54 protein-coding genes (1 of these 54 cut by a window edge) are annotated in these 55,633 nt (G+C 66.1%); 28 read left to right on the top strand and 26 right to left on the bottom strand.

The annotated features are described in order from the left end of the window. Window positions 1-21, top strand: partial view of a peptide-methionine (S)-S-oxide reductase MsrA gene (gene msrA / locus E3C22_RS19125; RefSeq protein WP_134763476.1) — the 3' end only. It extends 594 nt beyond the left edge of the window; the window shows 21 of its 615 coding nt (coding positions 595-615); its start codon lies beyond the left edge, outside the window; the stop codon is at window positions 19-21. Window positions 22-100: 79 nt separating this feature from the next. On the opposite strand, the gene E3C22_RS19120 is transcribed toward msrA, so the two are convergent. Continuing rightward, complete coding sequence (locus E3C22_RS19120) at window positions 101-775, bottom strand: SDR family oxidoreductase (protein ID WP_134763475.1); 675 nt, start codon at window positions 773-775, stop codon at window positions 101-103. Between the two features lie 215 nt (window positions 776-990). On the opposite strand from E3C22_RS19120, the gene dps reads away from it, so the two are divergent. Further along, window positions 991-1,500 (top strand): DNA starvation/stationary phase protection protein Dps, encoded by a 510-nt coding sequence (dps, locus tag E3C22_RS19115; RefSeq protein ID WP_134763474.1) that lies wholly within the window; start codon window positions 991-993, stop codon window positions 1,498-1,500. 138 nt (window positions 1,501-1,638) lie between these two features. Continuing rightward, a complete protein-coding gene (locus tag E3C22_RS19110) occupies window positions 1,639-2,946 on the top strand; it encodes a cation:proton antiporter (protein ID WP_134763473.1) in 1,308 nt (435 codons plus the stop codon). Between the two features lie 535 nt (window positions 2,947-3,481). On the opposite strand, the gene fsa is transcribed toward E3C22_RS19110, so the two are convergent. Beyond that, window positions 3,482-4,135 (bottom strand): fructose-6-phosphate aldolase, encoded by a 654-nt coding sequence (fsa, locus tag E3C22_RS19100; protein WP_134763472.1) that lies wholly within the window; start codon window positions 4,133-4,135, stop codon window positions 3,482-3,484. 278 nt (window positions 4,136-4,413) lie between these two features. Here fsa and E3C22_RS19095 point away from each other — a divergent pair, with 278 nt between their 5' ends. From E3C22_RS19095 to E3C22_RS19080, 4 genes are all read left to right on the top strand, one after another. Further along, a complete protein-coding gene (locus E3C22_RS19095; RefSeq protein WP_245515074.1) occupies window positions 4,414-6,603 on the top strand; it encodes a primosomal protein N' in 2,190 nt (729 codons plus the stop codon). Between the two features lie 41 nt (window positions 6,604-6,644). Then, the gene (locus E3C22_RS19090; protein ID WP_134763470.1) at window positions 6,645-7,247 is read left to right on the top strand and encodes a hypothetical protein; all 603 of its coding nucleotides are present in this window, start codon (window positions 6,645-6,647) and stop codon (window positions 7,245-7,247) included. A gap of 115 nt (window positions 7,248-7,362) precedes the next feature. Further along, entirely contained in the window at window positions 7,363-8,106 is a 744-nt protein-coding gene (locus tag E3C22_RS19085; RefSeq protein WP_134763469.1) for an SDR family oxidoreductase, read from the top strand. A 152-nt stretch (window positions 8,107-8,258) separates the two neighbouring features. Next, entirely contained in the window at window positions 8,259-9,833 is a 1,575-nt protein-coding gene (locus tag E3C22_RS19080) for an alkaline phosphatase D family protein (RefSeq protein WP_167591827.1), read from the top strand. A 188-nt stretch (window positions 9,834-10,021) separates the two neighbouring features. Here the strand turns inward: E3C22_RS19080 and E3C22_RS19075 are convergent, their stop codons facing one another. Next, complete coding sequence (locus tag E3C22_RS19075; RefSeq protein WP_167591826.1) at window positions 10,022-10,351, bottom strand: DUF1344 domain-containing protein; 330 nt, start codon at window positions 10,349-10,351, stop codon at window positions 10,022-10,024. A gap of 390 nt (window positions 10,352-10,741) precedes the next feature. Here E3C22_RS19075 and typA point away from each other — a divergent pair, with 390 nt between their 5' ends. Further along, entirely contained in the window at window positions 10,742-12,568 is a 1,827-nt protein-coding gene (gene typA, locus E3C22_RS19070) for a translational GTPase TypA (protein WP_134763467.1), read from the top strand. Between the two features lie 437 nt (window positions 12,569-13,005). Further along, window positions 13,006-13,461 carry a MarR family winged helix-turn-helix transcriptional regulator gene (locus tag E3C22_RS19065; protein WP_167591825.1) on the top strand — a complete coding sequence of 152 codons (456 nt, stop codon included), beginning with the start codon at window positions 13,006-13,008 and terminating at the stop codon, window positions 13,459-13,461. A gap of 96 nt (window positions 13,462-13,557) precedes the next feature. Here E3C22_RS19065 and E3C22_RS24565 read toward each other — a convergent pair whose 3' ends face one another. The 11 genes from E3C22_RS24565 to E3C22_RS24675 form a co-directional block, all read right to left on the bottom strand. Then, on the bottom strand, window positions 13,558-13,722 hold the full coding sequence (locus E3C22_RS24565; protein ID WP_167591824.1) for a hypothetical protein: 165 nt from the start codon (window positions 13,720-13,722) through the stop codon (window positions 13,558-13,560). A gap of 124 nt (window positions 13,723-13,846) precedes the next feature. Next, window positions 13,847-14,788, bottom strand: coding sequence for a 2-hydroxyacid dehydrogenase (locus E3C22_RS19060; protein ID WP_134763465.1), 942 nt, complete (start codon window positions 14,786-14,788; stop codon window positions 13,847-13,849). Then, window positions 14,788-15,447 (bottom strand): NUDIX domain-containing protein, encoded by a 660-nt coding sequence (locus E3C22_RS19055; RefSeq protein ID WP_134763464.1) that lies wholly within the window; start codon window positions 15,445-15,447, stop codon window positions 14,788-14,790. The genes E3C22_RS19060 and E3C22_RS19055 overlap by 1 nt, the downstream gene beginning before the upstream one ends. Further along, complete coding sequence (locus E3C22_RS19050) at window positions 15,444-17,105, bottom strand: ABC transporter ATP-binding protein (protein WP_245515073.1); 1,662 nt, start codon at window positions 17,103-17,105, stop codon at window positions 15,444-15,446. Before E3C22_RS19050 ends, E3C22_RS19055 begins: the two co-directional genes overlap by 4 nt. Window positions 17,106-17,147: 42 nt before the next feature. Further along, window positions 17,148-17,573 carry a type II toxin-antitoxin system VapC family toxin gene (locus tag E3C22_RS19045; RefSeq protein WP_167591823.1) on the bottom strand — a complete coding sequence of 142 codons (426 nt, stop codon included), beginning with the start codon at window positions 17,571-17,573 and terminating at the stop codon, window positions 17,148-17,150. Further along, a complete protein-coding gene (locus E3C22_RS19040; RefSeq protein ID WP_134763462.1) occupies window positions 17,570-17,854 on the bottom strand; it encodes a hypothetical protein in 285 nt (94 codons plus the stop codon). Before E3C22_RS19040 ends, E3C22_RS19045 begins: the two co-directional genes overlap by 4 nt. Before the next feature lie 12 nt (window positions 17,855-17,866). After that, entirely contained in the window at window positions 17,867-19,105 is a 1,239-nt protein-coding gene (locus tag E3C22_RS19035) for an ABC transporter permease (RefSeq protein ID WP_134763461.1), read from the bottom strand. A 2-nt stretch (window positions 19,106-19,107) separates the two neighbouring features. Beyond that, window positions 19,108-20,235 carry a microcin C ABC transporter permease YejB gene (locus E3C22_RS19030; RefSeq protein WP_134763460.1) on the bottom strand — a complete coding sequence of 376 codons (1,128 nt, stop codon included), beginning with the start codon at window positions 20,233-20,235 and terminating at the stop codon, window positions 19,108-19,110. 183 nt (window positions 20,236-20,418) lie between these two features. Further along, entirely contained in the window at window positions 20,419-22,296 is a 1,878-nt protein-coding gene (locus E3C22_RS19025) for an extracellular solute-binding protein (RefSeq protein WP_134763459.1), read from the bottom strand. Next, complete coding sequence (locus E3C22_RS19020; protein ID WP_425364992.1) at window positions 22,296-24,257, bottom strand: extracellular solute-binding protein; 1,962 nt, start codon at window positions 24,255-24,257, stop codon at window positions 22,296-22,298. The genes E3C22_RS19025 and E3C22_RS19020 overlap by 1 nt, the downstream gene beginning before the upstream one ends. A gap of 198 nt (window positions 24,258-24,455) precedes the next feature. Beyond that, window positions 24,456-25,658, bottom strand: coding sequence for a c-type cytochrome (locus E3C22_RS24675; RefSeq protein ID WP_134763458.1), 1,203 nt, complete (start codon window positions 25,656-25,658; stop codon window positions 24,456-24,458). Between the two features lie 194 nt (window positions 25,659-25,852). Here E3C22_RS24675 and E3C22_RS19010 point away from each other — a divergent pair, with 194 nt between their 5' ends. Together E3C22_RS19010 and E3C22_RS19005 are read left to right on the top strand one after the other, a co-directional pair. Next, window positions 25,853-26,581 (top strand): 3-deoxy-manno-octulosonate cytidylyltransferase, encoded by a 729-nt coding sequence (locus tag E3C22_RS19010; RefSeq protein ID WP_134763457.1) that lies wholly within the window; start codon window positions 25,853-25,855, stop codon window positions 26,579-26,581. A 21-nt stretch (window positions 26,582-26,602) separates the two neighbouring features. Then, window positions 26,603-27,550 (top strand): prephenate dehydratase, encoded by a 948-nt coding sequence (locus tag E3C22_RS19005; protein ID WP_134763456.1) that lies wholly within the window; start codon window positions 26,603-26,605, stop codon window positions 27,548-27,550. Between the two features lie 277 nt (window positions 27,551-27,827). Here the strand turns inward: E3C22_RS19005 and E3C22_RS19000 are convergent, their stop codons facing one another. Beyond that, a complete protein-coding gene (locus E3C22_RS19000) occupies window positions 27,828-30,005 on the bottom strand; it encodes a lytic transglycosylase domain-containing protein (RefSeq protein WP_134763455.1) in 2,178 nt (725 codons plus the stop codon). A gap of 327 nt (window positions 30,006-30,332) precedes the next feature. Between E3C22_RS19000 and dapA the strand changes: the two genes are divergently transcribed. Together dapA and smpB are read left to right on the top strand one after the other, a co-directional pair. Continuing rightward, window positions 30,333-31,214: a 4-hydroxy-tetrahydrodipicolinate synthase gene (gene dapA, locus E3C22_RS18995; RefSeq protein WP_134763454.1), complete on the top strand. Its 882-nt coding sequence runs from the start codon at window positions 30,333-30,335 to the stop codon at window positions 31,212-31,214. Window positions 31,215-31,385: 171 nt separating this feature from the next. Then, the gene (gene smpB, locus E3C22_RS18990; protein ID WP_134763453.1) at window positions 31,386-31,856 is read left to right on the top strand and encodes an SsrA-binding protein SmpB; all 471 of its coding nucleotides are present in this window, start codon (window positions 31,386-31,388) and stop codon (window positions 31,854-31,856) included. On the opposite strand, the gene E3C22_RS18985 is transcribed toward smpB, so the two are convergent. Beyond that, window positions 31,804-32,775, bottom strand: a complete 972-nt coding sequence (locus E3C22_RS18985) for a LysR family transcriptional regulator (protein ID WP_134763452.1) — start codon at window positions 32,773-32,775, stop codon at window positions 31,804-31,806. The two genes, smpB and E3C22_RS18985, sit on opposite strands and share 53 nt — an antisense overlap. A gap of 227 nt (window positions 32,776-33,002) precedes the next feature. Here E3C22_RS18985 and E3C22_RS18980 point away from each other — a divergent pair, with 227 nt between their 5' ends. The 5 genes from E3C22_RS18980 (at window position 33,003) to E3C22_RS18960 (ending at window position 37,872) form a co-directional block, all read left to right on the top strand. Continuing rightward, window positions 33,003-33,989 (top strand): amidohydrolase family protein, encoded by a 987-nt coding sequence (locus E3C22_RS18980; protein ID WP_245515072.1) that lies wholly within the window; start codon window positions 33,003-33,005, stop codon window positions 33,987-33,989. Between the two features lie 209 nt (window positions 33,990-34,198). Further along, a complete protein-coding gene (locus E3C22_RS18975) occupies window positions 34,199-34,672 on the top strand; it encodes a metallophosphoesterase family protein (RefSeq protein ID WP_134763451.1) in 474 nt (157 codons plus the stop codon). A 325-nt stretch (window positions 34,673-34,997) separates the two neighbouring features. After that, entirely contained in the window at window positions 34,998-36,437 is a 1,440-nt protein-coding gene (locus E3C22_RS18970) for a DUF7125 family protein (RefSeq protein WP_245515071.1), read from the top strand. Between the two features lie 10 nt (window positions 36,438-36,447). Further along, the gene (locus E3C22_RS18965; protein WP_245515070.1) at window positions 36,448-37,506 is read left to right on the top strand and encodes a sensor histidine kinase; all 1,059 of its coding nucleotides are present in this window, start codon (window positions 36,448-36,450) and stop codon (window positions 37,504-37,506) included. Between the two features lie 21 nt (window positions 37,507-37,527). After that, entirely contained in the window at window positions 37,528-37,872 is a 345-nt protein-coding gene (locus tag E3C22_RS18960; RefSeq protein ID WP_134763449.1) for a response regulator, read from the top strand. Between the two features lie 46 nt (window positions 37,873-37,918). On the opposite strand, the gene E3C22_RS18955 is transcribed toward E3C22_RS18960, so the two are convergent. Both E3C22_RS18955 and E3C22_RS18950 read right to left on the bottom strand, forming a co-directional pair. Continuing rightward, a complete protein-coding gene (locus E3C22_RS18955) occupies window positions 37,919-38,581 on the bottom strand; it encodes a uracil-DNA glycosylase (RefSeq protein ID WP_134763448.1) in 663 nt (220 codons plus the stop codon). Between the two features lie 37 nt (window positions 38,582-38,618). Continuing rightward, on the bottom strand, window positions 38,619-39,206 hold the full coding sequence (locus tag E3C22_RS18950; protein WP_134763447.1) for a LabA-like NYN domain-containing protein: 588 nt from the start codon (window positions 39,204-39,206) through the stop codon (window positions 38,619-38,621). Between the two features lie 421 nt (window positions 39,207-39,627). Between E3C22_RS18950 and rpoZ the strand changes: the two genes are divergently transcribed. The 8 genes from rpoZ to recO all read left to right on the top strand — a co-directional run bounded on the left by rpoZ (window position 39,628) and on the right by recO (window position 47,257). Further along, entirely contained in the window at window positions 39,628-40,059 is a 432-nt protein-coding gene (gene rpoZ, locus E3C22_RS18945; RefSeq protein ID WP_134763446.1) for a DNA-directed RNA polymerase subunit omega, read from the top strand. A gap of 126 nt (window positions 40,060-40,185) precedes the next feature. Next, entirely contained in the window at window positions 40,186-42,399 is a 2,214-nt protein-coding gene (locus E3C22_RS18940; RefSeq protein ID WP_134763445.1) for a RelA/SpoT family protein, read from the top strand. Between the two features lie 59 nt (window positions 42,400-42,458). After that, on the top strand, window positions 42,459-43,037 hold the full coding sequence (gene pyrE, locus E3C22_RS18935) for an orotate phosphoribosyltransferase (protein WP_134763632.1): 579 nt from the start codon (window positions 42,459-42,461) through the stop codon (window positions 43,035-43,037). Between the two features lie 289 nt (window positions 43,038-43,326). Further along, entirely contained in the window at window positions 43,327-43,980 is a 654-nt protein-coding gene (locus E3C22_RS18930) for a DUF2062 domain-containing protein (RefSeq protein ID WP_134763444.1), read from the top strand. 91 nt (window positions 43,981-44,071) lie between these two features. After that, window positions 44,072-44,806 carry a signal peptidase I gene (gene lepB / locus E3C22_RS18925; protein ID WP_134763443.1) on the top strand — a complete coding sequence of 245 codons (735 nt, stop codon included), beginning with the start codon at window positions 44,072-44,074 and terminating at the stop codon, window positions 44,804-44,806. Next, window positions 44,758-45,501, top strand: coding sequence for a ribonuclease III (gene rnc, locus E3C22_RS18920; protein ID WP_245515069.1), 744 nt, complete (start codon window positions 44,758-44,760; stop codon window positions 45,499-45,501). Before lepB ends, rnc begins: the two co-directional genes overlap by 49 nt. After that, window positions 45,498-46,457, top strand: a complete 960-nt coding sequence (era, locus tag E3C22_RS18915) for a GTPase Era (RefSeq protein WP_134763442.1) — start codon at window positions 45,498-45,500, stop codon at window positions 46,455-46,457. Before rnc ends, era begins: the two co-directional genes overlap by 4 nt. A gap of 44 nt (window positions 46,458-46,501) precedes the next feature. After that, window positions 46,502-47,257 (top strand): DNA repair protein RecO, encoded by a 756-nt coding sequence (recO, locus tag E3C22_RS18910; RefSeq protein ID WP_134763441.1) that lies wholly within the window; start codon window positions 46,502-46,504, stop codon window positions 47,255-47,257. Here recO and E3C22_RS18905 read toward each other — a convergent pair. From E3C22_RS18905 to E3C22_RS18895, 3 genes are all read right to left on the bottom strand, one after another. Then, complete coding sequence (locus E3C22_RS18905) at window positions 47,223-47,531, bottom strand: HigA family addiction module antitoxin (protein ID WP_134763440.1); 309 nt, start codon at window positions 47,529-47,531, stop codon at window positions 47,223-47,225. The two genes, recO and E3C22_RS18905, sit on opposite strands and share 35 nt — an antisense overlap. Window positions 47,532-47,566: 35 nt before the next feature. Beyond that, complete coding sequence (locus E3C22_RS18900; protein WP_342635633.1) at window positions 47,567-47,794, bottom strand: type II toxin-antitoxin system RelE/ParE family toxin; 228 nt, start codon at window positions 47,792-47,794, stop codon at window positions 47,567-47,569. A gap of 110 nt (window positions 47,795-47,904) precedes the next feature. Further along, window positions 47,905-49,134, bottom strand: a complete 1,230-nt coding sequence (locus tag E3C22_RS18895) for an MFS transporter (protein WP_134763438.1) — start codon at window positions 49,132-49,134, stop codon at window positions 47,905-47,907. Window positions 49,135-49,346: 212 nt separating this feature from the next. On the opposite strand from E3C22_RS18895, the gene panC reads away from it, so the two are divergent. Next, a complete protein-coding gene (panC, locus tag E3C22_RS18890; protein WP_134763437.1) occupies window positions 49,347-50,210 on the top strand; it encodes a pantoate--beta-alanine ligase in 864 nt (287 codons plus the stop codon). After that, window positions 50,207-51,025 carry a 3-methyl-2-oxobutanoate hydroxymethyltransferase gene (panB, locus tag E3C22_RS18885; protein WP_134763436.1) on the top strand — a complete coding sequence of 273 codons (819 nt, stop codon included), beginning with the start codon at window positions 50,207-50,209 and terminating at the stop codon, window positions 51,023-51,025. Before panC ends, panB begins: the two co-directional genes overlap by 4 nt. 49 nt (window positions 51,026-51,074) lie before the next feature. Here panB and radC read toward each other — a convergent pair whose 3' ends face one another. The 5 genes from radC to E3C22_RS18860 form a co-directional block, all read right to left on the bottom strand. Further along, window positions 51,075-51,860 carry a RadC family protein gene (gene radC, locus E3C22_RS18880; RefSeq protein ID WP_134763435.1) on the bottom strand — a complete coding sequence of 262 codons (786 nt, stop codon included), beginning with the start codon at window positions 51,858-51,860 and terminating at the stop codon, window positions 51,075-51,077. 8 nt (window positions 51,861-51,868) lie between these two features. Continuing rightward, entirely contained in the window at window positions 51,869-52,720 is an 852-nt protein-coding gene (gene map / locus E3C22_RS18875; protein ID WP_134763434.1) for a type I methionyl aminopeptidase, read from the bottom strand. Then, window positions 52,717-53,421, bottom strand: coding sequence for a DNA/RNA nuclease SfsA (gene sfsA / locus E3C22_RS18870; protein WP_134763433.1), 705 nt, complete (start codon window positions 53,419-53,421; stop codon window positions 52,717-52,719). Before sfsA ends, map begins: the two co-directional genes overlap by 4 nt. A gap of 179 nt (window positions 53,422-53,600) precedes the next feature. After that, window positions 53,601-54,041, bottom strand: a complete 441-nt coding sequence (locus E3C22_RS18865; protein WP_134763432.1) for a glyoxalase superfamily protein — start codon at window positions 54,039-54,041, stop codon at window positions 53,601-53,603. 204 nt (window positions 54,042-54,245) lie between these two features. Further along, entirely contained in the window at window positions 54,246-55,463 is a 1,218-nt protein-coding gene (locus tag E3C22_RS18860) for a cytochrome P450 (RefSeq protein ID WP_134763431.1), read from the bottom strand. Window positions 55,464-55,633 lie beyond the last annotated feature (170 nt).

Raw genomic sequence — 55,633 nt, 5'->3', positions numbered from 1 at the left:
ATCAAGGACCATATGGGCTGAGCGTTCCGGCCCGCATGAAGACCGGGGCGCCCGCTTCCGCCTAGCGCCAGGTCTCGTCGTCTCGAAGGGCTGGGCCCGATCAGCGCTGCAGCGGCTCCACCCAGATTTCGCCGGCGAGGACGTTGTCCGGCTGCGACAGCGCGTAGATGACGGCGCGGGCGATGTCGTCCGCCTCGAGCGCGCCGGGCTTCGGCTCGTCGAAGAACGGCGTCTCGACCATGCCCGGTTCGATCAGCGTGACCTTGACCCCCTTTTCCCGCATCTCCTCGCGCAGATTGGCGCCATAGCCCGACATCGCCCATTTGGTCGCGCCGTAGACCGAACCCGGCAGCACCTTGCGGCCGGCGCCGGAACTGGTGATCAGGATGTGGCCCCTGGCGGCGATGATCGCTTCGTGCGCCGCCTTGACGGCGTACATGACGCCGAGGACGTTGGTCAGCACCATCCGCCGCCATTCCTCCGGATCGCCGCCGGCCGTGCCGGATCCCTTCGAGCCGATGCCGGCATTGGCAAAGACCGCATCGAGGCGGCCGAAGCGCTCGACGACCGCCGCGACTGCGGCCTGCTGCGAGGCATAGTCGGTGACGTCGCAGCTCAACGCTTGGGCATTGTCATCGCCGAGTTCGGCGACGAGGCCGTCGAGCTTGTCCTTCGACCGGGCGGCGAGGCCGACGGCATAGCCGGCCTCGACCGCGCGCCTTGCCGTGGCGGCGCCGATCCCGCTCGATGCGCCGGTGATGAGCAGCGTCTTCATGGCTTCCTCCTCGCTCTGTCTGGCCACGGCATCTGGGGCGGCGGACTGCGCCGAGCAACCATCCTCATTGCCAGTTGCCTGTCGGTGCGACCGGGCCGTCCGGGTGACGCGCTGTTGCGGAACCTCGCCCCGCCGGAGTGGTTATCGGGCAGGAATTGCATGGCCGGCCACGACATGCGGCCCGGCCGGTAGTGAAGTGACAGAAGGAGTTTTCCATGGCCAAGGCCAACAAGACCGGCAAGACCAAGCTGCATCCGACGAAGAACCCGATTTCCGAGAATGTCCGCGGCTCGATGGTGGAACTGCTGCAGACCCATCTCGCCACCGCCGTCGACATCACCTACCAGACCAAGCAGGCCCACTGGAACGTCAAGGGGATGAACTTCATCGCCGTCCATGAGCTGTTCGACGACCTTCACGAGGTGGTCGAGGACTATGTGGACAAGATCGCCGAGCGGCTGACGGCTCTCGGCGGCCAGGCCCACGGGACCGTGCAGGCGTCCGTCGAGAACACCATCCTCGACCCCTATCCGCTCGAGCTGGTGAAGTCCGAGGATCATCTGAAGCGCCTCGCCGACTCCTACGCCAAGTGGAGCAAGGCGGCGCAGGAGGGCCTCGAGGAAGCCGGCGAGGCCGGTGACGACCTGACCGAGGACCTCCTGACCGAGGTCGCCCGTGGCCTCGACAAGTCGATCTACTTCCTGGAAAGCCATTTCCAGGCCTGATCGGAACGCGGACGCCGGCCAATGGCTGGCATTTCCGAAGAAATCGTGGTGTTCACCTGAAGGGGCGGCGCGCAGCGTCGCCCCTTTTGCCGTGTCGCTGCCCTGACGCGGATCGACGAGCGAACGATCGGACCCGCCATGCTGACCCTTTTCGATCTGGCAGCCCTGCTTCTCGTCCTCGCGGCGCTGTTTGGCTATTTCAACAAGCGCTATCTCGACCTGCCGAGCAATGCCGGCCTCCTGATCCTCGCGCTGATTTCGTCGCTGGCGCTGATGGGCCTTTTGGCAGCCTTTCCGGATCTCGATTTTCCGGCGGCGCTGCGCGAGACCGTCGCCGGCATCGACTTCAACGAGACGCTGATGGAGGGAATGCTCGGCTTTCTGCTGTTTGCCGGGGCGCTCCATGTCGACTGGGAGGCGCTGAAATCGCGCAGCCTCTCCGTCGGGCTGATGGCGACATTCGGCGTTCTGATCTCGACGGCGATCTGCGGCTCGGGCTTCTATTTCCTCGCAGCATCGGTCGGCGCGCCGGTGGACTTCGCCTGGGCGCTGGTCTTCGGCGCACTGATCTCGCCCACCGACCCGGTGGCCGTGCTGGCGACGCTGAAGACGATCAGCGGCGTGCCGAAACGGCTCGAGATCGACATGGCGGGCGAGTCGCTGTTCAACGACGGCGTCGGCGTCGTCGTCTTCACCATCCTCGTCGGCCTCGCCACCGGCGCCTCGGGCGAGCATCTGACGGTCTCGCTGGCCGTCCAGCATTTCGCCGTCGAGGCCTTCGGCGGGGCGATCTTCGGCGCGGTGACCGGCTGGGTCGCCTACTGGATGATGCTGAAGATCGACGACTATCCGGTGGAGGTGCTGATCTCGCTGGCCCTCGTCATGGGCACCTATGCCGCCGCCCACCAGCTCGGTCTCTCGGGGCCGATCGCCGTTGTGGTGGCAGGGCTGCTGATCGGCGACCGCGGCGTCGCCTATGCGATGAGCGATCTCACCCAGCGCTATCTCCACGGCTTCTGGACGCTGATCGACGATATCCTCAACGCCCTCCTGTTCATGCTGATCGGCCTCGAACTCCTGGTCGTCGACTTTACCTGGCAGACGGCGGCCCTCGCTGCCCTGGCGATCCCGCTGGTGATCCTGGCACGCTTCTTCGCGGTCTATCTGCCGTTCCAGATCGTCCGGCTGCGCGAGCGCTTCTCGCGGGGCATCGTCGCCGTCCTAACCTGGGGCGGGGTGCGCGGCGGCATTTCTGTGGCGCTGGCGCTGTCGCTGCCCGAAGGCCCGCAGCGGGACCTCATCGTCACCGCCACCTATGCGGTGGTGATCTTCTCGGTGCTGGTGCAGGGGCTCAGCCTCGAGAGGCTGGTGAAGCGCGTCGTGCGGCCGGAGGCGGGCGATCCCTCGCGGGAGGAGGTGGCGGCTGGTGAGGGCGCGACGGGGTGAAGATGGCTGGCTGAACGGTTGGCAGGAGCCGCCGCCGTCGATCATGCGGCAGATCGGTCGGCTGAATGTCGCTGCGTGTCAACTTGAGCGGCGTGCCGTCGGTTACCCCCCTCTGTCCTGCCGGACATCTCCCCCTCAAGGGGGGAGATCGGCAGCTTCGGTGCTACCGCTCTCTCATTCGAAGCCGGAACACTTCCGCCTCACCCGATGCAGGACTGCGGTGGGATCGAAAAGAGTGAGGCGTCTGGCGCGAGATCGATCTCCCCCCTTGAGGGGGAGATGTCCGGCAGGACAGAGGGGGGTGGACCGGGCGGCAGTCTCGGCGATTCATGCGTGGACGCGGACAGCGTGCGCAAGCGCAGCTGCACCACGCCCTCGACATTCCAGGCTCACCCTGCATTTCGTCGGCAGAAAGCACTTCAGGATCAGGACAGCAGAACGGCGCGCGTAAAATCAACACACGGCAGTCCAAAAATGAAAAAAGGGGCCGCGCGGCTAAACGCGGCCCCCTGACGTCAGCAGGTGGTGCTGAAGATCAGGCGATGGTCTGGCCGGTGGCCTTCCAGTCGGCGAGGAAGGTCTCGAGGCCCTTGTCGGTGAGCGGGTGCTTGACCAAACCCCTCAGCGTTGCCGGCGGCACGGTGGCGACGTCGGCGCCGATGAGGGCGGCCTCGCGCACATGATTCATCGTGCGGATCGAGGCGGCGAGGATCTCGGTGTCGAAGCCGTAATTGTCGTAGATCCGGCGGATGTCGGCGATCAGTTCCATGCCGTCGAGATTGATGTCGTCGAGGCGGCCGATGAAGGGCGAGATGAACGTCGCGCCGGCCTTGGCGGCGAGCAGCGCCTGCACCGCCGAGAAGCAGAGCGTGACGTTGACGAGAAAGCCCTCGCCGGTCAGCTCGTTGCAGGCCTTGAGGCCGTCCATGGTCAAAGGCAGCTTGATGCAGACATTGTCGGCGATGGCGGCGAGGATCTTGCCCTCGCGGACCATTTCGCTCGCCTCGGTGGCCGTCACCTCGGCCGAGACCGGGCCGTCGACGATGTCGCAGATCTCGGCGATGATGTCCTTCATCGGCCGGTCGGCCTTCTTGATCAGCGACGGGTTGGTGGTGACGCCATCGAGCAGGCTGGCATTCGCCAGCTCGCGGATTTCGGCGACGTCGGCGGTATCGACGAAGAATTTCATGGGAGTGCCCTCCAATTCCGAACTATGGCCACGGGTCGCGGCTCTCTTATCAGCATAGATGTCCTCAAAGCCATATGGGTCGGAGGGTGGCGGTTCGAAAGGCTTGTTTGCGAAACACCGCGCTGTCGCCCATGACACGGAGCGGCTAGGCTTTCCCGATGATTCGTCGCGGATGCCGCCCGCCAGGCGGGCAAGGGCGCTGCCCAAGGGCCCGATTGCAGTGGCCGGCCGAATCGCGTGAGCAGGGTGTCCGCCTGTTCGAACGCCCGGGAGTCCCGTTGAGCTTCACCGACCAGCTCTTTCCAGAAGCCGTCGTGCCCGTCCTGGTGCCGCTGCCGAGCGGTCGGCCCTATTCCTATACCGTGCCAGAGGGCATGGATGTGAGGCCGGGCTCGATCGTCCAGGTGCCGCTCGGGCCCCGGCAGGTGGCAGGGGTCGTCTGGGACGGGCCGACGGACAAGGTCGACGCGAAGAAGCTGAGGCCGATCACCCATGTCTTCGACTGCCCGCCACTCGGCGAAACGATGCGCCGCTTCGTCGACTGGGTCGCCGAATACACGCTGTCGCCACCCGGGCTCGTCGTCCGCATGGCGCTGAGGGCGCCGGCGGCCTTCGATCCGGAGTCCTGGATCGAGGGGATCGAGGCGACGGGGGAGGAGCCCGACCGGATCACCTCGGCCCGCCGGCGGGTGATCGCCGCCGCCGAGGACGCGCCCTTCTGGTCGAAGAGCGGGCTCGCCCGCGCCGCGGGCGTCAGCGCCTCGGTGGTCGACGGGCTGATCCGGCAGGGCGTCTTTCGCACGGTGCGCTTTCCGCCGCCGCCGGCCGTCGCCGAACCCGACACCGCCTATGGCCGCGCCACCCTCAGCGAGGACCAGGCGCTGGCCGCCGGCGACCTCGTCGAAGCGGTGAGGGCCGCCGCGTTCCGGCCGATCCTTCTCGAGGGCGCCACCGGATCGGGCAAGACCGAGGTCTATTTCGAGGCGGTCGCCGCGGCCCTTGACGCCGGCAGACAGGTGCTGATCCTTCTGCCCGAGATCGCGCTCACCCAGAGCTTCATCGACCGGTTCCATGCCCGCTTCGGCGCGCCGCCGGCCGAATGGCACTCCGACGTTCCGCCGAAGAAGCGCGAGGCGATCTGGCGGCAGGTCGCCGAGGGGCGGGTGAAGATCGTCGCCGGCGCCCGCTCGTCGCTGTTCCTGCCGTTCAAGGATCTCGGCCTGATCGTCGTCGACGAGGAGCACGACCCCGCCTACAAGCAGGAGGACCGCACCTTCTATCACGCCCGCGACATGGCGGTGGTGCGCGCCTCGCTGGGCGGTCTCCCGGTGGTTCTGGCCTCGGCGACGCCCTCGATCGAAAGCCGCGTCAACGCCGAGACCGGGCGCTACGGCCATGTGCGGCTGAAGGCGCGCCACGGCGATGCGGCGCTGCCCGAACTCTCGCTGGTCGACATGCGGCGCCATCCGCCGGCACGCGGGCGCTTCGTCTCGCCGGTGCTGCAGACCGAGATCAGGAAGGCGCTTGCGCGCGGCGAACAGGCGCTGCTGTTCCTCAACCGGCGCGGCTATGCGCCGCTGACGCTCTGCCGGGTCTGCGGCCACCGCTTCCAGTGCCACAACTGCTCGACATGGCTGGTCGACCACCGCCTGCGCGGCATCCTGCAGTGCCACCATTGCGGCTTTTCCACGCCGCGGCCGGAGGCCTGCCCCGAATGCGGCACGCTCGACCATCTGGTCGCCTGCGGGCCGGGGGTGGAGCGGATCGCCGAGGAGATCGTCGAGGAATTCTCCGAGGCGCGAACCATCGTCCTTTCCTCCGACATCGCCGGCGGGCCGCGCCGGCTGCGGCGCGAACTCGAAGCCGTCGCCGACGGCGAGGCGGACATCGTCATCGGCACCCAGCTGGTGGCCAAGGGTCATCACTTCCCCAAGATGACGCTGGTCGGCGCGATCGATGCCGATCTCGGCCTCGCCAATGGCGATCCGCGGGCTGCCGAGCGGACCTTCCAACTGCTCCACCAGGTGACCGGCCGGGCCGGGCGGACCGGCCTTGCGAGCCGCGGGCTGATCCAGACCTTCCAGCCGCAGCACCCGGTGATGCAGGCGCTCGTCGCCGGCGATCCGGAGAGCTTCTACGAGAGCGAGATCGACGAGCGGCGACGCAGCGCCCTGCCGCCCTTCGGACGGCTCGCGGCGATCATCGTCTCGGCCGACAGCCGCAAGGACGCCGAGGCGCATGCCCGCGAGATCCGCGCCGCGGCGCCCGAGATGCCGGAGATCGAGATGCTCGGGCCGGCCGAGGCGCCGCTCGCCGTCGTCCGGGGACGGCATCGGTTCCGGCTGCTGGTGGAGGCGAGCCGGCGGGCGCCGATCCAGGCCTATATCCGCGATACCCTCGCCAGGGCGCCGCGTCCGCGCGGCTCGGTCCAGCTGCAAATCGACATGGACCCACAGAGCTTTCTGTGAGACATGCGATGGGGAAGGGCGCCGTACGAGGACGAAGCATCATGAAACGGTTCGCGAGCCGCTCCTGGCGGACGATCGCCGCATCCATCGTTCTGGTGGCGGCCGGGAGCGCATTGGCGCAGGAGCCCGGCAGCCTGAGCCTCGAGGATTCCCCCTTCGCGCCGCCGAAGCCCGGACAGAGCCAGGACAGCCCGGCCGACCTGACGCCCCGCGGCCTCAGCCTCGGCGAGCTCGACTGGGCGCCGATCGCCAGCCGCTGCACCTTCGTCAGGAGCGATGCATCCGGCAAGGCGAAGGCCGACCCGCTTCCCGAACCGGGCAGGGACGCCGGCGCGCAGGAGGGTTTCGGGCGCTTCGTCTTCGTTACCATGGTCGCCGACAATGCCGGGGACGGCTCGCCGCTCGAGCGTGGCTACGTCATGGCCAACGGTCTGGTGCGCGAGCTCGAAAAGGGCAAGACCTCCGCCGGCAAGGACAAGGCGGTGGTCACCAACTGGCGCGCCGCCGGGGAGCCGCGGATTTCCGTCGGCCTCATCCTGACCGGCTCGGAGCGGATGGACGACCATGCCGAATATACCGGCAAGATGACGGTGTTCTGGGGTGACAAGAAAGAGGAAGTGCCGGTCCGCGGCCGATGCGGATAGGCTGCGGTCGGCGCCTAGCCTCCGGCGCGGGTGACGCAGCGTTGCCGCATCGACAGGCAACCGCGATCTCGCCGCATCGTTCCCCGTGTCCATTCGACGAGCAGGGAGACATGCGATGAAGCGCTTTGCGGGCAAGCGGATCCTGATCACCGGCGGCACCAGCGGCATCGGCCTTGCCACCGCCAGGAGGATCGCCGAAGAGGGCGGCCAGCTCCTCCTCGCCGGCCATTCGGCCGAGCATATCGCCGAGACCGAAAAGGCGCTGCCGCAGGCGCGGGTCATCGCCAACGACGCGGCGGATCCCGAAGCGGCAGCGGCCCTCGCCGAAGCGGTGAAGGCGCATTTCGGCACCATCCACGCCGCTTTCCTCAATGCCGGCTACGGTTCCTTCGCCAAGCTCGACGGCGTCGACGCCGCCGATTTCGACCGGCACTACCAGCTGAATGTGCGCGGCCCGATCCTGCAGGCCCAGGCCCTCGACCCGGTCATCGAGGCCGGCGGCGCGATCGTCCTGACCGGCTCCGGAACGGCCGCCTCGCCGCGCGAGGATGTCCTCGTCTACGGATCGAGCAAGGCGGCGGTGCGCCAGATCGCGCGCTCGCTCGCCAGCCGTTTCGCGCCCCGCGGCATCCGCGTCAACGTCGTCACGCCCGGCCTTACCGAGACGAACTTCCACGATCGGGGCGGCATGGAGGCCGAGGCGCAGAAGACCTACAAGGCGAATGTCGAAAAGGCCGTGCCGCTCCGACGGCTGGGCCGGCCGGAGGACGTCGCGGCGATCGCCTGCTTCCTGATGAGCGACGACACCGCCTATGTCACCGGCGCGGAATACAAGGTGGATGGCGGGCTGACGATGTGATGTCCGGGCCTCGCGCCGGACCGCCGGGCAGCATCGCCAGCCGTCGCAGGCGCGACCACCGTCTTCAAAGTTTCACACGCCGGAGAAGCGCCTGACATCGAACCTTTCGACATTGCGATCCGTCTCCCCGACGGATTCGAAAGGTTCCAAGAATGGCTCTCTCCCTCACCCGCCGCCGCTTCCTCGCCCAGAGCGGCGCCGTCGCGCTGGCCGCCGGCTCGTCCTTTGCGATGCCGCGCATCAGCCGCGCCGCCAGCCGGCCGGAATTCACCCACGGTGTCCAGACCGGCGACGTCGACGCGTCCTCCGGCATGGTCTGGACCCGCGTCGATCGTCCTGCCCGCATCGATTTCGAATGGTCGACGACCGAGAGCTTCAAGAACGCCCGCAAGCTCCACGCCCTGACCACCTCGCCAACCTCCGACTTCACGGTGAAGCGGCTGATCGACGGGCTGCCCTCCGACCAGGAGATCTTCTGGCGCGCCACCGCCACCGATCTTGCCGATGCCAACGGGGTCTCCGATCCGATCGTCGGCCGCTTCCGCACCGCGCCGGGCTCGCGCCGCTCGGTCAAGTTTGCCTGGTCTGGCGACACCGTCGGCCAGGGCTGGGGCATCGACGAGGACCGCGGCGGCATGAAGGCCTACGGCACCATGGCGAAGCACCGGCCTGACTTCTTCCTCCATTCGGGCGACACGATCTATGCCGACGGCCCGCTGAAGGAGACCGTCGATCTGCCGGACGGCAGCGTCTGGAAGAACGTCATCATTCCGGAGAAGACCAAGGTCGCCGAGACGCTGGACGAATATCGCGGCCAGTGGAAATACAACATGCTCGACAAGAACGTCCGCGAGCTCTACGCCAGCGTCCCGACCTTCTATCAGTGGGACGACCACGAGGTTCTGAACAACTGGTCGGCCTCGAAGGACCTCACCGCCGACGACCGCTACACCGAGAAGAACATCGCGGTGCTGGCGGCGCGGGCGGCCCGGGCGTTTCACGAGATGACGCCGATCCGCTACATGCCGTCGGAGCCCGGCCGGATCTACCGCAAGATCTCCTACGGCCCGATGCTCGACATCTTCTTCATCGACCTCAGGAGCTATCGCGGTCCGAACAACGACAATCTCCAGACCGAGCTCGGTCCGGATTCGCAGATGATGGGACCCGAGCAGATCGCCTGGCTGAAGCGGGCGCTGGCCGATTCCAACGCCACCTGGAAGGTGATCGCCTGCGACATGCCGATCAGCCTCGTCGTCTGGGACGACTATGCCAACCGCAAGGGCTTCGAGGCGGTTTCCAACAACGAGGCCGGCGCGCCGAAGGGCCGCGAGCTGGAATTTGCCGATCTCCTGCGCTTCATCAAGACCGCCGGCATTACAAACACCGTCTGGCTGACGGCGGACGTGCACTACACCGCGGCCCATCACTACAGCCCGGACCGGGCGGCATTTCAGGACTTCGAGCCGTTCTGGGAGTTCGTCTCCGGGCCGATCCATGCCGGCAGCTACGGGCCGAACGACCTCGACATGACCTTCGGCCCGAAGGCCGAGTTCATCAAGGCGCCGTCGCCGGACCAGAAGCAGGGCGAGAGCCCGGCGGCCGGCCTGCAGTTTTTCGGCCTCGTCGAGATCGACGGTGACACCGAGCAGCTGACGGTCCGGCTGATGGACACCAACGACCAGGAACTCTGGACGAAGACCATCGATCCGGTCCGCAACGCCTGAGGGGGCCTTGCCAAACGAAAAAGGACCGGAGGGGTTCGCCTCCGGTCCTCTGCCGCCGGTCGGGAGAGGGGGGAGCCCGATCGGCCGGGGGCTCGAAATGATCGAGGTGGGCGGTCTGCGAGCGGCGTGTCACACGGGGATAGCAATGCCGGGCGCCGGTCGGCGGCGCCAGCGGCCCGGCATGCGACCTATTTTGCGGCCTTGACGGTGGTCGCCGACATCTGCTTGCCGTTCATCGCGTAGCGCACCTGCACGCGCTCGCCGGTCTTCACCGAAGAGGTGGTGAAGTCGGCCGGGAGCATGAAGGTCTTGCCGTTGGTGAGGGTCAGCGTGTTCGCCGCGGTGTCGATCGACTTGATCTTGCCGGTCGCGACGTGCAGCTTCTTGGCCGAGCCGCTGGTCGTCGAGCCCGCGGTCATCTTGTCGCCCGACATCGTGCTGCTCGGGGACGCGGCATAGGCCGAGGTCGCGGCGATCAGGCTGGCGGCGAGGGTCAGGGGAAGGGTGAGACTACGCATCTTGCGCATCCTCGTCGATGGGCCGGTGCGGCACAGGCCGCGCTCCGGCGAATGGGAAGCCGTCAAGTCGCGTCGTGTCGCGGCCGCCATCGGGCGGTCGCCGGCGCTCCCCGGCTTCGAGAGGGGACGCTAGCGATGCCTCCAAACGCGTGCAAATGAACAAGAAATAATGTTTTCCGGCCGCAAAACCTCCGCAATTGCGCAAAGATCGGCGGCGAAGCAGTTGGGGAAATCACCCGATCGACGCGGCACGACAGAGCCTTTCGCAGTTGCGAAAAATCGTGTAATGGCTCGCGCGAGCCCCGATCGCTACAACCTCGATCGCTACCCATCGCGCGCCCTCTGCCTTTCGGCCGAGGGCTGTTGGCGCGACATGAACCGGATATTCTCATGAAGCTTCGCAACATTGCGATCATCGCACACGTCGATCACGGCAAGACCACCCTCGTCGACAAGCTGCTCGCCCAGTCCGGCACCTTCCGCGACAACCAGCGCACCGAAGAGCGGGCGATGGACTCCAACGACCTCGAGAAGGAGCGCGGGATCACCATTCTCGCCAAAGCGACGTCGGTGGAGTGGAAGGACACCCGCATTAACATCGTCGACACCCCCGGCCACGCCGATTTCGGCGGCGAGGTGGAGCGCATCCTCAACATGGTGGATGGCGCGGTGATCCTGGTCGACGCGTCGGAAGGTCCGATGCCGCAGACCAAGTTCGTGCTCGGCAAGGCGCTCAAGGTTGGCCTGAAGCCGATCGTCGCGATCAACAAGATCGACCGCCAGGACGAGCGCCACCTCGAAGTGCTGGACGAGATCTTCGACCTCTTCGTCGCCCTCGACGCCACCGAAGAGCAGCTCGACTTCCCGGTGCTTTACGGTTCCGGCCGCGGCGGCTGGATGGCTTCCGAGCCCGACGGCCCGCAGGACCAGGGCCTGACGCCGCTGTTCGACCTCATCCTGAAGCATGTTCCGGAGCCGGATACCGCCGGCAAGGACGAGCCGTTCAAGATGATCGGCACCATCCTCGAGGCGAACCCGTTCCTCGGTCGGCTGATCACCGGGCGCATCCAGGCCGGTTCGATCAAGCCGAACCAGGCCGTCAAGGTTCTCAACAACGACGGCAAGCAGCTGGAAAGCGGCAGGATCTCCAAGATCCTCGCCTTCCGCGGTCTCGAGCGCGTGCCGCTGGATTACGCCGAGGCGGGCGATATCGTCGCCATTGCCGGCCTGTCGAAGGGCACCGTTGCCGATACCTTCTGCGATCCGCAGGTCTCCGAGCCGCTGCATGCCCAGCCGATCGATCCGCCGACCGTGACGATGTCCTTCATCGTCAACGATTCGCCGCTCGCCGGCACCGAAGGCGACAAGGTGACGAGCCGCGTCATCCGCGATCGTCTCCTGAAGGAGGCCGAGGGCAACGTCGCCCTGAAGATCGAGGAGGCGGCCGACAAGGACTCCTTCTACGTCTCCGGCCGCGGCGAACTGCAGCTCGCCGTCCTCATCGAGACGATGCGCCGCGAAGGCTTCGAACTCGGCATCTCGCGTCCGCGCGTCGTCATGAAGGAAGGCGAGAACGGCGAGAAGCTGGAGCCGATCGAAGAGGTCGTGATCGACGTCGACGAGGAGCATGCCGGCATCGTCGTGCAGAAGATGAGCGAGCGTAAGGCCGAGATGATCGAGCTGCGCCCCTCCGGCGGTGACCGCCAGCGCCTCGTCTTCCACGCGCCGACGCGCGGCCTGATCGGCTATCAGTCCGAGCTTCTGACCGACACCCGCGGCACCGCGATCATGAACCGGCTGTTCCACTCCTACCAGCCCTACAAGGGCGAGCTGGCGGGCCGCAACAACGGCGTGCTGATCTCCTCGGAAGACGGCGAGAGCGTCGCCTATGCGATGTTCAACCTGGAGGATCGCGGCCCGATGGTCATCGATGCCGGCGTCAAGGTCTATGCCGGCATGATCATCGGCATCCACACCCGCGACAACGATCTCGAGGTCAACGTCCTGAAGGGCAAGAAGCTCACCAACATGCGCGCCTCGGGCAAGGACGAGGCGGTGAAGCTCACCCCGCCGATCCGCATGACCCTCGACCGGGCGCTCTCCTGGATCCAAGACGACGAACTGGTCGAGGTGACGCCGAAGACGATCCGGCTGCGCAAACTCTATCTCGACCCGCATGAGAGGAAGCGGTTCGAGAAGAGCCGCAAGGCCGCTTGAGGCTGCGCGCAGCTTAGCTCGTCGGCGGTTCGGCCTGGCTGGGCCGCATGCAATCGCGAGCAGGTCGGATCCGTGAAATGAGAAAGCCGGGAGTGGCATGTGCCATCCCGGCCTTTTCGTTTGCCGTCTCGCCGCTCGGACGAGGGCGACCGACAATTTTTCTCGGCCATGCATTTCGCGGCAGCACACCGTCCGGCAATCCGGCGGCTGCCGCTGGGCGTTCCCGAAATTTTCCCACGCTATGCGCCAGCCAGCGGCAAAGGCCGGAAAAGCGGGCCCTCCGTTTGCGAGCGGAGCGGCCGTGACCGTTTGTCACGCGTTCTTTTGCCTAGTCGAATGATTTATCGCCATATGTTCTGGTCGGCGACCGTGTCAGGCAGAGAGATGTCTGGCTGGCGATGCTTGAAGCTGTTCGCGCTTCAACTGGACGACCGTCAATGGCCGAAGACATGACGCTGCGACTCGAGGATCATCTCTGCTTCGCGCTTTACACCGCCACACATGCGGTGACGCGCGCCTACCGGCCGCTGCTGCAGGATGTCGACCTGACCTACCCGCAATATCTGGTGATGCTGGTGCTCTGGCAGGATGGCAAGACGACGTCCGGCGCGATTGCTGATCGCCTGCATCTGTCGGCCAACGCCATCAGCCCGCTCCTCGATCGGCTGGAGCAGAGCGGCCTGATCGTCCGTCGGCGCGGCGGTCGCGACAGGCGTGTCGTCCATATCGAGCTGACGCCGGAGGGCCTGCGGCTGGAGACGGCAGCCCGTGAGGCGCAGGACGCGCTGGCCGGGCAGATGGGCCTCGCGCCAGCGCTGGTGAACCGGCTGATGGACGATCTGACCTTGCTGGTCTCACGCATGACCGCGGCCCCGACGGCCGCAGCGGAATAGGCGGCGCCCATCTCAAGGCGTGCCGACAACAGTCCAAAACGATGGGCATGATTGCTGCTCGTCCGATGCCGCGTCGCGCGCAGCGATTCCGCTGGATCAGTTGTTCGGACCGTCGATGCGCGACGGTGCGACCGGATCGGAGGCCGGGAAGGTCTCGTCCAGAGCCTCGTCGAGCTCTGCGTCGTCGGCCTTGTCCTTCTCGACCTCCTTCTCGGAGATCCTTTCGTCGTCCTTCAGCCGGTTCTTTTGGTCATCGGCCATGATGGCACCTCGTCGATCGTTGGTCTCGCCCTGAACGAAGACGCGCGACGATGGTTTCCGGCGATTTCGTCAGCCGGATGCGGAGCGGGGTAGGAGCCGTCGCCAAAGGTGCGGCAGGGCCGCTTCAGTAGCCGGTCTTCCGGTCGACGACGTTGTCCAGCGCTTCGCCGCGCTCATGCGCCGCGATCTGGCGCATGATGATCGGCGCCAGCGCATCCGGGTCGGAGAGCGCCGCCGCATGGGGGGTGACGAACACCTTCGGATGCGACCAGAGCCGGCTCTCCGGCGGCAGCGGCTCGACGGTGAAGACGTCGAGCGAGGCTTCCATCAGGAGATCGGCGTCGAGCGCGTCGAGGATCGCCGCCTCGTCCTGCAGGCCGCCGCGCCCGGCATTGATCAGCACCGGGCCGCCGAGCGGCGTCTCGCGCTTCATCCGGGAGAGAAGGTCTTTGCCGACGATGCCGCGGGTGTCGGCGGTGAGCGGCAAAAGCACGACGAGGATGTCGCTGGCGCCAAGAAAGGCCGATAGCTCCGCCTCGCCGGCAAAACTGCGGACGCCCTCGACGGACTTTTCGCGGCGGCTCCAGCCGACGACGTCGAAGCCGAGAACCTTCAGCTTGGCCGCGGCGTCGATGCCGAGGACGCCGAGGCCCATGATGCCCACGGTGATCTCGCGGGCGGCGGGCTGCATGCGCTCGTGCCAGATCTTCTGGCTCTGCTGCTGGCGATAGGCTCTGCCGCGGCGGAAGTGATCGAGCACCCGCCAGACGACATATTCGCTCATCCGCTCCTTCAGGTCGTCGGCAACGATGCGGACGATCGGAACCTGCGGCAGCTCACGATCGGCGAGAATATGGTCGACGCCGGCGCCGAGGGAAATGATCGCCTTGAGGTCGGGAAGGGTGGCCAGCAGCCCGGGCGGCTGCTTCCAGACAACGGCGTAGTCGATCGGTTCGTTGCCGGCATCGGCCGGGTCGACGACGATGTTGCGATCGGGGGCCGCCTCGTGAAGCGCCTGCCACCAGCGGGAGGGATCGAAGCCGGTGACGGAGAGAAGAATGGTCATCAGTCGCTTTCGCTGTCGAAAAGTGTCCCTTGCAGCGCCTGGGCCCGCGCCCGTCCCTTGCGGGCGAACCAGTGGGTGCAGGTGATGAGATAGCCGTTCTCGACGCGGCCTTCGTCGACGGCGGCGATCAGGTCGTCCACCGGGGCGAGGATCGGCCGGATGTCCTCGTGTTCCTCGTCAATGCCGGCGCGCTCGCCGAGACTTCCGGCGTCGACGATGGCGAGGAAGATCGTCGCGTGCTCGTCGCTGAGGCCGGGCGAGGGCACCATCGAGAAGCAGCGCTCGATGGCGAGCGGGGCAAGGCCCGTCTCTTCCTCGAGTTCGCGGGCCGCGGCCTCGGCGATGTTCTCGCCCGGATCGAGCATGCCGGCGGGAAGCTCCACCGCGGCGGCGTTCGGCGTGTCGAGGGCGGCCGCGAGGCGGAACTGGCGGATCACCACGATGGCGTCGCGGGCGGGATCGTAGGGCAGGGTCACCGCCACCGAACCGGTGGCGAGATATTCCCGCGTCATCGGCCCGACGCGGCCGGCGCCGTCGAGCGAATCATGCTCGATCGTCAGCCGCTTGAAGTCGCGAAAGCCGCGATGGATCAGCTCCTCCTTCTGGATCTCGAAACCCAGCGGCTGGTCGCTCAGCTGGTCGCGATAATGTCCGCTCATTCGGAAACAATCCCCGTCGGCGCCGCCTCGATGTCGAAAGCGGCGGCCATCAGTGCCCTGGTATAGTCGGTGCGCGGCCGCTCGAAGATCTCCTCGGCGGGGCCCCGCTCCACCACCTGGCCGTTTCGCATGACGATGACCTCGTTGGCCAGAGCCCTGACGACCTTGAGATCGTGGCTGATGAAGAGATAGGCGAGGTCGTGGCGGCGCTGCAGGTCGCGCAGGAGATCGACCACCTGAGCCTGGACGCTCATGTCGAGGGCCGAGGTCGGCTCGTCCAGCATGACGAAGCGGGGGTTCAGCACCATCGCCCGCGCGATCGCGATGCGCTGGCGCTGGCCGCCGGAAAACTCGTGCGGGAACCGGAACCGCGCGGCGGGGTCGAGGCCGACTTCGCGAAGAACGTCGACGACGCGCCTGTCGCGCTCCTCGGGCGAGAGACCGCGCTCGTGGATCGACAGGCCCTCGGCGACGATGTCGGCGATCGACATGCGCGGCGAGAGCGAGCCGTAGGGATCCTGGAAGACGATCTGCATCTTTCGCCGCAGCGGCTTCATCGCCTTGAAGGAGCGGTCGTCGATCCGCTCGCCGTCGAAGCGGATCTCGCCCTTCGACGAGATCATCCGCGACAGAGCGAGGCCGAGGGTGGTCTTGCCGGAGCCGGATTCGCCGACGACGCCGACGGTCTGGCCGGCCCTCAGCGTCAGGTCGACGCCGTCGACCGCCTTGACGTGGCCGGTGACGCGGCGAAGGAGGCCGGTGCGGATCGGGAACCAGACCTTCAGCTCCTTCGCCTCCATCACCAGAGGCGCATTGGCGTTGGTGGCGGGCGGCATGCCCTTCGGCTCGGCGGCGAGAAGGTGCTTGGTATAATCGTGTTGCGGCGCCTTGAAGATCTCGGCCGTCGGACCCTCCTCGACGATCTTGCCGCGATACATGACGCAGACCCGGTCGGCGATGCGCCGCACGATTCCGAGATCGTGGGTGATGAACAGCATCGCCATGCCGTGCTCGGCCTGGAGCTTCTTCAACAGTTCGAGGATCTGCGCCTGGACGGTGACGTCGAGGGCGGTGGTCGGCTCGTCGGCAATCAGGAGGTTGGGGTCGTTGGCGAGCGCCATGGCGATCATCACGCGCTGGCGCTGGCCGCCGGAAAGCTGGTGAGGATAGGCGCCGAGCCGCTCCTCGGCATTGCGGATGCCGACCTGGGTGAGGAGTTCGAGAGTGCGCTCGCGGGCCGCCTTGTCGCCGAAGCCGCCATGCAGCTTCAGCACCTCGCCGACCTGCCGCTCGATGGTGTGCAGTGGGTTGAGCGAGGACATCGGCTCCTGGAAGATCATCGAGATGCGGTTGCCGCGCACCTTTCGCAGATCGCCCTCGTCGTCGTCGATGAGGTTCTCGCCCTCGAAATACACCGCGCCGCCGGGGTGGCTCGCCGCCGGATAGGGCAGGAGCTTGAGGATCGACAGCGCCGACACCGACTTGCCGGAGCCGGATTCGCCGACGAGGGCGAGTGTCTCGCCTCTGGCAATGTGGAACGACACCGCATCGACGGCGAGCGTCTTCTTCTCGCCGCGGCCGAAGGCGACGGAGAGGTTTTCGACGGATAGGAGGGGGGAGTCAGAGGCAAGTCGCGGCTTGATGTTCAGCTCAGACAAATTGCAAACTCCGAGTGGCTGGCGCACTAGGATTCAAGTGGGTCACAAGAGCTCTTTCTCCGCCTCTTCGACGCAAAGACGTGCCAGTTCTTGCGGACATCTTAAACGCAGATCGTTGGACACAAGGACTCGGCACCGCGTTTCCAGAGCTGATGCAACGTGAACTGCATCGGGTAGCTTGCCGCCTAGCGTGCTTCTGAGCTCGGCGCTTCGCCTGAGAATTTCGCGTGATATGGCGACTGTTCTTAGCGAAGGCTCGTTGGTCAGCAGTTCGCTGTATGCAGCCACGAGATCGGAACGCCCCATTTCCAGCGGTTTCACCAGAACCTCCGCAAGCGATATCTCACTTGTCACGAAGCTGATCTTACCTTCGGCCGCACCATAAAAGAGGGAGAGCACTTCCCGCTGCTTTTCCTCGATTAGCGCAATCAGGACGTTTGTGTCGACGTAAACGAGCTGCAAGTTCAATCCCACTCGTCTCGGAGTGCCCGGATCCTTGCGACGGCTTCTTCTGTTGTCGTTCCAAGATCTGCTCCGACACCCCAAAACCGATGAAGCGATGCTTTTCGCCGTTCAATCTCTTCGACTGAAAGATTGGGAGTTTCTTTTGCATCGTGTGCAGCCGCGGAAGGATACATTTCGCCCTCGAATGTCACACTCACCGGTGTGCCCGGAACGAACCTTTCGCGCATGTCCTCCGGCAACTCGTCGACGCTGACTGTCTTCGTGATCCGACCGATCTCGCCCATTCGATCCTCCTCTCACCCGAAGCTCTTGCGCGGATCGAACGCGTCGCGGACCGCCTCGCCGATGAAGACGAGCAAGGATAGCATCAGCGCGAGCACGAGGAAGCCGGAAAAGCCGAGCCAGGGGGCCTGCAGGTTGTTCTTGCCCTGGGCGAGGAGTTCGCCGAGCGACGGCGATCCCGGCGGCAGTCCGAGGCCGAGGAAGTCGAGCGCCGTCAGGGTGGTGATCGAGCCGGAGAGGATGAAGGGCAGGAAGGTCAGCGTCGCTACCATGGCGTTGGGCAGAAGGTGGCGGAACATGATCGTCCAGTCGCCGACGCCGAGCGCTCGCGCGGCGTTGACATATTCGAAGTTCCGGGCGCGCAGGAACTCCGCCCGGACGACGCCGACGAAGGCGACCCAGGAGAACAGCATCATGATGCCGAGCAGCACCCAGAAGCCCGGCGGCAGGATCGCCGCGATGATCAAGAGCAGGTAGAGCACCGGGATCGACGACCAGATCTCGATGAAGCGCTGGAAGAAGAGGTCCACCAGCCCACCGAAATAGCCCTGGACCGCACCGGCGGTGACGCCGATCAGTGCCGAGCCGGCGGTGAGGATGAGGCCGAACAGCACGGAGATGCGGAAGCCGTAGATGACCCGGGCAAGGACGTCGCGGACCTGATCGTCGGTGCCGAGCCAGTTCATGTTGCCGAGCGTGCAGCCGGGATCGTTCACCCCCTCGGGATAGCCCTTGCAGCGATCCTCCTTCGACAGCATCCAGAACGGCGGCGAGGGCGCCGGCGTCGGTGGCTCGAGGTTCTTGGTATCGTAGGAATAGCGGATCGGCGGCCAGATCATCCAGCCGTTGGATTCGATCTCGTCGCGATTGACCGGATCGCGGTAGTCGGTGGTCGGCAGGAAGCCGCCGAACACCTCTTCGGGATAATCGACGAAGACAGGATAGTAGAACTCCCCCTTGTACTCGACGAGCAGCGGCCGGTCGTTGGCGACGAATTCGGCGAATAGCGTGACGATGAAGAGAATGCCGAAGATCCACAGCGACCAGTAGCCGCGCCGGTTCGCCTTGAAGTTTCGCCAGCGGCGCTGGTTGATCGGCGAGATGCGCGGCCGTCTGACGAACTCGCTTTCCGGAGCGAGCTGGGCGATGCCGCTGGTCTGTTCGCGGGCGATGTCGGCGGCGCGATCCTCGGGCTGCTCCGGCTGGCGGGTCTGACGCTCGGCCTCGAGGCGATCCTTCAGGGCGTCATCCATGGTCACACCTCCCGCCGCTCGAAGTCGATCCGCGGATCGATCCAGGTGTAGGTGAGGTCGGAGATCAGCGTGGTGACGAGACCGATCAGCGAGAAGATGTAGAGCGTTGCAAAGACCACGGGATAGTCGCGCTTGTAGATCGAATCGAAGCCGAGATAGCCGAGCCCGTCGAGGGAGAAGATCGTCTCGATCAGCAGCGAGCCGGTGAAGAAGGCCGAGATGAAGGCGCCGGGAAAGCCGGCGATGATGATCAGCATGGCGTTGCGGAAGACGTGACCGTAGAGGACGCGCCGCTCGTTCAGACCCTTGGCCCTGGCCGTCGTCACATATTGCTTGCCGATCTCGTCGAGGAAGGAGTTCTTGGTCAGGAGCGTCGTCGTCGCGAAGGCCGAGAGCGACAACGCGATCAGCGGCAGGGTGAGATGCCAGAAATAGTCCGGGATCGTCGTCGTGATGCAGGCCCCCGGCGCGAATTTCGCCGACCAGGGCGCGCACCAGGCGCCGCTGACGCCGTCCGACAGGAGGCCGCGCAGCGGAAACCAGTCGAGGAACGATCCGCCGGCAAACAGCACCATCAACAGGATGGCGAAGATGAACCCCGGGATCGCATAGGCGACGATGACGATACCGGAAGTCCATACGTCGAAGGGCGAGCCGTCCTTCAGCGCCTTGCGGATGCCGAGCGGGATCGAGATCGCATAGGAGATCAGCGTGATCCACAGGCCGAGGGAGATCGACACCGGCATCTTTTCCAGGATCAGGTCCCAGACGCCGATCGAGCGGAAGTAGCTCTCGCCGAAGTCGAAGCGGGCATAGTTCCAGATCATCAGGCCGAAGCGTTGCAGCGGCGGCTTGTCGAAGCCGAACTGCTTTTCGAGCTTCTTGATGAATTCCGGATCGAGCCCCTGGGCGCCGCGATAGCCGGAATCCTGCGCGCTCGACGACGAGCCGAAGTCGGAACTGACGCCGGATACCCTGTCCGCCGCGCCGCCCGCTTCGCCCCGCAGGCTGGCGACGACCTGCTCGATCGGGCCGCCCGGGGCGAACTGCACGACGATGAACGAGATGGCCATGATCCCGAGGATCGTCGGGATCATCAGAAGCAGTCGGCGGAGGATGTATGCGCCCATGTGGGGTTTCGCGTCTCCGTTTGGCGTCGCTTGGCCGCACGCGGCGGCGACGCAGAATTCGCCAGTCTTTACCGTTGTTAACCAAAAGCGCGGTCACGCGCAAAGGTCGACGATCAAAGGCGCCGTCTGGCGATTCGATGGCTCTGGCGCCACCTTTTCGCGGCGGCCTTGCTCAAGCCTTGCTCAAGCCTTGCCGAGCGCCCTGGCCTTGTCGGCATCAAGCCACCAGAGCCGCTCGACCGGCCAGCCATAGTCGGGCTTTGCCTCCTCGAAGCCGAACATGTCCCAATAGGCGGCGCGGTGGCTTTCGGAATGAATGTTCGGGATCCAGTCGAGCCTTGCCCGCAGAACCCGGTCGAGCGCCCGCATCGCCATGGTCAGGCTGCGGCGATCCTTGGCCTTGTTGACCACCTCGATCAGCGCGTCGACGCCGGGATCGGCCATGCCGACATGGTTGTTCGAACCCTGGAGGTCCCTGGTCTGGCTGCCGAACAGGCCGACCAGCGTGTCTCTCGTCGGCGTCGCGCCAAGGGAATAGGCGCTGCCGATCAAGTCGTAGTCGAAGCGGTTCTGGCGCTCCTGATACTGGGCGCCGTCGACGAGGCGGAAGGATGCGTCGACGCCGATCGAGCGGAGCGTCTGGACGAATTTCGAATAGACCCGCTCGAAGCCTTGGTCGTCGATCATGTATTCGAGGCTGAAGGACTCGCCGTCGCCATTGACCAGCCGGCCGCCCTTCTGTGTCCAGCCGGCTTCGGCGAAGAGGCGCAGCGCCTCGCGCAGCCGCTTGCGGTCACGGCCCGAGCCGTCCGACACGGGCTGCGTCCAGACCTCCTCGAAAGCCTCAGGCGGCAGCTTGTCCCGCAGGGGTTCGAGGATCTCGAGTTCGGCCGGAGAGGGCGGGCCCTCGGCCTTGAAGTCCGACGTCTCGAAGCAGGAATCGGAGTGGCGGTAGATGCCATAGAACATGTTGGCATTGGTCCACTCGAAATCGAAGCACAGGTTGATCGCCAGGCGCACATTGCGGTCGGCGAAGCGCTCGCGCCGCTGGTTCAGCGCCCAGCACTGGAAGGTGACGGTCTTTTCCCGCGCAAATTCGCGCTTGATCACCTGGCCGGAGGCGACCGCCGGAAAATTGTAGTCGCTCGCCCATGTCTTCGAGACGAACTCCTCGCGGAAGTTGATGCTCCCCTTCTTGAAGGCTTCGAAGGCGATCGTCCGGTCGCGGAAGAATTCGATCCTCAGCGTGTCGAAATGGTCGAGGCCCTTGGCGAAGCCCATCTCCTTTGCCCAATAGTCCGCCCGCTTGCCGTATTCGATGTAGCGGCCGAACTCGAAGGCCTTGATCTCGTAGCGGCCGCTGCCGGGAATGGGCTTTGCCGAGACCTGTTCGAATTCGGTTTCGTCGAAGAACGCCTTCGGAATGACAGGCGTGCCGAAGACCCCGAGCGCATCCTGATCGGTCTGCTTGCCGGAAAAGACCAGGCGCACCTTGTCCGGTGCCTCGGCGACGATGTCGACGAGTTCCTGCAGGGTGATCTGCAGCGATGGATGGCCCTTTTCCTTGAAGGTCTTGTAGGTGAAGACGACGTCGTCGGCGGTCACCGTCGCACCGGTCGAGAACTTCGCCTCCGGCCGCAGCTCGAATGTGTAGGCATTGCGATCCGCGGCGATGGTCACCGATTTCGCGATGGCGCAATAGAGTGCGTCCGGCTCGTCGAGGGACGAGGTCATCAGCGCATCATAGAGGCCCTCGATGCGCGGCGGCGCATTGCCCTTGAGGACGAAGGTGTTGAGCGTGTCGAAGGTGAGCGGCGACTGGTTGAGCACCCAGTTCGGCACGGAGAAACGGAACTCGCCGCCCGAAGGCGCATCCGGGCTCGCATAATCGAACTGCGGAAAGTCCGGCGGGTATTTCAGATCGCCGAAGGCCGAGAGGCCGTGCAGCGGCGTGTCGGTCTGCGAGGCGGCAAAGCCGCGCCCGGGAAGTGCAGCGGAGGCGGCGAGGCCGAAAGCCATCTGGCCGAAGCGGCGGCGGCTGAGACGCAGCACCGTCCCCATCAGTTCGCCGCGTCCTTCTGCGGCTCCGCCGACTTCACCCACCAGGAGAAGGGATCGAGGCCGCTATAGGACGGCGACTTCTCCGGACGGCCGAACTTGTCCCAATAGGCGAGCCAGATCTCCGGCTTGTACCACTGCGGGACGACGTAATATTCCCACAACATCACCCGGTCGAGGGCATGGGTCGCAGCGACGAGGTCGTCGCGGTCCTTGGCGTAGACGATGTCGTTGATGAGCTTGTCGATCGCCGGGTTCTTGATGCCGGCATAGTTGCGGCTGCCGGGGCTGTCGGCGGCGCCGCTCGACCAGAAGTCCCGCTGTTCGTTGCCGGGCGACATCGACTGCGGGTAGTATTTCATGGCCGCCAGCTCGAAATCGAAATTGGTCATCCGCTCGATATACTGGTTGGAATCGACGATCCGGATCCGGGCGTCGATGCCGAGACGCTTCAGGCTGTCGGCGTAGGGCTGCAGCGTGCGGGCATCGGTCGGGTCGTCGCCGAGCATCTCGATGCTCAGCGGCTCGCCGGTCTTGGCATTGACGAGGCGCGAGCCCTTCCGCTCGTAGCCAGCCTGCTGCAGCAGCTCGTAGGCCTTGCGCAGATTGTCGCGGGTCGACTGGTTATCGGTATAGACCGGCAGCTTGAACTCCTCGGTGAAGACCTCCGGCGGGATCTGGTCCTTCAGCGGTTCGAGGAACTTCAGCTCTCGTTCGTCCGGCAGGCCGCGCGAGGCGAGCTCGCTGTTGTCGAAATAGCTCGACATCCGCTGGTAGAGGCCGAAGAACAGCGACTTGTTCATGTCCTCGAAATTATAGGCGAGCGTCAGTGCCTCGCGGACGCGGCGATCCTGAAACTTCGGCAGGCGGTTGTTGAGAACATAGGCCTGCATCGATTCGACCTGGTGGTCGGGGATCGTCGTCTTCTTCACCTCGCCGTTCTTGAAGGCCGGAAAGTCGTATTCCTTTGCCCAGCGGCGCGAGATGTTCTCGATCCGGTAGTCGTCGAGGCCGCCCTTCTTGAAGGCCTCCCAAGAGGCGTTGGTGTCGCGCAGATAGGTGTAGTCGATGGTGTCGAAGTTGTAGCGACCCTTGTGCGGCGCGACGTCGGCGCCCCAGTAGTCCTTCACTCGGTCCCACTCGATCGACTGGCCGGTGACGTGGCGTCCGATCCTGTAGGGGCCGGAGCCGAGCGGCGCCTCCAGCGTCGGCTGGGTGATGTCGCGCTTCTTGCCGTCCGGCCCGGTGCCCTCCCACCAGTGCTTCGGCAGCACGGTGAGGTCGCCCATGATGTGCGGCAGCTCGCGGTTGCCGGTCTGATCGAAGGTGAAAGTGACCTCGCGTTCGCCGGTCTTCTCGGCCTTGACGACGTTCTTGTAATAGGTCGCCCATTGCGGATGAAGCTTCTTCAGCGTGTCGAAGCTCCAGATCACGTCCTCGACGGTGATCGGCTCGCCATCGTGCCACTTCGCCTTCGGATTGAGGCGGAAGGTGACCGACGATTCGTCCTCCGGATAGCGCACCGCCTCGGCGATCATCGCGTAGGAGACCGACGGCTCATCGGTTGACTGCTCCATCAGCGTGTCGAACAGCAGGCCGCCGCCGAAATTGGCAAGCCCCGCCGCAGCCGTGCCGCGCACGACGAAGGGGTTGAAGCTGTCATAGGAGCCGATGGCGACGGAATTCAGCTTGCCCCCCTTCGGCGCGTCCGGGTTGACGTAGTCGTAGTGCTGGAAGTCCGGCGGGTATCTCGACGGCTCGGCGAGCGACATCGAGGTCTGCCATTCGCCCATCGCCGGCTTCGCCTTCGCCGACTGCGTCGTGTCCTGAGGCGCCGGCGTTTCAGCAGGTGCCGCTCCGCTCCCGCCGCTGCCCTGATCCTGTGCCCAGACGGGCGAGAACGACAGTCCGAGCGCCAGGAGGGTGGTTGCGAGGAGAGGGGCGGCGCGTGTCACGATCGGCAAGGGCGGGTCTCCGTGGGCATTGCGTGCGTCAGGTCCGTCACATCACAGCTTTATGGCGGCCATCGGGACGCCCTGCCAAGTGACGATTCGTTCATTCCGGCCGCTGGGAGCCTGACGCCGGCTGCAGGCAAAGAAAAAGCCCCGGCCGTGGCCGGGGCTTGCCATGACATTTCAGCGGGCGTGATCCGTCGGTGCGGATCACTCGCCCTTCTTGGCGCCGTTCTCGTCGAAGCTCGCGAGATAGGCGATGACGTTGTCGATGTCCTTCTCGTCCTTCAGGCCGGGGAAGGACATCTTGGTGCCGGGAGCGACGTCCTTCGGGCTCTTCAGCCAGGCCTGCAGTTCCTCGACGGTCCAGGTCGGGTGCTCCTTGGCGTAGTCCTTCAGCGCAGAAGAGAAGCTGTAGCCGTCGACGGCGGCGATCTTCTCGCCGAGGATGCCGTTGAGCTCGGGTCCGATCTTGTTCTTCGCGCCTTCCCCGATGGCATGGCAGGCCTTGCACTTGTTGAAGACCTTCTCGCCCGCCGCCGGATCGCCGGCGACCTCGGTGGCCCCGCCGGAGGCTTCGGCCTTGCCGGATGATGCCTCACCGGCCGCGGCCTGATCGTTCGACGCTGTCTCGGTGCCGCCGGCTGCCAGCTGCTCGGTCGATCCCGCCGCCTCGGCAGGCTGGCTCTCGGCCTTCGGCGCCGCCGCCTCGGTCGAGGAATTGTCGGTGGCCTTCGCCTCGGCCGGCGCCTGCGCCTCCTCGCCGCCGGCATTGGCGCCGGATTGCGTGGTGGTCGCCGCATCGGTCTCGGTCGCGGCCTTGTCGCCGCCCTCGGCCGCGGCCTCGCCTTCGGCGGGCGCCTCCGGAAGCGGCGCCGGGCTGTCCGACAGCGTATGCAGATAGGCGATGACGTCGGCGCGGTCTTCCGGCTTCTTCAGGCCCGCGAAGCCCATCTTGGTGCCGGAGACGTAGCCCTTCGGATCCTTGAGGAAGTGATAGAGGTGGTCGTAGTCCCACTTCTCCTCGCCGCCCTTGGAGAAGTCCTTCATCGCCGAGGAATAGGAAAAGTCGGAGACCGACGCGATCGGCCGCATCACCACGTCCCAGAGATGCGGGCCGACCTTGTTCGGGCCGCCCTTCTCGCCGGAATGGCAGGCGCCGCACTTCTTGAAGATCGCCGCGCCGCTGTCCGCGCTGGCATTCTGCAGCAACGCGGCGATCGGGGGATCTTCCTGCGCGGCTTCCGTCTCGCCCGAGCCGCCTTCGGTCGGCTCGGCGGCGACGATCTCGTAGCCGGGGGTTTCGGGAGCTTCGGAGTGAAACAGGCCTTCGGCGAGGATACTGCCGCCGAACAGGACGAATACGGTGCCGAGAATGGCGCCGAAGATCTTATTAGCCTCAAACGAATCCATTGGCGGGACCGATCCTCCCCTTCAGTAGCCTTAGCCACGCCGCACCCGGCGAGCCCCCACGCAGACGGCCGGACCCTAGGTGTTTTGCCGATTCAAGGCAACAGCTGTAGAAGGCGGGAAAGCGAGGCAGATCGTCACTCGAGGCGGCGCCTTTGATGCTTTCGAACAGGAATTTACGATCCAAGCACAGCGTCATGTCGACACTCATTCTCATTCCGGCGCGCCTCGGTTCGACGCGGCTGCCGAAGAAAGCCCTTGCCGACATCGCCGGCAGACCGATGGTCGTGCATGTCGCCGAACGGGCGGCGGCGGCAGATGCCGGCCGCGTCGTCGTCGCGACGGACGCGGAGGAGATCCTCAAGGCGGTCGAGGCGGCGGGTTTCGAGGCGGTGATGACCTCGCCCGACCACCAGTCCGGTTCGGACCGCATCTTCGAGGCGCTGAGAAACGTCGATCCGCGCGGCGAGGCGGAGACCATCATCAACGTCCAGGGCGACCTGCCGACCATCGAGCCCGAAGTGATCCGCCGTTCGCTCGACCCCTTCGCCGATCCTCGGTGCGATATCGCAACGCTCGCCGCCGAGATCACCCATGACGCCGAGCGGGTGAGCCCCAACGTCGTCAAGCTGGTCGGCTCGCCGATCTCACTCCAGCGCCTTCATGCGCTCTATTTCACCCGTGCCACGGCACCCTGGGGCGAGGGGCCGCACTATCACCATATCGGGCTCTACGCCTATCGGCGCGAAAGCCTCGAGCGCTTCGTCTCGCTTCCCCCGTCCGTGCTCGAAAGGCGCGAGAAGCTGGAACAGCTCCGGGCGCTCGAAAACGGCATGCGAATCGATGCCGAGATCGTCGATACCGTGCCCCTCGGCGTCGACGGGCCGGACGATCTTGCCCGGGCGCGTGAAATTCTGGGAGCCTGAGTCTTGTCCGAACAACGAGCGATGATCGCCTTCCAAGGCGAACCCGGCGCCAATTCCGACATGGCGGTGCGCGACGTCTTCGGCGACGCCTACGAGGCCCTGCCGTGCCCGTCCTTCGACGATGCCTTTGCCGCGCTCAAGTCCGGCTCGGTGGAGCATGAGGGCCGCGAGCGGCGGGTCGAGCGGGCGATGATCCCGATCGAGAACACGCTCGCCGGCCGGGTCGCCGACATCCACCTCCTGATGCCTGATTCCGGCCTGCAGATCGTCGGCGAATATTTCATGCCGATCCATTTTCAGCTGATGGCGCTGCCGGGCGTTTCGCGCGGCGAGATCCGCAGCGTGTCGAGCCATATCCATGCGCTCGGCCAATGCCGGAAATATCTGCGGTCGAACGGCTGGAAGCCGCAGGTCTCGGGCGATACGGCGGGCGCCGCCCGCGAGGTGGCCGAGGCCGGCGACCGGTCGCGCGCCGCCCTCGCGCCGCGGCTTGCGGCGGACTATTACGGACTGTCGATCCTCGAGGAGGACGTCGAGGACGCTTCCAACAACGTCACCCGCTTCGTCATTCTCGCCAATCCCGACCACCAGCCCTTCGCCGATCCCGATGAGCAGCGGCTGAGCCTCTGGGCCGACCGCCAGCCGGTGCGGGGCGATGACGGCCGCCAGATGATCAGCCGCGACGTCGTGACGACCTTCGTCTTCCGGGTGAGGAACATTCCGGCGGCGCTCTACAAGGCGCTCGGCGGCTTTGCCACCAACGGCATCAACATGACCAAGCTGGAGAGCTACCAGCTCGGCGGCAGCTTCTCGGCGACGCTGTTCTATGCCGATGTCGAGGGCCATCCGCACGATCCGGCGCTCGGGCGGGCGCTGGAGGAGCTGCGGTTCTTTTCGGCCGAATACCGGCTGCTCGGCGTCTACCGCGCCGCCGACAACCGCCAGGCGCTGCTTCTGCCGGGCGAGTGAGGGGCGTGCCGTCCGGCGCTTCGGGCGGTTGGCGCGGGGCCGCTGGGTCCAAGCGCTTCATTCGCCCTCATCCTGAGGTGCGAGCGCAGCGAGCCTCGAAGGGCGAGGGCGCGCCGCCCTGTCTTCCTATTTCCAAGCTTCAACGATGAGGCGGCAGAAGCCCCACGCCCTTCGAGGCTCAGCATCGCTACGCTCAGCTTCGCACCTCAGGATGAGGGGCTTCTGCCTCGCCGCTGCTCTCAGCCGAACGAACGATGCGCAGCCGGCGCCCCCGTCGTCAGCCCCTGCGGCCCTTGACGAGATCACTCTCGATCGAGAAGGGCGCGCCGAGGCGGATCTTGTAGACCTCGTAGTTCTCCATGATCCGCTGCACGTAATTGCGCGTCTCGGTGTAGGGAATGCGCTCCACCCAGTCGATCACCTGGTCGAGGCGCATGGTGCGCGGATCGCCGAAGCGGTCGATCCACTCGCGGGCGCGGCGCGGGCCGGCATTGTAGGCGGCGAAGGTCAGGACGTAGGAACCGTCGAAATTGTCGATCTGCTCGCCGAGATACTGCGCCCCGAGGGTGGCGTTGTAGCCGGGATCGGTGATCAGGCGCTGCGGCGAATAGGCGACGCCGATCTTGCGGGCCATGTTCTTGGCCGTGCCGGGCATCAGCTGAAGCAGGCCGAGGGCGCCGACCGAGGAGCGCGCCGACGGATTGAAGGCGCTTTCCTGACGGGCGATCGCGTAAGCCAGAGCCTTGCCGGAGGCTGAGATGTCGGCGCTCGCCGGGATCACGCCGATCGGAAAGGCGAGGGCAGGCGCGTCGATGCCGCGCCAATAGGCGATCTTGCCGATCGAGAGCACCAGATGGTGGTCGCCGCGCCGCTCGGCCATGACCGAGAGCAGCGCGAGTTCGCCGGGGCTGTCGAGTTCACGGGCAAGGTCGCGATAGAGGATGTCGGCGCGCCAGTCGGAGCCGATCTGCTGCAGCCGCTCGATCGCCCTGACCGCCGGCCGCGAGGCGAAGCGCTGGCGATCGGCCGAGCTCGGATTGGGAAACTCGATGGCGCCGGGGTTGTGACCGAGCCGCGACGCGGCGAGCTGGCCGTAGAAGGTCGCGGCGTAGTGGGCGGCATTCTGATAGTAGCCGCGGGCGCTGCCCGAACCGCCGGCCTCGGCGGCACGGCCGAGCCAGTAATAGCCGCGCGACAGCGACAGCGGCTTGTTCGACATCCTGACGATGTTGGCGAAATGTCGCGACGCCGTGCTGGCATCGCCGAGAAAGCGCAGGGCGATCCAGCCGGCATGGAACTCGGCCTCGACCGCCTCGGCGGAATCAAGCGCCGAATGGCCGGCAGCGACCCGGTAGGCCTGCTTGGTCTTGCCGAGATCGAGAAGATCGCGGGCGACGATCCGCCGCTCGTTCCACCAGGCGTCGGGGTCGATCAGCGTTGCCGGATCGCGGGGCGCATTGGCGAGGATCTCGGCGGCCTCGTCGACCTTGCCGGCCTTGCGGTCGTATTCCACGAGCGCGAGCAGATAGCCGGGGTCGGAGCGCTCGGAGCGTGGCACCGCCGAGAGCAGACGGCCGGCGTTCGACTGGTTGCGGATCACCGCGGCGCGGGCGGCGTAGAGATCGCCGGCGCCGGCAAGCTTGGCGGCACGGCCGGCATCGGTGACGCGCTCGCGATAGAGCAGCATGTCCATCCGGTGCTTGTGGTCCGCCGGGCCGAGCAGCGTGCCGAAGGTCGAAAGCATCGCCCGTTCGGTGGAATTGTCCATCACCTCGTTGCGCCAGGTGTGGGCGATCAGCTGCTTGGCGCGGCCGACCTCGCCGACGCCGAGCAGCGCCTTCGCCAGCGCCATCGCGCCTTCGGGGCTCTCCGGCGAGGTGTTGGCGAAGGCCGCCAGGACCTCGCGGGCCGGGCGATCCTCGCGCCAGATCGCCTTTTCCGAATTGACCCGCAGGTCCTTCATGCCGGGCCAGCCGCTGAGCGAGCGGGCGGCATTGGCGATCTCGATCGCCGGAACGTCCTTGCCGCCGGCGAGCGCGATCGCCCAGGTGAGGATGTCGCGGTCGAGCGAACCCGGCGTCATGCCCTCGCGGATCGAGCGGGCGCGCACGGCATTGCCGTCGGAAAGCGCCTGCAGTCCGTTCTTCAGATCGCCGTTGATCGGCTGCACCGGGCTGATCGTCCGCGACATGGTGGCGATCGAGGCGGTGAAGGCGGCAGCGTCGGACGGCATGTCCGGCGCCCGGCGCGGGACCGGGATGCCCGCCGGCACGGGCACCGGCGTGCCGAAGCGGGCGGTGTCGAGCCCGACGCCGGCGGCCGATCCGCCGGGGCGCGCGGTCGGCATCGGACCCACCGCCGGCAAAAGGCCGGACTGCGCCAGCGAGGGCGTCGCCGCGAGCACCGCGGCGAGCGTTGCCAGAAGGCATTTCACGTTACGCGAGGAACGCGGCATGGACATCCTCACAAGGGTGTCGAAAATTCGGGCGTGTGCCAAGCGGAAGGGCGAGACCCATTCCGCTCCACATGGTTGTCGAACCTCTCACGATCGCCGTTAAGGGCGTGTTACCAGCTCGTTTTTCACCGGCCGTGGCGGCCTCGACGACAGTGCTTGTTTCCCCAATCGAGCTTCAATATGGTCGCCACTTCAAAAGAAAGGTCTGCGACGGTTCACGCCCGGCGCGGTTGGGCTTCAGGTTCCACCACGAGCAGCGATGTCCAGCGGCTTTCCCGAAGACAGAACAGACCGGGCAAGATGGCCCGGCATGGGTGGGAGCGAATGATGTTCAATGGCTCGATTCCGGCGCTGGTGACGCCGTTCGCCGAAGACGGCAGCTTTGCCGAGGCGGTGTTCGCCGACTTCGTCGAATGGCAGATCTCGGAAGGCTCGGCGGGTCTCGTCCCCGTCGGCACCACCGGCGAGAGCCCCACCCTCAGCCACGACGAACACAAGCGCGTCGTCGAGCTCTGCGTCAAGGTGGCCGGCCGTCGCGTTCCCGTGATCGCCGGGGCGGGCTCCAACAACACCGACGAGGCGATCGATCTCGCCGTCTTCGCCGAGAAGGCGGGAGCCGACGGTCTGCTGGTCGTCACGCCCTACTACAACAAGCCCAACCAGCGCGGCCTCTATGCCCACTATGCGGCGATCGCCAGGGCCGTGTCGCTGCCGATCCTGATCTACAACATTCCTGGCCGCTCGATCATCGACATGACGCCGGAGACGATGGGGCGGCTCGCGGCCGACTTTTCCAATATCGTCGGCGTCAAGGATGCGACCTCCAAGGTCGATCGGGTTTCGGAGCAGCGGGCGACCTGCGGCACCGACTTCATCCAGCTCTCCGGCGAGGATTCGACGGCTCTCGGGTTCAACGCCCATGGCGGCCATGGCTGCATCTCGGTGACCGCCAATGTCGCACCGAGGCTCTGCGCCGAGATGCAGGCGGCCTGCGCGCGCGGCGACTATGCCGCCGCCGTCGAGCTGCAGGACCGGCTGATGCCGCTCCACAAGGCGCTGTTCATCGAGCCGAGCCCGACCGGCGTGAAGCATGCGCTGGAGCGTCTCGGCAAGGTGAGGAACTCCGTGCGCCTGCCGCTGGTGCCGGTGGAGGCCTCGACGGCCGAGACGATCGACAGGGCGCTGCGCCACGCCGGCCTTTTGAACTGACGGGCTCTGCGCCGCTCACGATAAGGCTGGGCGAAGCTGCCTTGGCGGCTGCCGCTCTGCCGGGGTCTTGCCGGCCCATCCACTGGCGGAAGCCGTCTCGCGATACCAGATGACGGCGCAATCCGCCCGAAGAACGAAGGACCTGCGCGTCTTCGCGCATGCGAAAGAACAATGGCCAAGAAAAAGCCGGCCGCGTCGAACATCGCGGCGGAAAACCGCAAGGCGCGGTTCAACTACGAGATCGTCGACACGCTGGAGGCGGGGCTGGCGCTGACCGGCACCGAGGTGAAGTCGCTGCGCGAGGGCAAGGCCTCGATCGCCGAGGCCTATGCCACGGAAGAACAGGGCGAGCTCTGGCTGATCAACTCCAACCTGCCGGAATATCTGCAGGCGAACCGCTTCAACCACAATCCGAAGCGGCGCCGGAAGGTGCTGGTCCACAAGACCCAGCTGAACCGGCTGGCCGGCGCCGTGCAGCGCGACGGCATGACGCTGGTGCCGCTGAAGATCTATTTCAACGATCGCGGCGTCGCCAAGCTGGAGCTCGCCGTCGCCAGAGGCAAGAACGCCCCCGACAAGCGCCAGACCATCAAGGAGCGCGACTGGAACCGGCAGAAGCAGCGGATCCTGAAGGAAGGCTGAGGGGCAAGGTCCCTGACGGCCGGCAGACCGCCATCAGGGTGCCTCGCAGCCATCGATGGGCGGGATCGGCATCGAAGCGGGGATGCCACATGGCAGAGACGACGATCTCCGGTGTTTTCACCGGAAGGTCGAAGCTGGCGAGACCCTGCGCCGTCGCATGTCGTGACGGTGCGACGCCGTGAAGACATGATCGCGGCACCAGGGCGATGAGGTCGGTCTGGCGCGCGATCCGCAGCGCCTCCGGGTGGCTCGGCACGACGGCGACGATCGCTCGTCGAAGGCCGAGGCCTGCCAGAGCGTCGTCGACCGGGCCGGTGAAGACCGCCTTGCGCGATGTCACGACGTGGCGGCCGGCCGCATAACGCTCCGGCGTCATCGTCCCGTCGAGGAGTGGATGGTCGGCGCGAACAGCCGCGACGAAGCTGTCGCGGAAGATGAACAAGGTGCGGATTTCCGGCGCGGAGGCGCCCCGAACACCGATCTCGAGATCGATCCGGCCATCGCGGAGCGGTTCGATGTCCTTGTCGGGCTTCGGTGCGAAGCGCAGGCAGATGCCCGGAGCGGCCTCGGTCGTCGCCGCGATCAGCGGTGCCGAAAACTGTCCCAGAAATCCCTCGCTGGCGCGGATGACGAAGGTGCGATCGAGCGAGCCGAGATCCAGCTCGCCTCTCTGCGGGCTGAGGACGTCACGCGCCTCGCGCGTCAGCCCCTGGACCCTGTCGCGCAACGCGGCGGCCCTTGGTGTCGGCACCAGCCTGCGTCCGGCGCGCACGAGCAGCGGATCGCCCGTCGCATCGCGAAGCCGGGTCAGCGTCCGGCTCATCGCCGACTTGCTGAGGCCGAGCCGCCGCGCTGCACCGACGACGCTGCCCTCGGCGAGGAGCGCGTCCAGTGCGACGAGAAGGTTGAGATCGGTCATGTCCGGCGTCTTCCCTTGCGCAACGGTCGATGGCGTTTGACGCAACTATAAGATCACAGTGGTGCATCTGGCGCCTATGATGGCGCTGCTCCTATCTTGCCGCCGAGGAAATCGCAAAAGGCGCGTCCCGACGGTCTCGGCCCCTCTCACGGGACACGGGTCTCGCGATGCCGAAGCTTCGACGGCCAGGATGAACGGCCAAGACAAATGGCCAGGACAAGGAGGCGATGATGCAGCTGATCGGCATCGAGGAGCACATGCTGACGCCTGAAGTGCGCGACGCCTGGGACGGCGCTGGCCTTGCGGCGGTCGACCCTTGCGTGGCGATCCATTCCGGCGAGATCGAGCGCCGCCTTCTCGATATGGCGCAAGCGAGAGTCTCGCTGATGGACGAAGCGGGCGTCGATGTTCAGGTGCTCTCTCTGACGACTCCGGCGCTCCATCATATGGGGCCGGAAAGCGTCGAGATGGCGCGGCGCACCAACGATGCGGTGGCTGCTGCCATCGCGCGGCACCCCGACCGTTTCCAGGGCCTCGCGACATTGCCGATCTCGATGCCGGACGAGGCGGCCCTCGAACTCGAGCGCTGCGTCAGGACGCTGGGGTTCAAGGGAACGATGCTGTGCGGCAGGGTCGGAACGCGCAGTCTCGACCACCCGGACTTCCGGCCGGTCTTCGAAAGCGCAGAAGGCCTGAACGCACCGATTCTGCTGCATCCGCGAACCCCCGACGCGGCGGTCAGGACGGCCTATTATTCGGGCTTCACGCCCGAAATCGACGCGGCCTTTTCGATGTATGGCCTCGGCTGGCACTACGACGCCGGGATCCAGTTCGTCCGCCTCGTCCTTGCCGGCGTTCTCGACCGTCTGCCGAAGCTGCAACTCATCCTCGGCCACTGGGGCGAGGTGGTGCTGTTCTATGCGGAACGGCTGAAGGCGATGGACCGCGTCTCCGGGCTGGACCAGCCGATCGAGACCTATCTGCGGCGCAACCTCTATGTGACGGCGAGCGGCATGTTCGTGCCCGACTATCTGCAACGCGCCGCCGCGATCGTCGGCACCGACCGACTGCTGTTCTCGACGGATTTCCCGTACCAGTATCGGCCCGGCGGGGACGCCAGGCGGTTTCTCGACGAATGCGGTCTCGACGGGGCGGCGAAGGCGGGATTTGCTCACCGCAACTGGCTGCAGCTGACCAGCGGGTGCGGCATCTGACCGGTGCAGCTGCCCGGCAGCCGGGCGCGGGTAGACGTCGCCGCATTGCCACAGACCCGCGTCGGGCAGCCGCGCGCTCGCCGCGGCCTTGAGGTGGCGGCCGGGTCGCGGTCGGCGCCCATCCGTGCGATAGGGGCGCGCCCGCCGCGGGGTCGGCGCTGCGGCGGCGATCACGCTGGTGGGCCGGCACCTTTGGAGCAGACACCATCATGCCCGTCATCGGAATCATCTCGGATACCCACGGCCTGTTGCGGCCGGAGGCGCTGGAACGACTCGAAGGCGTCCGGCACATCATCCATGCCGGCGACATCGGCGCGGAGGAGATCGTTCCGCGGCTCGAGGAGATCGCGCCTGTCACGGCGATCCGCGGCAATGTCGACAAGGCGAAATGGACGCGCGCCTTTCCCGAGACGGCGTCGGTCGAGCTGTTCGGCCAGCGCTTCTTCGTCATCCATGACCGGGGCGATCTCGCGTTCGATCCTGCGGCGGAGGGCTATCACGCCGTCATTTCAGGCCACTCGCACAAGCCGGGCATCGAGACGGTGCAGGGCGTCCTCTATCTCAATCCCGGCAGCGCCGGACGCAGACGCTTCAAGCTGCCGGTGACGGTCGCCACGATCGTGATCGAGGATGGGGCGATCACGCCGACGATCCACGCGATCGAGGAGCGGCCGATCGATTGACGCTCAGCCCGGCCACGCGGCGCCGCGTCGAGATTCCGCTTCGATCGAACCAGGAAAACGCCGCTGCCTGACCGGCGCCATCGGCCGGTGGGTGCCCGGCCAAGGCGTCATGCGGCGCCGTCAACTTTGGCCGCCTCCGCAAAAAATCGCGCCAAGCCTTTGGAGAATCAGCCTCTTGCCTTGAAGGATGGGATCCGGATCGCATGTTCCCGCATCTCTCGCCGGTTTCCTTGCCGCTCGCGCAATGCCTTATCGAAGACGAGCTGCGGGCTGTTCCGGCACCCGGAGTTCCGGCGACCCGCCACACGTTACCCCGGAGCTTTCGATGCCGCACGCCCATCCGATGATCACCACCGGCATTCCGGGTCTCGACGGTGTCCTGAAGGGCGGCTTTCCGGTCTCCAACATCTATGTTCTCAAGGGCGTGCCGGGCTCTGGGAAGACCACGGCCGCGCTGCAGTTCCTGCGGGCGGGCGTCGAGCAGGGAGAGCGCTGTCTCTATGTCAGTCTCTCCCAGAGCAGGTCCGAGCTCGAGCAGATCGCCGCCTCCCACGACTGGAGCCTCGAGGGCATTACCATCGAGGAGCTGTCGGCCTCCGACGACGCTGCGACGGCGGTCGATCAGTCGATCTTCCAGACCGCCGATCTGAGGCTCGACGAGACCAGGCAGGCGATCATCGAGGCGGTGAAGCGGCACCGGCCCCGGCGCATCGTCTACGATTCGCTGCTGGAGATCCGGGTGCTGACCGGCGACGAGGCGCGGTTCCGCCGCGAGCTGATCGGGCTGAAATCGGTGCTGGCATCGCAGGGCATCACCGGCCTCCTGATCGATACAGACACCGCCGGCGGACGCACGCGGGACGACGAGATCGAGGCGATCGCCCACGGCGTCATCCGCCTCGACAAGACGCTGCCGGACTACGGTGTCGCCCGCCGCCGGATCGAGGTGTCGAAGATGCGCGGCACGGCGGTCGCCGATGGCTACCACGACATGGTCATCAGGGAGCGGGAAGGCGTCGTCGTCTTCCCGCGCATCGTGCCGCGGGTGGTGCCGGAGCAGACCAAGTCGCTCGATCTGATCAAGTCGGGTGTCGAGAATCTCGACAACCTGCTCGGCGGCGGCCAGGAGGCCGGGACGACGACGCTGGTGATCGGCCAGGCCGGCACCGGCAAGTCGACCATGGCCTCGCTCTATGCCACGGCGGCCCTCGAGCGCGGCGAGCATGTCGCGCTGTTCCTCTTCGAGGAGCGGGTGGAGACCTTCTTCCGCCGCTCCGAGGGGCTGGGGATGAAACTCCGCAGTTTCCACGAGGGCGGCCAGCTTCTCATCAAGGACTTCAACCCCGGCGAGGTGACGGCCGGGCAGTTCGGCCAGATCGTGCAGGAGGAGGTCGGCAAGGGCCACACCCGCGTGGTGGTGATCGACAGCTTCACCGGCTATCTCAGCGCCCTGCCGAACCGCGACCAGGCGGTCCAGGACATCCAGTCGCTGCTGAAGTTCCTCGCCCGCAGCGGCGTCCTGACGATGCTAATCGTCGCCCAGCACGGCCTGATCGGCGAGAACGTCTCGATCGACGTTGACGTGAGCTTCCTCGGGGATACGGTGCTCCTGCTCAGGGTCGACGAGGAGGGCGATCAGCTGAAGCGCTCGATCACCGTCGTGAAGAAGCGCCACGGACCGCACGCCATGAGCGTCCACAAGCTGACGATCGACGGATCGGGCGTCAGCGTCAGCCCGTCTCCCGTGGACACGGTCTCGAACTAGAGGATTGCCCTTGCCCGCCGACCTGCAGCAGGTCTTCATCCATGCCCCGTTTCGCAACGACGCGAAAATCCTCCAGAGCCTGCTCGAAACGCACGACATCCCCTCCGAGGTCTTTGCCAGCGAGGCGGCTCTGGCAGAGGCGCTCGGAGACGTGCTTCCGGGTGCGCTGATCGTCACACAGGAGGCGCTGACCGACAGGGTGCGCGACATCGTCCGCGAACACCTCGCGGCCCAGCCGGACTGGTCCGAACTGACCGCCATCGTCCTCGTCGAAAAGGGGGCGCCGCAGGCGACGCTGCTCCGCCACCTGACCGAGGAGTGGCCGGGATCGCGGCCGGTCTTCTACCAGCGGCCCCTGGCGACGCTCGAACTCCTCAGCGGGGTCCAATCGGCGCTGCTTGCCCGCATCCGCCAGCGGGATGTGCGCGACCACATCGCCCTCGAACGGGAACTGCGTCACGAATTGAACCACCGCGTGAAGAACATTCTCGCCAGCGTCAATTCGATCTTCCAGATGACGGCGCGTGCCAGCCAGACACTCGACGAACTGAAGCAGAGCTTCGGCGGCAGGTTGGCGACCCTCGGCGGGGTCCATTCTGCGCTGTTCGAGGCGGGCGGCGAGGCCGTCGACCTCGAAGGTCTGGTATCGCTCGTCCTGTCTCCCTATGCGACGGAGGGCGGGACGGGATCCGAGCTGTCGGGGCCGGAAGTCAGCCTCAACAAGGATGCGGCCACCGGCCTTGGCCTGACGGTCCACGAACTTGCCACCAATGCGATCAAATACGGCGCCTGGTCCGTGCCGACCGGAAAGATCCGCATCGACTGGTCGGTGAAGGGGGCGGATTTCGAGCTGACATGGACCGAAACCGGCGGGCCGGAACTCGCCGCGCCCACCCGCAAGGGCTACGGAACCCGCTATGTCCGCGCGGCGCTGCAGAACCTTCTCGGCCAGCCACCGGAGATCCGCTACGAAGCGTCCGGTCTTGTCCTCGTCGCGCGCGGGCCAAGGCGCCACATCGAATCGCCATCGCCGCCGGATCGAAACGAGCCCGAGACCGTTGGCCCCTGACTTCGAACTGACGGGTTGGAAATGAAGATATTCTGTCTGGAAGACAACCCGCTGGTGGTAATGCATCTGGAGATGATGATCGAGGACGCCGGCCATAACTGCGTCGGCACCGCGGCGAGCTTCGCCGAAGCTCTGCCGATGTGGGAGGAACTCGATTTTGACCTCGCCTTCATCGACATCGACCTCGTCGACGGCGTGACCGGCATCGACGCAGCGCGCTGGCTGAAGGATCGGAATCGGCCGAGTTGCTTCGTTACCGGTCAGAGCGAACTCGCCAAGGCGCATAGCGACCTCGTCATCGACATCGTGACCAAGCCCTTCGACGAGAGCGAGGTCCTGCGCGTCCTCGAGATGGTCAGGAGCTGAGAGGGAGACAGGGATCGTCCTGCGACGCGCCGGCGCCACGCCCGCGCTACGCCAGGAACTTTGCGACGTCGGCGAAGACCGCCTCGAACATCGCTGTCGTCAGCCGGCCGGTATTGGTGTTGTAGCGCGAGCAGTGATAGCTCGAAAAAATCCGAAGAGCAGCGAGGTCGCTCGATCCGCCGTGGCGGAAGGGATGGGCCGCGATGCGCCCGCCGAGCGCCCGCACCGTCGAATCATGGGCGATCTTGCCGAGGGTGACGACGGCCTTGAGCCTCGGCAGCCCGGCGATGGTTTCGGTGAGGAACGAGCGGCAGGCGTTGATCTCGGCACCGACCGGCTTGTTCTCCGGCGGCACACAGCGCACGCCGTTGGTGATCGCCGTGCCGAAAAGTTCCAGCCCGTCGTCCGGCCGCGCGTCGAAGCGGCCATTGGCAAAGCCGTATTTTGTCAGCGTCGCGTAGAGGAGGTCGCCGGCATAGTCGCCGGTGAAGGGTCGGCCGGTGCGGTTGGCGCCGCGAAGGCCGGGCGCGAGGCCGACCACCAGCAGCCGCGCCGCCTGTGCCCCTTCCGGCGGCAGGAAGCTCGGGACCGGCGCGTTGTGCCAGCCGGGCTCCCTGGCGCGCCACGTCTCGCGGAAGGCGACGAGGCGGGGGCAGAGCGGGCAGTCGCGCGAGGGCTCGGCGGGCGTGCCGTCGAGGGGATGGGTCATCCGGTCGTTCCCTGCCGGCGCGTCGATGCGGCCCGGATCAGTAGTCGTCTTCCTCGCTGTCGACCTCGGCGCGGCGGGCGCTGCGGGCCTCGCGCTCGGCCGGATTGCGGCCGACTTCGCCGCGCAGCGTGACGATGTCGATGAAGTGGTCGGCCTGACGACGCAGATCGTCGGAGACCATCGGCGGCGAGGAGGTCAGGGTCGAGACCACCGAGACCTTGCGGCCCTTGCGCTGCAGTGCCTCGACCAGCGAGCGGAAGTCGCCGTCGCCGGAGAACAGCACGAAGTGATCGACCGTGTCGACGAGCTGCATCGCGTCGACTGCCAGTTCGATGTCCATGTTGCCCTTGATCTTGCGGCGCCCGGACGGGTCGGTGAATTCCTTCGCCGGCTTGGTCACCACGCGGTAGCCATTGTAGTCAAGCCAGTCGATCAGCGGCCGGATCGACGAGTACTCGTTGTCCTCGATCAGCGCCGTATAGTAGTAGGCTCGAAGTACGTAGGCCTGGCGCTGAAACCACGTCAACATCTTCTTGTAGTCGATGTCGAATCCAAGATTCTTTGACGTTGCGTAAAGATTGGCGCCGTCGATGAATAGGGCAAGTTTCTCACGCTGATCAAACATTTTTATACAACTTTCGTTAGAAAACAGGATATTGCAGGCCGTTCAGTTGCCGAGTGTCTCGGTATTGCCTGTGGAGCGCAGCTTGAAACTTGGCCGTAGCAGGTTTCGGCCAGCGACTGCAAGTGTTGATCACCAAGGGCAGAAGGATCGTCGCTCCACTGCCAAGACTATGCCAGCGAATTGATTGCGGCGGTGGGCTTCTGCCGGTTGGATCGCGGTCATGGAGAAGAGGCGGGCGCTCCACTTGCGACAAGCCTTTGCCTCTCAAGGAGAACCACGGGCTGTGACGAGTTGCGCTCTCACGCGCGGCCGCATTGCTTGGTTGCGGAATCAAGAAGCGGGAAAGGGGACTTGTGGCGCGACGACGAAAGCGTTATGTCCCGGCCTTCGTCACCGAATTTATCCGTTTCAGGAGACAGGCATGGCCCGCGTCACCGTAGAAGACTGCGTCGACAAAGTTGAGAACCGCTTCGAACTTGTTCTCCTCGCAAGCCACAGGGCGCGCCAGATTTCGCAAGGCCAGACCATAACGGTCGATCGCGACAACGACAAGAACCCGGTCGTGGCGCTGCGCGAGATCGCCGACGAGACGCTTTCGCCGGGCGATCTCAAGGAAGACCTGATTCACTCACTGCAGAAGCATGTCGAGGTAGACGAGCCAGAGCCGCGGCCGGATCAGGACCGCCGCGAGGAGAACCAGCGCCTCGTCGCCGCTGCCGCAGCCGAAGTGCCGGCCCATGTCGAGCCGGCCTCCGACGACGCCGAGCCGGTCTCCTTCGACAGGATGTCCGAGGACGATCTCCTCGCCGGCATCGAGGGCCTCGTTCCGCCGGAAAAGACCGACGATTATTGAGGCGCTGGGCGCATTTGCCCCTGTAATGACAGGGGCGGATGACATTATATTAGGGGGTGTCGTTCGAGGGTGGACGGCGCCCCCTTTATCGTTTCGTCACCTGCCAGGGACAATCGCCACAAGCCCATGATGCGGCAATACGAACTCGTCGAGAAAGTCGCTGCCTACAAGGCCGAACCCGACGAAGCGCTCCTCAACCGAGCCTATGTCTACGCCATGCAGAAGCACGGCTCGCAGAAGCGCGCCAGCGGCGATCCCTATTTCTCCCATCCCCTCGAAGTGGCGGCGATCCTCACCGACCTGCATCTCGACGAGGCGACGATTGCCGTCGCCCTCCTGCACGACACGATCGAGGACACAGACGCCACCCGCAAGGAGATCGACCAGCTGTTCGGGCCGAAGATCGGCCAGCTGGTCGAGGGCCTCACCAAGCTGAAGAAGCTCGACCTCGTCTCCAAGAAGGCGGCGCAGGCGGAGAACCTGCGCAAGCTCCTCCTGGCCATTGCCGACGACATCCGCGTCCTCCTCGTCAAGCTCGCCGACCGCCTGCACAACATGCGCACCCTCGGGCCGATGGCACCGGAAAAGCGCGCCCGCATCGCCCAGGAGACGATGGACATCTATGCCCCGCTCGCCGGGCGCATGGGCATGCAGGACATGCGCGACGAACTTGAGTCGCTGGCCTTCAGGCACATCAATCTCGACGCCTTCGAGACGGTGACGGCACGGCTCGCCGAGCTGAAGGAGCGCCATGCCGACAGGATCGCCGCCATCGAGCGCGACCTGACCGCGAAGCTGAAGGAGAACGGCATCCACGCCACCGTCTCCGGCCGCCAGAAGACGGCCTATTCGGTGTTCTCGAAGATGCAGCGCAAGGCGCTGTCGCTGGAGCAGCTGTCGGACATCTTCGGCTTCAGGGTGATCGTCGACAACGAGGAGGCCTGCTACCGCACCCTCGGCATCGTCCACCGCACCTGGCCGATGGTTCCCGGCCGGTTCAAGGACTACATCTCGACGCCGAAGCAGAACGACTACCGCTCGCTGCATACCACCATCGTCGGGCCATCGCGCCAGCGCGTCGAACTGCAGATCCGCACCCGCGCGATGCACGAGGTCGCCGAATACGGCGTCGCCGCCCACGCGCTCTACAAGGACGGCGCGGCTTCGGGGCCGGTGCATCTGTCGAAGGATTCCAACGCCTATGGCTGGCTACGCCGGACGATCGAGCTTCTCGCCTCAGGCGACAATCCGGAGGAATTCCTTGAACACACCAAGCTCGAGCTGTTCCAGGACCAGGTCTTCTGCTTCACGCCGAAGGGCCGACTGATCGCCCTGCCGCGCGGCGCGACGCCGATCGACTTCGCCTATGCGGTCCATTCGGAAGTCGGCGACAACTGCGTCGGCTGCAAGATCGACGGGCGGATCATGCCCGTCGTCACGGAACTCGCCAATGGCGACGAGGTGGAGATCATCTGCGCCAAGGGCCAGACGCCGCCGCAGGCCTGGGAAAACATCGCCGTCACCGGCAAGGCCCGGGCGGCGATCCGCCGGGCGGCGCGTACCTCGATCCGCAAGCAGTATTCCGGCATCGGCCAGCAGATCCTCGAGCGCACCTTCGCGCGGGCCGGCAAGACCTATTCCCGTGAGGCGCTGAAGCCGCTGCTCGGCAAGCTCGGCCACCGCGAGATCGAGGATGCGCTGGCCGCCGTCGGCCGCGGCGAATTGAAGCCGACGGACGTGTTGCGGGCCGCTTTCCCGGATTTTCAGGAAAGCCGGGCCGCGCGGCTGGCGGAGAAGGGCGAGGACGAGGGCTGGTTCAACCTCAGGACCGCCGCCGGCATGATCTTCCGCATCCCCGGCCGCCAGAAGATCAAGCCGCGCCGCAACGGCAACGCCATCCCGATCCGCGGGGCGGGCGACGACATGCCGGTGCATTTCGGCCCCGATGGCGCCGTCCCCGGCGACCGCATCGTCGGGATCATCGAACCCGGCAAGGGCATCATCATCTATCCGATCCAGTCGCCGGCGCTGACCGCCTATGACGACGAGCCGGACCGCTGGGTCGACGTCAGGTGGGACCTCGACGAGGCGATGAGCGAGCGCTTTCCCGCCCGTATCATGCTCTCGGCCAAGAACGAGCCGGGTTCGCTCGCCGAGATCGCCGAGACGATCGCCATCAACGACGCCAATATCCACAATCTGTCGATGGTCGCGACGGCGCCGGACTTCACCAAGATGGTCATCGAGCTCGAGGTCTGGGACATCCAGCACCTCAACCAGACTCTCAGGCAGCTGCGCGGCAAATCCTGCGTCGCCGACGTCTCCAGGGTCAACGGCTGAGCTTGCGGCGGCGGCCGGCCGCCTCTAACGACGACCTTGCGACGACGAGTGGAGTGACCATGACCAACGAGGACGTCCTCGACATCTTCCGGAAGGCGGGAGCCTATCTGGAAGGCCATTTCATCCTGACCTCTGGCCTCAGGAGCCCGGTGTTCCTGCAGAAGGCGAGGGTGTTCATGCATCCGGACCTCACCGAGACGCTCTGCCGGGCGCTCGCGGAGCGCATTCGCGCGGCGGTGACGGGGAAGATCGACTTCGTCGTCGGGCCGGCGGTCGGCGGCCTGATTCCGGCCTATGAGACCTCCCGCCATCTCGGCGCACCGGCGATCTGGGTGGAGCGCGAGAACGGCGTCTTCCGGCTGCGGCGCTTCGAGATCGAGCCGGGCGCGCGCGTCGTCATCGTCGAGGATATCGTCACCACCGGCCTGTCGATCCGCGAGACGGTGACCTGCATGCGGGATCTCGGCGCCGACGTGGTGGCGGCCGCCTGCATCATCGATCGCTCGGCCGGCAAGGCGGATGTCGGCGTGCCGCTGATCGCGCTCGCCGAATACGAGGTCCCGGCCTATCCGGCCGACGCGCTGCCGCCGGAGCTCGCCGCGATCCCGCCGGTCAAACCGGGCAGCCGGTCGCTCTGAGGCGCCGATCCGAGCCGGCCGGCGGGCCGGCCGGTCGCCGATAGGGTCGGGCGCGGCGCGTCGAGGGCTGTCCGGCATCGGTTGTGCGACTGCGGTGATGTACCCGGTCGTGACGAAGTCGTGAATCGCTTTCCTGTGCCGCCGAAAGGTTTTTCGCCGCAATGGGATGCGCTAAGCTTCCGCTTGGGGACGCAACTGGCAGAGCGAAATCCGTCGGCCCGCAGGCTTCGCCGCCACCTCGGCGCGGCGGCCGACGGATCGACGAGTGTCCCGGGAGAACCGAGCGGCGATGTTGTTTCGACGGCGCGAGCCCGAAGGGCGCTGGGCGCGGATTGGCGCCCTGCTTTGGCCGCGACGGTCGTTCCGGCGCTCCTATCGCTATTTCGTCAAGCGCGTCGTCCGGCTCGACGCGGCGCCTCACGCCGTCGCCGCCGGATTTGCCGCCGGGACGATGGCCTCCTTCACGCCCTTTGTCGGCTTCCATTTCATGCTGGCCTTCGCGATCGCCTATCTGATCGCCGGCAACATGGCGGCGGCCGCGCTCGGAACGGCGGTCGGCAACCCCGCCACCTTCCCCTTCATCTGGGGGGCGACCTACGAACTCGGCATCACGCTGTCACAGCGCGGAAGCAGCGCGGCCGCCCATCCGGTCGCCTTCGAATCCGCGCTGTCGCCCTGGAACCTCCTTGCCATCTGGGACCCGGTGGTGAAGCCGATGCTGATCGGTTCGATCCCGCTCGGACTGATTGCCGGCGGCATCGCCTACGTCATCGTTCGCTCGGCCGTCGTCAGCTTCCAGGCCCATCGCAGGCGGAAGATCGCGGCGGCGCGCAACCGGGGGCCGCAGCAGCCGCAGCGGCTGGTCGGGCGGCTGGCAGGACGCGGCGAGACTCCGGCTCCGAGCTGCAAGGGGCAGGTCCGCCCGCAGCCGGACAAAGTTTGATCCTCCCGCCGTTGCGGGGCGGCAATCAAGTGGGTAGAAGGCGCTCTGCGGCCGGGCCGCGCAACGGTGAACTGGCTAGAAGAGATAATTGATGGTCGACCAGGCCGAACGGACGGAAAAGGGCGGCTTCGGCGAGACCGTCAAGGTCATCATCCAGGCGCTGATCCTGGCGCTCGTCATCCGCACCTTCCTGTTCCAGCCGTTTTCCATCCCGTCCGGATCGATGATGCCGACGCTGCTCGTCGGCGACTATCTGTTCGTGTCGAAATGGAGCTACGGCTTCTCGAAATATTCGCTGCCCTTCTCGCCGGACCTGTTCGAGGGCCGGGTTCTCGCCTTCCAGCCGCATCGCGGCGACGTCGTCGTCTTCCGCAAGCCGCATGAGGAAGACGTCGACTACATCAAGCGTCTCGTCGGATTGCCGGGCGACCACATCCAGGTGCGCGAGGGCGTGCTCTACCTCAATGGCAAGGCCGTGCCGCGCGAGCCGGCGGGCGAGTTCAACTTCGAAGACGGGGCGAAGGCGCAGCAATATCGCGAGACGCTGCCGAATGGCGTCTCCTACATCACGCTGGACCTGTCGCCGAACTCGCCGGGCGACAACACCCGCGAATTCGTCGTGCCGGCGGACCACTATTTCATGATGGGCGACAACCGCGACAACTCGCTCGACAGCCGATTCGACGTCGGCTACGTGCCCTTCGAGAATCTGGTCGGCAAGGCGCGGGTGATCTTCTTCTCGATCAAGGACGACGTCTCGCCGCTCGAGATCTGGAAATGGCCGAGCGACCTGAGACCGGGCCGCTTCTTCACATGGCTCGGGTGAAGCGGGAAAAGACCCTCGACGCTCTCGCCGAGACGATCGGCGTTCCGATCCGCGACCGCGAGCGGTTCGAACGGGCACTGACCCATGCGAGCCTGCAGGGCGACGGCGCGACCAAGAGCTATGAGCGGCTGGAATTTCTCGGCGACAGGGTGCTTGGTCTCGTCATCGCCGAGCGGCTGTTCGGCCAGTTTCCCGAGGCCGACGAGGGCGAATTGTCGCTGCGCCTCAATGCGCTCGTCAGCGCCGAGGCCTGCGCCGAGATCGCCGATCAGATCGGCCTTTTCGACTATGTGCGCCAGGGCAGCGACCTGAAGAAGCTGAAGGGCGACCGCACGCGCAATATCCGTGCCGACCTCGTCGAGTCGCTGATCGCCGCCATCTATCTCGGCGAAGGGCTGGAGACCGCCCGCGACTTCATCGTCCGCCACTGGGGCGAGCGGCTCGACGCCGACGTCATCGCCAGGCGCGACCCGAAGACGGCGCTGCAGGAATGGGCGCATCAGAGCGGCCCGACGCCGCCGCGCTACGAAACGATCGACCGCTCGGGGCCCGACCACGAGCCGGTCTTCACCATCCGCGTGGTGGTCGAGGGCGTCGCGCCCGCCGAAGGGCAGGGGCGCTCGAAACGGATCGCCGAGCAGGAAGCCGCGGCCGCCGTTTTGCGGCGCGAAGGTGTCTGGAAGGACAGGGATTGAGCGAGACGGGCGAAGACAGATCGCAATCGGCAGAGGCCGGTGCCGACACGGCGACGGGCGGTGGGGGACGGCGCTCGGGCTTCGTCGCGCTGATCGGCGCGCCGAATGCCGGCAAGTCCACCCTCGTCAACCAGCTCGTCGGCACCAAGGTGACGATCGTCACCCACAAGGTCCAGACGACCCGGGCGCTGGTGCGCGGCATTGCCACCCATGGCGATACTCAGATCGTCTTCGTCGACACGCCGGGCGTCTTCAAGCCGAAGCGCCGGCTCGACCGGGCGATGGTGAAGACCGCCTGGTCTGGCGCGAGAGACGCCGACATCGTCATGGCGATCGTCGATTCCGAGCGGGGCGTCAGCGAGGATGTCGAGCGGATCCTCGAGCGTCTGAAGGACACCAAGGCGACGAAGGCGCTGCTTCTCAACAAGGTCGACCGCATCCAGCGCGACAGGCTGCTCGGCCTGACCAAGGAGATCACCGACAGGGCCGAATTCGACAAGGTGTTCATGATCTCGGCGCTCGACGGCTCGGGCTGCGCCGACCTGATGGACTGGCTCGCCGCGACGCTGCCCGAAGGCCCCTGGTACTATCCGGAAGATCAGGTCTCCGACCTGCCGCTCCGCCAGCTCGCCGCCGAGATCACCCGCGAGAAGCTCTATCTGCGGCTGCACCAGGAACTGCCCTATTCGAGCCATGTCGAGACCGAGCTTTGGGAGACCCGGGCCGACGGCTCGGTCAGGATCGAGCAGACGATCTATGTCGAGCGCGACAGCCAGAAGGCCATCGTTCTCGGCTACAAGGGCGAGACGATCAAGGCGATCGGCAAGGCCGCCCGCGAGGAGATCATGGAGGCGGCGGACCAGAAGGTGCACCTCTTCCTCTTCGTGAAGGTGCGCGAGAACTGGGGCGACGACCCGGAGCGCTACCGGGAAATGGGGCTCGATTTTTCGAGCTGACGGCAGGCCCGGCGAGGTCATGGGCCAGATCATGGGCCAAAGTTATGGAATGGCGTGAGGAAGCGATCGTTCTCGGCGTCCGGCGCCATGGCGAGACCAGCGTCATCGCCGAGGTGATGACAAGGTCACGCGGGCGGCATCTCGGCATCGTGCGCGGCGGGCGCTCGCGCCGCCAGCAGCCGGTTCTGCAGCCGGGAAACAGCGTCGAGGCGCATTGGCGGGCGCGGCTCGACGAGCATATGGGCACCTTCGTCCTCGAGCCGCTGACGCTGCGCGCTGCCTCGCTGATCGAAAGCGCTGCGGCGCTGAACGCCGTGCAACTCGCTGCGGCGCATCTGAGGCTGCTTCCCGAGCGCGACCCGCATCCGCGGCTCTATGACGGGCTCGCCGTTCTCATCGAGCATCTCGCCGAGCCGCAGGCCGCAGCCGCCCTGATGCTGCGCTTCGAGATCGCGCTTCTGGAAGAGCTGGGATTCGGGCTGGATCTGACGCAATGCGCGGCGACCGGCCAGACGACCGACCTCACCTATGTCTCGCCGCGCACCGGCCGCGCCGTCAGCCGCGAGGCGGGCGCCCCATGGGCGGAGAAGCTGCTGCCGCTGCCGGCGTTCCTGGCGGCAGAGGGCGGCGAGGAGGGGGCGGGGGAACTGCAGGAGGCGTTTCGCCTGACCGGCTATTTCCTTGCCCGTAACGTCTTTGGGCCGCGCGGCATCAAAGAGCCCGAGGCGCGGCACGGGCTGCTGGCGGCGCTGGAGAAGGATGGCCTCAGGCCGCTGCGGAATCTGTCCGTCGAGGAATGATCGCCGCGATCTCGTCGTATTTGCGATCGGTTTCCAGTTGCAGGTCGTATGATCTCTGGAGGTTCAGCCACAACTCCGGAGTCGTGTCGAAATAGCGCGCCAGCCGCAAGGCAGTATCGACGGTGACCGGCGTCTCCTCGCGGGCCAGCCGTTCGATCCGGGTTCGCGGAATGTGCAGTGCTTTCGCTAGCCCGTACGGAGTAATTGCGAGCGGCACTAGAAAATCCTCCCGCAAAATCTCACCAGGATGGATGAGCGGTAGTTTCAGATCCATTGCAAAGGCTCGCTCTTGTTCAGGTAGCCATTCCTTCAGTGGTAGTCGACGATCTCGATGTCCTCGGCTCCCTCGTCGGTCCACCGAAAGCAAATGGGCCACTGATCGTTGACCCGGATCGAATACTGGCCGCTTCGATCACCCTTGAGAGCCTCCAAGCGGTTGCCAGGAGGTACTGCCAAATCGCTGAGCCGTGCCGCATCTGCCAAGTAGCGGAGTTTTCGCTGGGCTGGCCGTATGAGCTCTACTGGAAAGCCTTTCACCGATCGACCTGCTGCCAGCAGTTCGATCGTGCGGCCTTTCCAAGAACGGATCACGGCAACACCAACATGGTATCATCATAAGATACGTTCTGGCCGCTGTCTACCTGTTCTCACACCGCTAGCGCCGGCCGCTCCACCGGTGTCTCGCGGATCGGCCAGTGCATCAGCGCCGCGACGAGGCCGAGGACGACGCCGAGCCACCAGACCGCGTCGTAGGAGCCGTTCTTCTCGAACATGTAGCCGCCCAGCCAGACGCCGAGGAACGAGCCGATCTGGTGCGAAAGGAAAACGAGGCCGCCGAGCAGTCCGAGATATTTCGTGCCGAACATGATCGCGACCAGGGAATTGGTCGGCGGCACGGTGGATAGCCAGAGAAGCCCCATGACAACGGCGAAGATCACCACCGTCGCCGGGGTGATCGGCGTCAGCAGGAACACCGTCACCACGATCGAGCGGGCGACATAGATCCAGGCGAGGAAATGCGGCTTCGAAACCCGCTGGCCGATGATTCCCGAGGAGATCGATCCGATGATGTTGAAGAAGCCGATCAGTGCCATCGACACCACCGCCCATTTCGGCGCGATGCCGATATCGGCGAGGAAGGCCGGGAAATGCGCGGTGATGAAGGCGACCTGAAAGCCGCAGACGAAGAAGCCGGCGGTGAGCAGCAGGTAGCTCTTCGTCGCGAAGGCCTCGGTCAGCGCCGCGCCCATGGTCTGCTCGATCTCGGGCTTCAGGTCCCGCGTCACCCGGCTGTTGCCGCGCAGGGCAAACGAGAGAAGCGGCACGAGGAGCATCATCGCCGACAGAACCATGAGAGCATCGGACCAGCCGTAGCTGTCGATCAGCGCCTGGGAGAGCGGTGCGAAGAGGAACATGCCGGCCGAGCCTGCTGCCGTGCCGAGGCCGAAGACGAAGGAGCGCTGCTCGGCGCTGACCCGCCTTGCGAAGGCGGCAAGAACGATGCCGAAGGAGCCGGCGGCAACGCCGAGGCCGACGAGGACGCCGGAGCCGATGGTGAGGAAGAAGGGCGAGGGGGCGACGGCGGTGAGCGCGAGGCCGGCAGCATAGAGGAGGCCCGAGAGAATCAGGACGCGGGCGGTGCCCCATTTGTCGGCGATCGCTCCGAACAGCGGCTGGCCCGCGCCCCAGCAGAGATTCTGGATGGCGATGGCGATGGCGAATTCGTCGCGGCTCCAGCCGGTGTCGGTCAGCATCGGGATCTGGAAGAAGCCGATCGCCGAGCGCGGGCCGAAGGTGAGCAGCGCGATCAGGCAGCCGGCGCCGATGGCGAGGAGCGCGCCGCTCTCCGAGCGATCGCGGGAAGAAATGGCAGTCATGGCGGGTCGACCTTCGGACCGGAACTGGGAGTTCTCTGATACTGCATGCCGCGTCCGGCATGAAACGCCGATTTCCGATCGCTGCCATCAGCGCTATCGATGATTGGCGGTTTTTCGCTCCGGTCAGGGGCGAAAGCGGAACGGATCGGACCTTTCGCTTCGCCCCGCTTGCCGATAGAACCCCGTCTCGGCGAGGAAACGGACGAAGACCCGTGGAACGATACGAGACAGTTGCTGAGCTCAGGGCAGCGCTCGACGCTGGCAGGAGGACTGGAAAGACCATCGGCCTGGTGCCGACCATGGGCTTCCTGCATGCCGGCCATCTGGAGCTCGTCCGCCGCGCGAGGGCGGAGAACGACCACGTCGTGGTGTCGATCTTCGTCAACCCGACACAGTTCGGTCCGAACGAGGATTTCTCCAGCTATCCCCGCGACATGGAGCGCGATCTTCAGCTATTGCGGGAAGCTGGCGTCGATGCCGTGTTCACGCCGGGCGTCGAGGCAATGTATCCGGAGCCGCTCGCGACCTCGATTTCGCTGAAGCCGCTCGGCGAGATGCTGATCGGCAAGGTGCGGCCGGGCCACTTCACCGGCGTCGCGACGGTGGTCGCCAAGCTGTTCAACATCGTCCAGCCGACGAGGGCCTATTTCGGCGAGAAGGATTTCCAGCAGCTGACGGTCATCCGCAGGATGGTGCGGGACCTCAATTTTCCGATCGAGATCGTCGGCGTGCCGACGGTGCGTGAGGAAGACGGGCTCGCCATGTCGTCCCGCAATGTCCGGCTATCAGAGGAGAACCGGCGGGCGGCGCGGGTTCTTTCCGCAGCGCTGGGAAAGGGCGCCGCTCTGGTGTCCGCGGGGGAGAGCGATGCCGCGCGGGTATACGCCGTGATGCGGCAGATGATCGATGCCGAGTCCGGGGTCGCGCTGCGCTCGCTCGACATCTGCGACGTCCGCGACCTCGCGGCCGTCGAGCGGATCGACCGGCCGGTGGTGCTTCTGGTGACGGCCGAGGTCGGTCCGGTCCTGCTGATCGACCAGCGCGAGGCGCGACCCGAGGAAAGTGCCGGCCGATGAGTGCGCAGAAACCCGCAAGACGCCGCACGGCGCCGGAGATCCAGGCCCGAAAGGGCGGCACGCCGATCGTCTCGCTCACCGCCTACAACGCCGCCTTCGCGCCGCTGGTCGATCCGTTGGTCGACTTCATCCTCGTCGGCGACAGCCTCGGCATGGTCGAGCACGGCATGGACTCGACACTCGGTGTCGGGCTCGAACTGATGATCGCCCATGGCCGCGCGGTGGTGCGCTCGACGGCCATGTCGCTGATCGTCGTCGACATGCCCTTCGGCAGCTACGAGGCTTCGCCCGAGGCGGCGTTCCGGTCGGCAGCGCGACTGATGGCCGAGACCGGCTGCGGCGCGGTTAAGCTCGAGGGCGGGGCGCATATGGCCGAGACGATCGGCTTTCTCGCCGCAAGGGGCATCCCGGTGATGGCCCATGTCGGGCTGACGCCGCAGGCGGTGAATGCGCTCGGCGGCTTCAGGAGCCAGGGCCACGACGCCGCCGCAAGGGAAAAGATCCTCGGCGATGCGGTCGCCGTGTCCGAGGCGGGGGCCTTCGCCGTCGTGGTCGAAGGCGTCGTTGCACCGCTCGCCGAGGAGATCACGAGAACCGTCAGCATACCGACGATCGGCATCGGCGCCTCCAGCGCCTGCGATGGCCAGATCCTCGTCATCAACGACATGCTGGGGCTGACCGACCGGGTGCCGCGCTTCGTCAAGCGCTACGGGGCGATCGGCGAGGCGGTGAGCAAGGCGGTGTCGGACTATGCCGGCGAGGTGCGGGAGCGGGCATTTCCCGCCGATGAGCACGTCTACAAGCCGCGCGGGTGAGGTCGGCGAGGTAGCCCGGTCATGAGGCGAGCCTGCGCCCGCCGTGACGTCAGATCAGCTTCAGCCCCTTCAGGCTGGCATGGCCGTTCTTGCCGACAATAAGGTGGTCGTGGAGGGCGATGCCGAGGGGCTTTGCCGTTTCCATGATCGTCCGGGTCATGTCGATGTCGGCGCGCGACGGCGTTGGGTCTCCCGAGGGGTGATTGTGGACGAGGATGATCGCGGTGGCATTCAGCTCCAGCGCCCGGCGCACCACTTCGCGCGGATAGACCGGCGTGTGGTCGACGGTGCCGGTGCCCAGCACCTCGTCGGAGATCAGCGCGTTCTTCTTGTCGAGGAAGAGGATGCGGAACTGTTCGCGCGCCTCATGGGCCATCTGGGCGGTGCAGTAGTCGATGACCGCCGACCAGGAAGAGAGGACCTCGCGCTGGCGGACGGCGGAGCGCATCGCCCGGCGGTTGATCGCCGCGACGACCTGGAGATCGAGGGCGACGGCATCCTTGACGCCGGCAACCTCCGTCAGCCGCTTGTGCGGCGCCCCGAGCACCTCGCCGAGCGAGCCGAACCGGGCGATCAGCGCCTTGGCGATGGGCTTGACGTCCCGGCGTGGGATGGTGCGAAACAGGATGAGTTCGAGCAGCTCGTAGTCGGCGAGAGCGTCCGCTCCTGCCTGGGAAAAGCGCTCGCGCAGCCTGTCGCGGTGGCCATCGTGATGGCGCGGCGCCCCGGGGCGTTGCTGCACGTCGCCGCGCTGCAGCGGCTCCTCGAGGCCGGGAAGGCCGGCCGCTCCGGCGTCGGAAAGCTCGTCGTCGCTGCTTTCGCCGGAGGCTGTCATGGCGGCGCCTAGGCGGTCGCGGCGGGTTCGCGCTGGAAGTCGATCCCCGGCGTGTCGAGGCCGCCGGGCGAGAAGGTGAAGACCTCGCAGCCCTCCTCGGTAACGCCGAGCGAGTGCTCGTACTGGGCCGAAAGGGTGCGGTCCCTCGTGACGGCGGTCCAGCCGTCATTGAGGATCTTCACATGCGGGCGGCCGAGATTGATCATCGGCTCGATGGTGAAGATCATGCCCGGCTTCATCTCCGGCCCTTCGCCGCGCCGGCCGTAATGCAGGATGTTCGGCGCGTCGTGGAACAGCTTGCCGACGCCGTGGCCGCAGAAATCGCGGACCACCGAGCAGCGCTCGCTCTCGGCATAGGTCTGGATCGCCTCGCCGATGTCGCCGATGTGGCCGCCGGGCTTCACCGCCTCGATACCGACGAGGAGCGAGCGGTAGGTGACCTCGCAGAGCCGCTCGGCCGCCCGCTTCAGCTTGCCGACCGGATACATGCGCGAGGAATCGCCGTGCCAGCCGTCGACCACGAAGGTGACGTCGATATTGACGATGTCGCCTTCCTTCAGCGGCTTGTCGTTGGGAATGCCGTGGCAGACGACATGGTTGATCGAGGTGCAGACGCTCTTCGGATAGCCCCGGTAGTTCAGCGTCGCCGAGACGGTGTCGTTGTCGAGTGCGAACTGCGCGACGAAGTCGTCGATCGTCTGGGTGGTGACGCCGGGGACGACGATTTCGGCGAGCGCGTCGAGGCAGCGGGCGGTGAGCTGGCAGGCCCGGCGCATTCCCGCAAAGGCCTCGGGGCCGTAGATCCGGATGGCGCCGGTGTTGCGGATCGGGTTCGCCTCGGCCTCGAGATAGGTTGTCATGGTTGCTCGACGATCGGAAGTGTGCTGACCGGGGTGATCCCCTCAAGGCTGATGTCGCACCGAACGGCGCAGGCTTCAACCCCTCGGCGCCTCGCTGCGGCAAAGCCCGCTGCATAGGCCGGGTCGAGATCGGCGGCGAAGGCGAGGCGGTCGCAGTCGGTCCGCTGGATCACATAGAGCATCACCGCGCGGTTGCCGGCCTCGACCTCGGCGGCAAGATCATCGAGATGGCGGGCTCCGCGCGTGGTGACGCAGTCGGGAAATTCGGCGAGCCCGGGCTCTCGCATCAGATGGACGTTCTTCACCTCGACATAGACCGGCCTGCCGCCCGGCTCCTCGTAAAGAAGGTCGACCCGCGAGGCGGCGGCATAGCGCACCTCCCGCCGCGCCGTGCCGAGACCTGCAAGGGCGGGAACGAGCCCTGCGGCGATCGCCTCCTCGGCGAGGCGGTTGGGCAGGCCGGTATTGATGCCGACGAGACCGTCATCCGCCTCGATGATTTCGAGGGTGAGGGGAAGCTTGCGCTTGAGGTTCGGCGAGCGCGACAGCCAGACCCTCGAGCCCGGCGCCTTCAGCCCCAGCATCGCGCCGGGATTGGGGCAGTGGACGGTGACGACCGCGCCGTCGATGTCGACATCGGCGAGGAAGCGCTTGTAGCGCTGGATCAGGCGGCCGGGAATCAAAGGCGAGGGAAACTGCATCGCTGGCGGTTAGCCGCGCGGCGCCGGCGGGTCAATCGGACCTCGGCTTATGGCGTATCGTTGCGGATGGATCTGTGTCGCCGCGTTGATGGCGCCGCGCGACGACTGCAAGGTCGCGGGCGTCCGGACCTTCGGGGGCCGAAGCACCGAGACGCCCGCCGTTCTGGTCTGCCGTGGTGCTACCAGGCAAGTTCCACATGCGGCCGGCCGTCGGAGGTCTTCTCGCGGCTGCGGCCGGTGTCGTCGACGATGCAGTTCACGCGGTGCCTGAAGGCCGAGAAGCTGTCGAAGGTGACGACGTCCACCGGCTCGTCGAACTTCAACGTCAGCCGGATGCGGGTCGGGTCCGACTCGAACGCGCTGGCGGCGATCACCTCGCCGGAAAAGCGCTGGCCGAGATAGGATCCGGCGACCCGCGCACCGATTGTATAGGGCGACAGCGCCGGCCGATTGCCGATCCGGGCATGCAGGGTGTTCCAGTCATGAAAGCCGTGCTGGTGGGCGATGAGCTCCAGTGCACGGCAGTGCGTGGTCGGCTGGCCGGCTTCGTTCAGCGAGGCGCGAAGGCGCCTTGCCTGTTCCTTCAGGACCGGCAGCGAGGGCAGGGGTGGTATTGTCATGTCGGATGCTCTTTTCCGGCATCGCGTCACGGCCATCGGTGGTTATCCGCATTGCCACCGGCCAGCGATGCCCAGCGAGAGCGATCGACCGTGATATCGGGAGCTTCACCATGGCCAAAGCCTGCGGACGGCGGGTGTCCCGAACCCACGCCGTCCGTATAGCCGTTGTTGATATCCGCCGCAATCGGAGACAGGCGCCCCCGATCAGTCGATCTTCGTCGTCATCCTGGTGATCTGCCGGATGCCGCCGAAACCGATCATCGTCGGCACGTCGATCAGCCTGATGTCCGGCGCGGCCGAGACCAGGGCGGCCAGGGCCTCCTGCATTTCCAGCTTGGCCAGCACCTCGCCGATGCAGCGGTGCGGACCGTTGCCGAAGATCGGATGAAGCCGCGGATGATCGGTGCGGTGGATGTCGAACTCGTCGGGCTGCGCGTAGGCCGCCGGGTCACGCAGGGCCGAAAGCACGCTGACCTTGAGGATGGTGCCCTTCTGCAGCCGGAACCCGCCGATCTCGAGGGGGGCGGTGACGAGCCGGGTGATCGTTCCGACCGGCGGATCGTAGCGCAGGGCCTCGCTGACGGCGCCCGGGATCAGCGAATGATCCTGCTGCACCGCTTCCCACTGCTCCGGGTGCTGAAGGAGCAGGGACACCAGCATGGCAAAGCCGGCTCTGGTCGTGTCGGTGCCGCCGATGATGACGGCGATGACCTGATGGACAAGGCTGTCGAAGGGGATGACGGGGTCTTCATGCCAGTCGACCATGATCGCCGAGAGAAGGTCGTCCTGCGGCGCTTTCAGCCGGCTGGTCAGCGCATCGGCGATATAGGTGAAGAGTTCGCGTGCCGCCGCCTCGATCGTGTCGTGCATGGCGGTCGGGTAGATCGGCGTGATCGCCATGGCGACGTCGTAGACGAGGCTGGCGAAGTAGCGCGAATCGAGCCGCGGCAATCCGAGGAAATCGGCGATCATCTCGGCGGGAAGCCGCGCGGCCATGGCTTCCACGAAGTCGAAGGGCTCGCCGCGCGGCAGTCCGGCGACGATATCCTCGGCGACGGCCCGGATGCCGGTCTGCCGGCGACGAATGTTCTGGAACGAGAAGGCCCGGGCGAACAGGCCGCGCTTGGCCCTGTGGGTCTCGTCGTTGCCGAACAGGAAGATGTCCTCGAACAGGCGCGCCACGTAGCCGGCCGGGATCTTGTTCAGCCTGACATAGTCGATGCCGTCGATCTGCTTGGTGCGCGGATCGGTGGGGGCCGCGAAGACGTCTTCGGCGCGCAGCGCCAGCACGTGGTTGTCGGCGAAAGACACGATCGCGTGGTCTTCCCGCAGGCGGCGCAGTTTCGTGTGCGGGTCGTCCATCAGCGTATGGGGGTCGACCCGGGGTGGCACGGCCGCTTCCGGGATTTGCTGCATGTTCATCGTCCTGATCCTTCGTCAGAGGTGTCTCTGCGAGATCAGATGCCTTGAATGGCCGGGGTCGTTCTGTGATCGCCGTCACAGCAGCGTATAATCAGCAAGGCGAACGATTGGCCTTGCCGCCGTCGGTGCGGAGCGCGGTGTCAGTGGCTCACGGTGCAGGCCGACAGCGA

Source organism: Jiella endophytica, assembly GCF_004519335.1.
Taxonomy (GTDB): Bacteria; Pseudomonadota; Alphaproteobacteria; order Rhizobiales; family Rhizobiaceae; genus Jiella; species Jiella endophytica.
This window is presented reverse-complemented; position numbering and strand designations above follow the sequence as displayed.

What these genes read in the sequence shown, in the direction of transcription:
- E3C22_RS19075 (WP_167591826.1), bottom strand. Translation starts at nt 10,351, where the DNA reads ATGCGTAGTCTCACCCTTCCCCTGACCCTCGCCGCCAGCCTGATCGCC.
- E3C22_RS18930 (WP_134763444.1), top strand. Translation starts at nt 43,327, where the DNA reads ATGTTGTTTCGACGGCGCGAGCCCGAAGGGCGCTGGGCGCGGATTGGC.
- radC (WP_134763435.1), bottom strand. Translation starts at nt 51,860, where the DNA reads ATGACAGCCTCCGGCGAAAGCAGCGACGACGAGCTTTCCGACGCCGGA.
- E3C22_RS18975 (WP_134763451.1), top strand. Translation starts at nt 34,199, where the DNA reads ATGCCCGTCATCGGAATCATCTCGGATACCCACGGCCTGTTGCGGCCG.
- dps (WP_134763474.1), top strand. Translation starts at nt 991, where the DNA reads ATGGCCAAGGCCAACAAGACCGGCAAGACCAAGCTGCATCCGACGAAG.
- E3C22_RS19030 (WP_134763460.1), bottom strand. Translation starts at nt 20,235, where the DNA reads ATGGGCGCATACATCCTCCGCCGACTGCTTCTGATGATCCCGACGATC.
- E3C22_RS19035 (WP_134763461.1), bottom strand. Translation starts at nt 19,105, where the DNA reads ATGGATGACGCCCTGAAGGATCGCCTCGAGGCCGAGCGTCAGACCCGC.
- rnc (WP_245515069.1), top strand. Translation starts at nt 44,758, where the DNA reads ATGGCCGAGCGACCTGAGACCGGGCCGCTTCTTCACATGGCTCGGGTG.
- E3C22_RS18865 (WP_134763432.1), bottom strand. Translation starts at nt 54,041, where the DNA reads ATGACAATACCACCCCTGCCCTCGCTGCCGGTCCTGAAGGAACAGGCA.
- smpB (WP_134763453.1), top strand. Translation starts at nt 31,386, where the DNA reads ATGGCCAAGAAAAAGCCGGCCGCGTCGAACATCGCGGCGGAAAACCGC.
- E3C22_RS24565 (WP_167591824.1), bottom strand. Translation starts at nt 13,722, where the DNA reads ATGGCCGATGACCAAAAGAACCGGCTGAAGGACGACGAAAGGATCTCC.
- E3C22_RS19060 (WP_134763465.1), bottom strand. Translation starts at nt 14,788, where the DNA reads ATGACCATTCTTCTCTCCGTCACCGGCTTCGATCCCTCCCGCTGGTGG.
- E3C22_RS18985 (WP_134763452.1), bottom strand. Translation starts at nt 32,775, where the DNA reads ATGACCGATCTCAACCTTCTCGTCGCACTGGACGCGCTCCTCGCCGAG.
- E3C22_RS19005 (WP_134763456.1), top strand. Translation starts at nt 26,603, where the DNA reads ATGATCGCCTTCCAAGGCGAACCCGGCGCCAATTCCGACATGGCGGTG.
- E3C22_RS18940 (WP_134763445.1), top strand. Translation starts at nt 40,186, where the DNA reads ATGATGCGGCAATACGAACTCGTCGAGAAAGTCGCTGCCTACAAGGCC.
- E3C22_RS19110 (WP_134763473.1), top strand. Translation starts at nt 1,639, where the DNA reads ATGCTGACCCTTTTCGATCTGGCAGCCCTGCTTCTCGTCCTCGCGGCG.
- panB (WP_134763436.1), top strand. Translation starts at nt 50,207, where the DNA reads ATGAGTGCGCAGAAACCCGCAAGACGCCGCACGGCGCCGGAGATCCAG.
- rpoZ (WP_134763446.1), top strand. Translation starts at nt 39,628, where the DNA reads ATGGCCCGCGTCACCGTAGAAGACTGCGTCGACAAAGTTGAGAACCGC.
- E3C22_RS19040 (WP_134763462.1), bottom strand. Translation starts at nt 17,854, where the DNA reads ATGGGCGAGATCGGTCGGATCACGAAGACAGTCAGCGTCGACGAGTTG.
- E3C22_RS18970 (WP_245515071.1), top strand. Translation starts at nt 34,998, where the DNA reads ATGCCGCACGCCCATCCGATGATCACCACCGGCATTCCGGGTCTCGAC.
- E3C22_RS18895 (WP_134763438.1), bottom strand. Translation starts at nt 49,134, where the DNA reads ATGACTGCCATTTCTTCCCGCGATCGCTCGGAGAGCGGCGCGCTCCTC.
- E3C22_RS18960 (WP_134763449.1), top strand. Translation starts at nt 37,528, where the DNA reads ATGAAGATATTCTGTCTGGAAGACAACCCGCTGGTGGTAATGCATCTG.
- E3C22_RS19000 (WP_134763455.1), bottom strand. Translation starts at nt 30,005, where the DNA reads ATGCCGCGTTCCTCGCGTAACGTGAAATGCCTTCTGGCAACGCTCGCC.
- lepB (WP_134763443.1), top strand. Translation starts at nt 44,072, where the DNA reads ATGGTCGACCAGGCCGAACGGACGGAAAAGGGCGGCTTCGGCGAGACC.
- E3C22_RS18860 (WP_134763431.1), bottom strand. Translation starts at nt 55,463, where the DNA reads ATGAACATGCAGCAAATCCCGGAAGCGGCCGTGCCACCCCGGGTCGAC.
- E3C22_RS19120 (WP_134763475.1), bottom strand. Translation starts at nt 775, where the DNA reads ATGAAGACGCTGCTCATCACCGGCGCATCGAGCGGGATCGGCGCCGCC.
- E3C22_RS19065 (WP_167591825.1), top strand. Translation starts at nt 13,006, where the DNA reads ATGGCCGAAGACATGACGCTGCGACTCGAGGATCATCTCTGCTTCGCG.
- E3C22_RS24675 (WP_134763458.1), bottom strand. Translation starts at nt 25,658, where the DNA reads ATGGATTCGTTTGAGGCTAATAAGATCTTCGGCGCCATTCTCGGCACC.
- E3C22_RS19010 (WP_134763457.1), top strand. Translation starts at nt 25,853, where the DNA reads ATGTCGACACTCATTCTCATTCCGGCGCGCCTCGGTTCGACGCGGCTG.
- E3C22_RS19055 (WP_134763464.1), bottom strand. Translation starts at nt 15,447, where the DNA reads ATGAGCGGACATTATCGCGACCAGCTGAGCGACCAGCCGCTGGGTTTC.
- E3C22_RS19080 (WP_167591827.1), top strand. Translation starts at nt 8,259, where the DNA reads ATGGCTCTCTCCCTCACCCGCCGCCGCTTCCTCGCCCAGAGCGGCGCC.
- sfsA (WP_134763433.1), bottom strand. Translation starts at nt 53,421, where the DNA reads ATGCAGTTTCCCTCGCCTTTGATTCCCGGCCGCCTGATCCAGCGCTAC.
- map (WP_134763434.1), bottom strand. Translation starts at nt 52,720, where the DNA reads ATGACAACCTATCTCGAGGCCGAGGCGAACCCGATCCGCAACACCGGC.
- E3C22_RS19085 (WP_134763469.1), top strand. Translation starts at nt 7,363, where the DNA reads ATGAAGCGCTTTGCGGGCAAGCGGATCCTGATCACCGGCGGCACCAGC.
- typA (WP_134763467.1), top strand. Translation starts at nt 10,742, where the DNA reads ATGAAGCTTCGCAACATTGCGATCATCGCACACGTCGATCACGGCAAG.
- E3C22_RS18950 (WP_134763447.1), bottom strand. Translation starts at nt 39,206, where the DNA reads ATGTTTGATCAGCGTGAGAAACTTGCCCTATTCATCGACGGCGCCAAT.
- dapA (WP_134763454.1), top strand. Translation starts at nt 30,333, where the DNA reads ATGTTCAATGGCTCGATTCCGGCGCTGGTGACGCCGTTCGCCGAAGAC.
- recO (WP_134763441.1), top strand. Translation starts at nt 46,502, where the DNA reads ATGGAATGGCGTGAGGAAGCGATCGTTCTCGGCGTCCGGCGCCATGGC.
- fsa (WP_134763472.1), bottom strand. Translation starts at nt 4,135, where the DNA reads ATGAAATTCTTCGTCGATACCGCCGACGTCGCCGAAATCCGCGAGCTG.
- E3C22_RS18905 (WP_134763440.1), bottom strand. Translation starts at nt 47,531, where the DNA reads ATGGATCTGAAACTACCGCTCATCCATCCTGGTGAGATTTTGCGGGAG.
- pyrE (WP_134763632.1), top strand. Translation starts at nt 42,459, where the DNA reads ATGACCAACGAGGACGTCCTCGACATCTTCCGGAAGGCGGGAGCCTAT.
- E3C22_RS19090 (WP_134763470.1), top strand. Translation starts at nt 6,645, where the DNA reads ATGAAACGGTTCGCGAGCCGCTCCTGGCGGACGATCGCCGCATCCATC.
- E3C22_RS18980 (WP_245515072.1), top strand. Translation starts at nt 33,003, where the DNA reads ATGATGCAGCTGATCGGCATCGAGGAGCACATGCTGACGCCTGAAGTG.
- E3C22_RS19025 (WP_134763459.1), bottom strand. Translation starts at nt 22,296, where the DNA reads ATGGGGACGGTGCTGCGTCTCAGCCGCCGCCGCTTCGGCCAGATGGCT.
- E3C22_RS18955 (WP_134763448.1), bottom strand. Translation starts at nt 38,581, where the DNA reads ATGACCCATCCCCTCGACGGCACGCCCGCCGAGCCCTCGCGCGACTGC.